At 62.8% G+C, this 40,635-nt stretch carries 44 protein-coding genes; 25 read left to right on the forward strand and 19 right to left on the reverse strand.

The genetic code is table 11. The annotated features are described in order from the left end of the window. Nucleotides 1–192: 192 nt before the first annotated feature. Nucleotides 193–1,503, forward strand: a complete 1,311-nt coding sequence (locus BAUR9175_RS16555) for an ISL3 family transposase (RefSeq protein ID WP_101584576.1) — start codon at nt 193–195, stop codon at nt 1,501–1,503. Here BAUR9175_RS16555 and BAUR9175_RS16560 read toward each other — a convergent pair. After that, nucleotides 1,491–2,111, reverse strand: a complete 621-nt coding sequence (locus BAUR9175_RS16560) for a TetR/AcrR family transcriptional regulator (RefSeq protein WP_009885179.1) — start codon at nt 2,109–2,111, stop codon at nt 1,491–1,493. The genes BAUR9175_RS16555 and BAUR9175_RS16560 overlap by 13 nt on opposite strands. Nucleotides 2,112–2,310: 199 nt before the next feature. On the opposite strand from BAUR9175_RS16560, the gene BAUR9175_RS16565 reads away from it, so the two are divergent. The 4 genes from BAUR9175_RS16565 to nagB all read left to right on the forward strand — a co-directional run bounded on the left by BAUR9175_RS16565 (nt 2,311) and on the right by nagB (nt 5,962). Further along, entirely contained in the window at nt 2,311–3,183 is an 873-nt protein-coding gene (locus BAUR9175_RS16565; RefSeq protein WP_101584578.1) for a CoA transferase, read from the forward strand. 38 nt (nt 3,184–3,221) lie between these two features. Then, the gene (locus BAUR9175_RS16570; protein ID WP_101557499.1) at nt 3,222–4,376 is read left to right on the forward strand and encodes an acyl-CoA dehydrogenase family protein; all 1,155 of its coding nucleotides are present in this window, start codon (nt 3,222–3,224) and stop codon (nt 4,374–4,376) included. A 106-nt stretch (nt 4,377–4,482) separates the two neighbouring features. Further along, complete coding sequence (locus BAUR9175_RS16575) at nt 4,483–5,166, forward strand: FadR/GntR family transcriptional regulator (RefSeq protein ID WP_101584579.1); 684 nt, start codon at nt 4,483–4,485, stop codon at nt 5,164–5,166. A gap of 13 nt (nt 5,167–5,179) precedes the next feature. Next, entirely contained in the window at nt 5,180–5,962 is a 783-nt protein-coding gene (gene nagB / locus BAUR9175_RS16580) for a glucosamine-6-phosphate deaminase (RefSeq protein WP_101584581.1), read from the forward strand. Nucleotides 5,963–6,035: 73 nt separating this feature from the next. On the opposite strand, the gene BAUR9175_RS16585 is transcribed toward nagB, so the two are convergent. From BAUR9175_RS16585 to BAUR9175_RS16600, 4 genes are read right to left on the reverse strand one after another with little or no spacing between them, the layout of a single operon-like run. Next, on the reverse strand, nt 6,036–6,725 hold the full coding sequence (locus tag BAUR9175_RS16585) for an N-acetylmannosamine-6-phosphate 2-epimerase (RefSeq protein ID WP_101584582.1): 690 nt from the start codon (nt 6,723–6,725) through the stop codon (nt 6,036–6,038). Next, complete coding sequence (locus BAUR9175_RS16590) at nt 6,725–7,723, reverse strand: ROK family protein (protein ID WP_101584584.1); 999 nt, start codon at nt 7,721–7,723, stop codon at nt 6,725–6,727. The genes BAUR9175_RS16585 and BAUR9175_RS16590 overlap by 1 nt, the downstream gene beginning before the upstream one ends. Further along, on the reverse strand, nt 7,720–8,637 hold the full coding sequence (locus BAUR9175_RS16595; protein WP_096162554.1) for a dihydrodipicolinate synthase family protein: 918 nt from the start codon (nt 8,635–8,637) through the stop codon (nt 7,720–7,722). Before BAUR9175_RS16595 ends, BAUR9175_RS16590 begins: the two co-directional genes overlap by 4 nt. After that, on the reverse strand, nt 8,630–10,222 hold the full coding sequence (locus BAUR9175_RS16600; RefSeq protein WP_009885171.1) for a sodium:solute symporter family protein: 1,593 nt from the start codon (nt 10,220–10,222) through the stop codon (nt 8,630–8,632). Before BAUR9175_RS16600 ends, BAUR9175_RS16595 begins: the two co-directional genes overlap by 8 nt. Before the next feature lie 221 nt (nt 10,223–10,443). On the opposite strand from BAUR9175_RS16600, the gene BAUR9175_RS16605 reads away from it, so the two are divergent. Genes BAUR9175_RS16605 through BAUR9175_RS16625 form a run of 5 tightly spaced genes read left to right on the forward strand, consistent with a single transcriptional unit; the run spans nt 10,444 to nt 14,492 of the window. Beyond that, on the forward strand, nt 10,444–11,022 hold the full coding sequence (locus tag BAUR9175_RS16605; RefSeq protein ID WP_009885170.1) for a type IV toxin-antitoxin system AbiEi family antitoxin domain-containing protein: 579 nt from the start codon (nt 10,444–10,446) through the stop codon (nt 11,020–11,022). Further along, nucleotides 11,019–11,927, forward strand: coding sequence for a nucleotidyl transferase AbiEii/AbiGii toxin family protein (locus BAUR9175_RS16610; protein ID WP_029417729.1), 909 nt, complete (start codon nt 11,019–11,021; stop codon nt 11,925–11,927). The genes BAUR9175_RS16605 and BAUR9175_RS16610 overlap by 4 nt, the downstream gene beginning before the upstream one ends. Nucleotides 11,928–11,974: 47 nt before the next feature. Beyond that, the gene (locus BAUR9175_RS16615) at nt 11,975–13,054 is read left to right on the forward strand and encodes a glycosyltransferase family 2 protein (RefSeq protein WP_009885168.1); all 1,080 of its coding nucleotides are present in this window, start codon (nt 11,975–11,977) and stop codon (nt 13,052–13,054) included. After that, on the forward strand, nt 13,051–13,977 hold the full coding sequence (locus BAUR9175_RS16620) for a hypothetical protein (protein ID WP_096147033.1): 927 nt from the start codon (nt 13,051–13,053) through the stop codon (nt 13,975–13,977). The genes BAUR9175_RS16615 and BAUR9175_RS16620 overlap by 4 nt, the downstream gene beginning before the upstream one ends. A 53-nt stretch (nt 13,978–14,030) precedes the next feature. Then, complete coding sequence (locus BAUR9175_RS16625; protein ID WP_009885166.1) at nt 14,031–14,492, forward strand: DUF3151 domain-containing protein; 462 nt, start codon at nt 14,031–14,033, stop codon at nt 14,490–14,492. Between the two features lie 65 nt (nt 14,493–14,557). On the opposite strand, the gene BAUR9175_RS16630 is transcribed toward BAUR9175_RS16625, so the two are convergent. From BAUR9175_RS16630 to BAUR9175_RS16655, 6 genes are all read right to left on the reverse strand, one after another. Then, entirely contained in the window at nt 14,558–15,268 is a 711-nt protein-coding gene (locus BAUR9175_RS16630; RefSeq protein WP_101584585.1) for a glycosyltransferase family 2 protein, read from the reverse strand. After that, nucleotides 15,261–16,667: a PIG-L family deacetylase gene (locus BAUR9175_RS16635; RefSeq protein WP_101584587.1), complete on the reverse strand. Its 1,407-nt coding sequence runs from the start codon at nt 16,665–16,667 to the stop codon at nt 15,261–15,263. The genes BAUR9175_RS16630 and BAUR9175_RS16635 overlap by 8 nt, the downstream gene beginning before the upstream one ends. Further along, the gene (locus BAUR9175_RS16640; protein ID WP_101584589.1) at nt 16,664–17,722 is read right to left on the reverse strand and encodes an acyl-CoA dehydrogenase family protein; all 1,059 of its coding nucleotides are present in this window, start codon (nt 17,720–17,722) and stop codon (nt 16,664–16,666) included. The genes BAUR9175_RS16635 and BAUR9175_RS16640 overlap by 4 nt, the downstream gene beginning before the upstream one ends. A 48-nt stretch (nt 17,723–17,770) precedes the next feature. Then, nucleotides 17,771–18,436: a TetR/AcrR family transcriptional regulator gene (locus BAUR9175_RS16645; protein WP_101584590.1), complete on the reverse strand. Its 666-nt coding sequence runs from the start codon at nt 18,434–18,436 to the stop codon at nt 17,771–17,773. A gap of 164 nt (nt 18,437–18,600) precedes the next feature. Further along, on the reverse strand, nt 18,601–18,873 hold the full coding sequence (locus BAUR9175_RS16650; protein WP_101584592.1) for a GlsB/YeaQ/YmgE family stress response membrane protein: 273 nt from the start codon (nt 18,871–18,873) through the stop codon (nt 18,601–18,603). 128 nt (nt 18,874–19,001) lie between these two features. Further along, a complete protein-coding gene (locus BAUR9175_RS16655; protein WP_101584593.1) occupies nt 19,002–19,337 on the reverse strand; it encodes an ArsR/SmtB family transcription factor in 336 nt (111 codons plus the stop codon). A 174-nt stretch (nt 19,338–19,511) separates the two neighbouring features. On the opposite strand from BAUR9175_RS16655, the gene BAUR9175_RS16660 reads away from it, so the two are divergent. Next, nucleotides 19,512–20,588: an NADH:flavin oxidoreductase/NADH oxidase gene (locus BAUR9175_RS16660; RefSeq protein WP_101584595.1), complete on the forward strand. Its 1,077-nt coding sequence runs from the start codon at nt 19,512–19,514 to the stop codon at nt 20,586–20,588. Nucleotides 20,589–20,652: 64 nt separating this feature from the next. Here BAUR9175_RS16660 and crcB read toward each other — a convergent pair whose 3' ends face one another. The 4 genes from crcB to BAUR9175_RS16680 all read right to left on the reverse strand — a co-directional run bounded on the left by crcB (nt 20,653) and on the right by BAUR9175_RS16680 (nt 22,780). Continuing rightward, nucleotides 20,653–21,030 carry a fluoride efflux transporter CrcB gene (crcB, locus tag BAUR9175_RS16665; RefSeq protein ID WP_101584596.1) on the reverse strand — a complete coding sequence of 126 codons (378 nt, stop codon included), beginning with the start codon at nt 21,028–21,030 and terminating at the stop codon, nt 20,653–20,655. Then, on the reverse strand, nt 21,027–21,464 hold the full coding sequence (locus tag BAUR9175_RS16670) for a fluoride efflux transporter FluC (protein ID WP_101584598.1): 438 nt from the start codon (nt 21,462–21,464) through the stop codon (nt 21,027–21,029). The genes crcB and BAUR9175_RS16670 overlap by 4 nt, the downstream gene beginning before the upstream one ends. Nucleotides 21,465–21,649: 185 nt before the next feature. Further along, entirely contained in the window at nt 21,650–21,979 is a 330-nt protein-coding gene (locus BAUR9175_RS16675) for a nuclear transport factor 2 family protein (RefSeq protein WP_101584599.1), read from the reverse strand. A 45-nt stretch (nt 21,980–22,024) separates the two neighbouring features. Further along, entirely contained in the window at nt 22,025–22,780 is a 756-nt protein-coding gene (locus BAUR9175_RS16680) for an SDR family oxidoreductase (RefSeq protein WP_101584601.1), read from the reverse strand. Nucleotides 22,781–22,842: 62 nt separating this feature from the next. Here BAUR9175_RS16680 and BAUR9175_RS16685 point away from each other — a divergent pair, with 62 nt between their 5' ends. Next, nucleotides 22,843–23,550, forward strand: a complete 708-nt coding sequence (locus BAUR9175_RS16685; RefSeq protein WP_096161037.1) for a TetR/AcrR family transcriptional regulator — start codon at nt 22,843–22,845, stop codon at nt 23,548–23,550. On the opposite strand, the gene BAUR9175_RS16690 is transcribed toward BAUR9175_RS16685, so the two are convergent. Continuing rightward, nucleotides 23,544–24,815 carry an aminotransferase-like domain-containing protein gene (locus BAUR9175_RS16690; protein WP_101584611.1) on the reverse strand — a complete coding sequence of 424 codons (1,272 nt, stop codon included), beginning with the start codon at nt 24,813–24,815 and terminating at the stop codon, nt 23,544–23,546. The genes BAUR9175_RS16685 and BAUR9175_RS16690 overlap by 7 nt on opposite strands. A 198-nt stretch (nt 24,816–25,013) precedes the next feature. Here BAUR9175_RS16690 and BAUR9175_RS16695 point away from each other — a divergent pair, with 198 nt between their 5' ends. The 7 genes from BAUR9175_RS16695 to BAUR9175_RS16725 all read left to right on the forward strand — a co-directional run bounded on the left by BAUR9175_RS16695 (nt 25,014) and on the right by BAUR9175_RS16725 (nt 31,641). Further along, entirely contained in the window at nt 25,014–25,514 is a 501-nt protein-coding gene (locus tag BAUR9175_RS16695; RefSeq protein WP_101584612.1) for a DinB family protein, read from the forward strand. A gap of 86 nt (nt 25,515–25,600) precedes the next feature. Beyond that, on the forward strand, nt 25,601–26,887 hold the full coding sequence (locus BAUR9175_RS16700) for an adenylosuccinate synthase (RefSeq protein ID WP_101584602.1): 1,287 nt from the start codon (nt 25,601–25,603) through the stop codon (nt 26,885–26,887). A gap of 330 nt (nt 26,888–27,217) precedes the next feature. Then, nucleotides 27,218–27,496 (forward strand): hypothetical protein, encoded by a 279-nt coding sequence (locus BAUR9175_RS16705; RefSeq protein ID WP_009884334.1) that lies wholly within the window; start codon nt 27,218–27,220, stop codon nt 27,494–27,496. A 228-nt stretch (nt 27,497–27,724) separates the two neighbouring features. Further along, nucleotides 27,725–28,657: a Bug family tripartite tricarboxylate transporter substrate binding protein gene (locus BAUR9175_RS16710; RefSeq protein WP_164513787.1), complete on the forward strand. Its 933-nt coding sequence runs from the start codon at nt 27,725–27,727 to the stop codon at nt 28,655–28,657. After that, on the forward strand, nt 28,654–29,202 hold the full coding sequence (locus BAUR9175_RS16715) for a tripartite tricarboxylate transporter TctB family protein (RefSeq protein WP_009884336.1): 549 nt from the start codon (nt 28,654–28,656) through the stop codon (nt 29,200–29,202). The genes BAUR9175_RS16710 and BAUR9175_RS16715 overlap by 4 nt, the downstream gene beginning before the upstream one ends. Continuing rightward, nucleotides 29,199–30,734: a tripartite tricarboxylate transporter permease gene (locus BAUR9175_RS16720; RefSeq protein WP_180959268.1), complete on the forward strand. Its 1,536-nt coding sequence runs from the start codon at nt 29,199–29,201 to the stop codon at nt 30,732–30,734. The genes BAUR9175_RS16715 and BAUR9175_RS16720 overlap by 4 nt, the downstream gene beginning before the upstream one ends. 64 nt (nt 30,735–30,798) lie before the next feature. After that, nucleotides 30,799–31,641 (forward strand): urea carboxylase-associated family protein, encoded by an 843-nt coding sequence (locus tag BAUR9175_RS16725; RefSeq protein ID WP_069599462.1) that lies wholly within the window; start codon nt 30,799–30,801, stop codon nt 31,639–31,641. Between the two features lie 22 nt (nt 31,642–31,663). Here BAUR9175_RS16725 and BAUR9175_RS16730 read toward each other — a convergent pair whose 3' ends face one another. Further along, nucleotides 31,664–32,944: an MFS transporter gene (locus BAUR9175_RS16730; RefSeq protein ID WP_240513810.1), complete on the reverse strand. Its 1,281-nt coding sequence runs from the start codon at nt 32,942–32,944 to the stop codon at nt 31,664–31,666. 48 nt (nt 32,945–32,992) lie between these two features. Here BAUR9175_RS16730 and BAUR9175_RS16735 point away from each other — a divergent pair, with 48 nt between their 5' ends. The 4 genes from BAUR9175_RS16735 to BAUR9175_RS16750 all read left to right on the forward strand — a co-directional run bounded on the left by BAUR9175_RS16735 (nt 32,993) and on the right by BAUR9175_RS16750 (nt 35,742). Continuing rightward, nucleotides 32,993–33,322 carry an ArsR/SmtB family transcription factor gene (locus BAUR9175_RS16735; RefSeq protein WP_096168239.1) on the forward strand — a complete coding sequence of 110 codons (330 nt, stop codon included), beginning with the start codon at nt 32,993–32,995 and terminating at the stop codon, nt 33,320–33,322. Between the two features lie 31 nt (nt 33,323–33,353). Beyond that, nucleotides 33,354–34,268 carry an arylamine N-acetyltransferase family protein gene (locus tag BAUR9175_RS16740; protein WP_180959269.1) on the forward strand — a complete coding sequence of 305 codons (915 nt, stop codon included), beginning with the start codon at nt 33,354–33,356 and terminating at the stop codon, nt 34,266–34,268. Nucleotides 34,269–34,354: 86 nt separating this feature from the next. Further along, entirely contained in the window at nt 34,355–35,188 is an 834-nt protein-coding gene (locus BAUR9175_RS16745) for a helix-turn-helix transcriptional regulator (RefSeq protein WP_035279277.1), read from the forward strand. Between the two features lie 134 nt (nt 35,189–35,322). Then, nucleotides 35,323–35,742 (forward strand): VOC family protein, encoded by a 420-nt coding sequence (locus BAUR9175_RS16750; RefSeq protein ID WP_009884344.1) that lies wholly within the window; start codon nt 35,323–35,325, stop codon nt 35,740–35,742. On the opposite strand, the gene BAUR9175_RS16755 is transcribed toward BAUR9175_RS16750, so the two are convergent. Beyond that, nucleotides 35,733–36,341 (reverse strand): TetR/AcrR family transcriptional regulator, encoded by a 609-nt coding sequence (locus BAUR9175_RS16755; RefSeq protein WP_092104047.1) that lies wholly within the window; start codon nt 36,339–36,341, stop codon nt 35,733–35,735. The two genes, BAUR9175_RS16750 and BAUR9175_RS16755, sit on opposite strands and share 10 nt — an antisense overlap. A 114-nt stretch (nt 36,342–36,455) precedes the next feature. Here BAUR9175_RS16755 and BAUR9175_RS16760 point away from each other — a divergent pair, with 114 nt between their 5' ends. After that, nucleotides 36,456–37,109, forward strand: coding sequence for a hypothetical protein (locus BAUR9175_RS16760; RefSeq protein WP_096147047.1), 654 nt, complete (start codon nt 36,456–36,458; stop codon nt 37,107–37,109). A gap of 37 nt (nt 37,110–37,146) precedes the next feature. Here the strand turns inward: BAUR9175_RS16760 and BAUR9175_RS16765 are convergent, their stop codons facing one another. Beyond that, entirely contained in the window at nt 37,147–38,316 is a 1,170-nt protein-coding gene (locus BAUR9175_RS16765; protein WP_029417461.1) for a GAF domain-containing protein, read from the reverse strand. A gap of 113 nt (nt 38,317–38,429) precedes the next feature. On the opposite strand from BAUR9175_RS16765, the gene BAUR9175_RS16770 reads away from it, so the two are divergent. Then, complete coding sequence (locus BAUR9175_RS16770; protein ID WP_101584609.1) at nt 38,430–40,250, forward strand: flavin-containing monooxygenase; 1,821 nt, start codon at nt 38,430–38,432, stop codon at nt 40,248–40,250. Nucleotides 40,251–40,635 lie beyond the last annotated feature (385 nt).

Raw genomic sequence — 40,635 nt, forward strand, 5'->3', positions numbered from 1 at the left:
AGCTCTACCCCCTCATCGTCGAGACTCTTCATCCCAGAAAAGAGGTGGCCGCCGCTTGACGAAACACTATAGGAGTGTCGTAATTGAGAGTGTAGATCGGTGATTCCAGGACACGGCGAGTCGCTGCGCGGATAGACGTCGAGGTCTTCCGATGATGGAAGTTCTCACACAATCCATCCGAAAGACCTCGACGTGGCCAAGCCTACTTTCTCGACCCCTGGCCTCACGACATTCTGCCGACTCGACACCCTCGATCTGACCTGCACCGGCCAAAACATCACCGGGCACAAGGCGATTCTGGAATGCCGGCCCAACACTGCTGATGACTGGTGCCGTCGGTGCGGTGGCCACGGGATCGTTCGCGATACCGTCGTCCGCCGTCTGGCCCACGAACCCTTCGGTCACCGGCCGACCACGCTTCATCTTCGCCTCCGCCGTTACAAATGCGTCGAGTGTGGCCGCGTCTGGCGTCAAGACGCCACAGCCGCGGCGCCACCACGAGCGAAGATCTCTCGAACCGGCCTCGACTGGGCGTTGCGTGCCCTCGTCATCGATCACGACACCGTGTCCGTGATCGCCTCCAAGCTCGCCGTGTCTTGGCACACCGCGAACTCCGCGATCCTCGCGCAGGGACATCGACTGCTGATCGACGACCCGACCCGGTTCGACGGGGTCAGCGTCATTGGTGTCGACGAGCATGTATGGCGGCATACCCGGCGTGGTGACAAGTACGTCACCGTCATCATCGACCTCACCCCGATCAGCGAGGGAACAGGCTCGGCACGTCTGCTCGACATGGTGCCCGGACGTTCGAAGCAGGTGTTCAAGCAATGGTTGAAAGCCCGTCCGAAGGACTGGCGTGATGGCATCGACGTCGTCGCGATGGACGGATTCTCCGGCTTCAAAACAGCCTCAGTTGAGGAACTGCCCGACGCTGTCGAAGTCATGGACCCCTTCCACGTCGTCAAACTCGCCGGTGATGCCCTCGACGAGGTACGTCGCCGAGTTCAGCAGGAGACCACCGGGCATCGCGGACGAGCGACGGACCCGTTGTATCGAGCGAGGAGGACTCTCCACACCGGTGCTGATCTGCTCACGGCCAAGCAGCAGGAGAGGATCGTAGGCCTCTTCGCCGACGCCAACTTCACCGCCGTCGAAGTCACCTGGGCCGTCTATCAAGACATTGTGAGCGCCTACCGAACCAACGACGGCAACGAGGGCAAGAAGCTCTTACAATCGGTCATCGACGATCTGACGACGAATCTGCCGACAGGACTGGTCGAGCTCAAGCGGTTGGGAAGGACTCTGAAGCGTCGAGCTGCTGATGTCCTCGCGTTCTTCACCCGACCGGGAACGTCGAACGGGCCTACTGAAGCGATCAATGGCAGGCTCGAACATCTACGGGGGTCAGCGCTGGGGTTCCGCAACCTCACGCATTACATCGCGAGATGTCTGCTCGAGTCCGGTGGCTTCAGACCGGTTCTACACTCTCAATTACGATGAGCCGTTTTGATCTCCACACGCAGTTCCGGATGGGTGGCTGGCTGTTCGTCTTCAGGGAAGGAATCGACGATCTGATCGACGAGAGGCTGCAGGAAGAGCCTGCCGAGTTGGCGGACCATGGCGGTGACAACCTGTTCGACACGGTCACGGTTGGCCGATGCCTGCCCAGCGTTGCGCGTGGCCTCGACGCTTTCCATCGTCAGAGAGGCCAGACGTGAGATGAGCATGCCGTCAGCAGGCATCTCCAGGACCTGACGCCGCAGGTAGTCGACGACGAGGGGATTGTCCGCGAGCATCTGTGCCACGGTCTCGTCGCGGACGGTGACATCAGCGACCGTGTCCGCCGAGGTGGAATCGGCACGATCAAGGGCGGAGGCGAAGAGTCCCACGATCCAGGTCTCGACCGCTTCCCTGGTGCCCTCCTTCGACCCGAAATAGTGACCGATGAGCCCAATGGCGACGCCGGCTTCGGTGGCGATGGCGCGCAGCGGGGTGCCCGCGAAGCCCTTGACCGCGAACTGGTGCAGGGCGGCATTGCGAATCCGGGCACGACTTGTCAGGTCGTCGTGGCCGGCAGCTGGGAGGCCGGTGCCCTCGTTCTCCGCCATGGCGCTCCTCACGGTGTGATCGGTGGTCATCATCTGTCTGCACGGTCTGTCGCGGACGCTGTGTCCTGGACAATTCTCGCATCCAGGCCATTGAACAATCTTTCAATAGCTTATACAGTCTTTCAATACGAGGGAAGTACTTCTTGAGTTGAGGAAAACTTCGCAGGATCACCAGCAGGGTTCAACGGGAGGACCATCAATGAGCGAGCACGATCTTCTGGCCGGGGTCACGGTCATCAATCTCGCGATCAATCTGCCGGGCCCCTACGCGGCCGCACGGCTGTCCAGCCTCGGGGCGCGGGTGATCAAGGTCGAACCCCCGACGGGCGACCCGGTCGCCCACATCGTCCCCGGGTACTACCGGGAGCTGACCGCCGGTCACGAAATCCTCACGCTCAACCTCAAAGATGACGAAGGGATCGCCCGGCTCCACGAACTCGCCGCCGAAGCCGATGTGCTCATCACCGCCATGCGGCCGCGAGCGGCACAGTCGCTTGGACTGCCCTCCATCGTCGAGAGCTACGGGCTCGTCTACGTCGAGATCGTCGGATTCGCGGGGGAGCGGGAAGACATCCCCGGACACGACCTCACCTATCAGGCCGCCCACGGAACCCTTGTTCCGGGCATGACCCCGACGGTTCCCGTCGCTGACATCGTCGGCGGCGAGTGTGCAGCGACGGCAGCGCTGGCCGGACTGCACAAACGCGACTCGCAGACCGGCGGGAAGAAGACCAGCATCGTCAGCCGCGTCGTCCTCGATGAAGCCGCAGCCCGGGCGGCAGGACCAGCCCGGCATGGTCTCAGTTCACCAGGGGGCCCACTGGGTGGGGGATCACCGTTCTACCGGACCTATGACACCGCTGACGGGACCATTGCCGTCGGCTGCGTCGAGCCCGTCTTCGCTAAGGCATTGGCTCAGCACGTCGGCAGCGATCACGCGAGCCTCGAAGCGGCCTTCGCCACAAAACCCACGAGCGACTGGATGGAGCTGGCCCGAGCTTACGATCTTCCCTTCGAGCCGGTCACCGCGGCTTCGGCCGGCACAGCCCTGCCCGTGACACCCGGCGCCTGAATTACCCGAGGACAAACAGACTTCAAAGGAGAGCACCCATGATTCTCGACGGATACCGCGGTACCTGGGAGACACAGGAAACAGATGACCTGCGCGAACTCGTGCGCAACTTCATGAACAAGGAGATCGTGCCCCACCAGGACACCTTCATCGACAACCACCAGGTCGACCGTGAACTGTGGAACCGGGCCGGCGATGCCGGACTGCTGTGCATCTCCATTCCCGAAGAATACGGCGGAGGCGGCGGCACCTTCGCCCATGAGGCGATCATCATGCAGGAACAGGGGTTCGCCGGCGATGCGGCCTGGGGCAACAGCGTCCACTCCACGATCATCGCCCACTACATCAACACCTTCGGCACCGAAGAGCAGAAGAAGCGGTGGCTGCCCGGCATGGCCACCGGCGAACTGGTCGCCGCAATCGCCATGACCGAACCCGGCACCGGATCCGACCTGCAGAGCGTGAAGACGAAGGCCGTGCGCGATGGCGACGAGTACGTCATCAACGGCTCGAAGACTTTCATCTCCAACGGGACACACTGCGACATCCTCGTCATCGTCGCCCGCACAAGCGAGGAACCCGGCGCCAAGGGCGTCTCCCTCATCGTCGCCGAGGTGGCCGACCTTCCCGGTTTCTCCCGTGGTCGCGTACTCGACAAGGTCGGCCAGCGCGGCCAAGACACCCGCGAACTGTTCTTCGAAGACATGCGCGTCCCCGTCGACAACGTCCTTGGTGGGGTCGAAGGTCGCGGATTCATCCAGCTCATGCAGCAGCTGCCGCAGGAGCGCATGGCGATTGCCGTGGCGGGAGCGACGACTGCCGAGGCCGCCGTGCGCGAAGCGGTGGCCTATGCGAAGGAGCGTGAGGCCTTCGGGCAGCCGATCATGAAGTTCCAGAACACGAAGTTCGTCCTCGCCGAGTGCGCCACCGAAGCATTCTCCACCAGAACCTTCGTCGACCACCTCACTCAGCTGCACATCGACGGGAAACTCACCACCGAACAGGCTTCGGCAGGCAAGTACTGGGCCACGGACGCGCAGACCAACGTCATTGACCGCTGCCTGCAGGTCTTCGGCGGCTACGGCTACATGATGGAATACCCGATCGCGCGTATGTACGCCGATGCCCGTGTGCAGAAAATCTACGGCGGCACAAACGAGATCATGAAGGAGCTCATCTCCCGCGGGCTCTGAGCAGTCTCTCTGAGCAGGTCCGGTGGCGCAGTCTCTACATTGGAAGTACATCTGATGTCAGACGTATACTGGAGGTCAGGTACGGATCGATCTGTGGAGGGCGAAGATGGCGAAAACGACGACATCTGATCGGATCAAGGACCTCATCCTCTCCGATGGACTCAGGCCCGGCGATCTCCTGCCCACCGAAGGGGAACTCTGCGACCGCCTCGGCGTCTCCCGATCGAACGTCAGGGAAGCCATCCGCAAACTGTCGACGCTCGACATCGTCGACGTCCGACACGGGCACGGAACCTACGTCGGCGAGATGTCACTCGACGCGCTCGTCGAAGCCCTGGTCTTCCGCGGTGTCCTCAGCCCCGGCGATGACCTGCGAGCACTGCGCGACGTCGTCGAAGTCCGCCAGGCCCTCGACTTCGGAATGTCCGAGGCGATCGTGAAGAGTCTGCAGGGCACAACGAACCCCGAACTCTCAGCGCTTGTCGACGACATGGTCGCCATGGCCAAGGAAGGGCGATCGTTTCCCCAGCAGGATCGTGCCTTCCACACGGGGCTGCTGTCGGCCCTGGACAATTCGCTCGTCGGCCAGCTCGTCGCCGCCTTCTGGGACGTGCACACGGCAGTGCTGCCCCGGCTCAACGTCGCCGTGGCCGCCGACCTGGAACAGACCGCAAAAGCACACGGAGAGATGCTCGAGGCGGCTCAGGCCGGAGATGTCGAAGCCTTCCACGCCGCGATCACAGTCCACTATGATCCGATTGCCCGAGCCCTCGACCGCGACGTCGACTGAGAGAAGAGAACTGATGGAAGTCATCATCGCCCCTGAACCCGAGCTGTCGACGCTGGTCGCCGACGCCATCGAGCGGCTCGTTCGCGAGGACCCCTCACCCGTGCTGGGTCTGGCCACCGGGTCGAGCCCGCTCAGCGTCTACGATGAGCTGACGAAGCGTCACGAACAGGACGGACTCTCGTTCGCGAAGGTTCGCGCCTTCATGCTCGACGAATATGTGGGACTGCCGGCCTCGCATCCGCAGTCCTATCACAACGTGATCGACACCGAATTCGCCTCCCGCGTGGACTTCGCGAAAGGTGCGGTGCAGGGCCCGGATGGGACGGCTGAGGACCTCAGGGCCGCCTCGGCGGAATATGACCATGCCATCGCCGAGGCTGGGGGAGTCGATCTGCAGATCCTCGGTATCGGCACCGACGGTCACCTCGCCTTTAATGAGCCCGGATCATCCCTGTCCTCACGGACGCGGGTGAAGACCTTGGCCCGTCAGACGCGCATCGACAATGCTCGCTTCTTCGACGACGATGTCGACGCAGTCCCGCAGCACTGTCTGACCCAGGGGCTGGGAACGATTCTCGAGGCCCGTCACCTCATGCTCATCGCCACCGGCGGTCACAAGGCCGAGGCCGTGCACCAGATGGTCGAAGGTCCGGTCTCCTCGATGTGGCCGGCGACCGTACTGCAGATGCATCCTCACGTCACGATCCTCGTCGACGAGGAGGCCGCCTCGAGGCTGCAGCTGGGTGACTACTACCGTCACATCTACGCGAACAAGCTCGAGGGACAGCGGCTCTGAGCGCAGGGTTCGTTGTGCCCTGCAGACTGGAAGTCAGTCAGGCTGGCAGCTAGTTAGTCAGACCCGGAGTCATTCAGTCAGGCTGGCACGCGTCGACGAACCAGGATGTGATCGTCGACGGGTGGGTGATCGCTGTGCCCACGACGACGGCTTCGGCACCGGCGGCCATGGTTGCTGCCGCGTCGGCCGGTGAGTGGATGCGTCCCTCGGCGACAAGCATCGGTCCCAGAGCCGCCTCCCGGATCTCACGCACAAGCTCAAGGTCAGGACCGGTCGTCGGCAGGCGCTCGCCGGAGTATCCGGCCAGGGTGGTGCCGATGAAGTCGGCACCGGCGGCGGCCGCGGCTCGCGCATCCTCGAGGCTGCCGCAATCGGCCATGACCAGGGCGTTCGTCTCCTTATGCAGACGCGCGACGGTCTGAGCCAGGCTCAAGCCGTCCGGGCGTGGCCGACGGGTGCCATCGAGTGCCACCACATGAGCGCCGGCTGAAGCGACGGCGTGTGCGTGCTGGAAGGTCGGCGTAATGACGACGCCGGAGGAACCGTCCTTCCACAGGCCGATGATCGGAGTCTCCACCGCAGACCGAGTGGCCTGGATGTCACTGATGCCTTGGATACGCACGGCGGCCGCACCACCGCGCACAGCCGAGGCCGCGACCTGAGCCATCGTCCGAGGATCCCGCATGGGTTCACCCGGGTAGGCCTGGGCCGAGACGATGAGTCCTCCGCGAAGGGAGTCGATGATCTCCTGCTTGGTCAACATCACTGCAACTCCCCGCTGCTGGTCATAGTGGTCTCGTCGGTCGATACCCGGCCGCTCGACCACAGGCTCGCCGCGCCGATGAGAGCAGCGTCCTGTCCCAATTGTGCCGGGCGGAGAGACAGCCCGCGAACAGCGGGGATGAGTTCGGTTTCGAACGCTTCCCGCAGCGGGACCCACCACAGCTCACCGGCTCCCGACAGGCCGCCGCCGATGACGACGACCTCGGGAGACAGCACATTGGCCACACCACCCAAGGCCGAGCCCAATGCTCGGCCTGCCTGCTCGAACGCACGTTGTGCCGGTGCCTCGCCGGAGTCGGCGAGTTCGGCCAGCTCACGTGTCGTCGACACCCGCGGCCCACCTGGACCTTGGTCCCCAACTGCTCGGTGGTAGGCCGAAAGCACAGCGGGCCCGGAGGCGATCGCTTCCAGATGTCCCATGCCGCCACAAGGGCAGGGCAGTCCCTGCGCGGCGGCGACCGGCAGGTGACCGATGTGCCCCGCCGCTGCATGACGGCCCGTGAGCAGGCGGTTCTCCGCGATGAATCCGCCCCCGATGCCCGTACCCGCGGCCACGAGCAGTGAGCTCTGGGTTCCGCAAGCGGCACCGGCCAGAGCCTCCCCGAGAGCATGGGCATGGACATCGTTGACAGCTCGCGTTTCGGCCCCGAGACGCGCCGTGATCTCGGCGGTCAACGCTGTCCCCGCCCAACCGGCCAGGGAGTCTGTGGCCGAGACGACGGTTCCCGTGTCCGGATCGATGACCCCGGCGGATCCGATGCCGATGCGCCAGGTGGGGGTGGAAGCATCTGGAGTCGACACTTCGGTGTCGCGGATGACCCTGCGAGCCACCTCGGCGATGGTGCCGAGAATGGCGCGAGCACCTGCGGCTGCCGGCGTCGGCACCTCCCGGAGGTGGTCCACGACGCCGTCGATGACGGAACCGGCACGGATCTTCGTGCCTCCGACATCGACGGCGACGACTGGGGGTGAGGTCACAGGAGCCCCTCGGCGGAGATGACCTCCCTGACGCGGTCGGTCTCCTCTGCATCGAGTGCGAGCATCGGTTCGGCCATGCGGTTGGAGGTGATCACGCCCATGAGCTGCAGGGCCGTCTTGAACGCTCCGAGGCCGGCGGCACCGGGGGAGACGCGGCCAGGGGTGGGTGCGGCGGTGATCTGGAACAACCTTGCCAGGCGGTCCTGCTCGGCCGCGACCGTCGTCCAGTCACCGGCTCGGGCGGCGTCGAAGAGGCGCACGTATCCGGTTGGGTCGACGTTGCCCAGGCCTGGGACGATCCCGGCGGCACCGCCGAGGAGCGCACCGTCGGCGACCACCTCGTGGCCGGTGAAGACCGCGAAGTCGGGCAGATCCTTCGTCTCGATGAGGAGGCGACGGAAGGACACGTCGTCGGCCGAGGAATCCTTGACCCCGGCCAGCACACCCTCGCGGGCCAGGCGCACGGTGACGTCATGGGGCAGTTTGGAGTGGGTTCGCACGGGGACGTCGTAGGCGAAGACGGGAACGTCGAGGTGTTTCGCGACCGTGCGGAAGTGCTGTTCGATCTCGGCAGAATCGGACAGTGCATAGAACGGGGTGGTGACCACGGCAGCGTCTCCGCCGATCGCGAGCAGGCGCTTGGCCTCGTCGAGGACGCGGCCGGTCGTCTGTTCGCTGATGCCGACCAGAATCGGGACCCGACCAGCGGCGGCTTCGAGCGCGATGGTCAGCACCTGATCGCGTTCGCTCGCGGTGAGATAGGGGACCTCACCTGAGGAGCCGAGAACGAAGATGCCGTGCACTCCGCCGTTAACGAGATGTTCGACGAGGGCCGAAATGCCCTCGCGGTCCAGCTCGCCACTGTCGGTGCGCGGAGTCAGCAGTGGGGGGATGATGCCGTGGAATTCACTCATTGGTCTGTCCTTGCTTGATGTTGTTGCTGTCCCCCGCCGAGGTTGTCGTCGGGGAGGTTGGGATGCGACGTGTGTACTGGTCACGTTTGCCGTAGATCGTCAGTGCGGTCACGTCGTGGTCGGCGCGACGGGCCTTCGAGCCGGTGAACAGGGAGATGATGTAGCCGAAGACGACGGCGCCGACGAAGGCCACTGCCGAGACTGCGAAGGGTGTCAGGCCCGCGACATCCTGGACGTACCAGGCGACCGCGGCACCGAGCACGAGCCCGCTGAGCACTCCGGCGCTATTGGCCCGTTTGGTGAAGATGCCGAGCGCGAAGACACCGGCGAGGGGAACCCCGAAGAGTCCGGTGATGGACAGGAAGAGATCCCAGGTCTGGGCCTGATCGGTGGCGGAAAGGTAGAGGGCGACTCCGACCGAGAGCGCTCCGACGATGACGATGACCAGTCGGGAGAAGCCGACGCCGGTGCGTGCCAGGCCGTTCTTGGGCGGGAAGAAACGGTCCCTGATATCGACGGTGACGCAGGCGGAGATCGAATTCAGGCTCGACGAGATCGTCGACTGTGCGGCCGCGAAGATCGCGGCGATGAGCAGACCTGAGATGCCGGCCGGCAGCGCGGTGACGGCGAAGTAGGGCACCAGGGCCGAAGTGTTGAAACCTTCAGGCAGAGCCTCGGCGTGCTGGTAGTAGCTGTAGAGGACGGTGCCGATTCCGTAGAACAGAGGAATGGTCAACAGGGCGAGGAACCCGTTGACGATGAGGGACCGGATCGTGCTCTTCGGAGAATCGGTCGTCTGATAGCGCTGCACCACGTCCTGGCTGGCGGTGTACTGGTGAAGGTTGTTGAACACGGAGCCGAGGAAGACGATCGGGATGGCCGCTGCCGCTCCACCGAACTTCCAATTGTCGGCGGAGATGAACTTATCGTCTGCTGCTGCATCGGCGGCGACTGTGGCCAGACCCCCATCGAGAGCGGCGATGCCGAAGACGAGGATCACGGCTGCGCCGACGAGGAGGATGATGCCCTGAACCACGTCGGACCAGATGACGCCTTCGATGCCGCCGAGGAAGGTGTAGACGACGGAGAGAACGCCGACCGCGGCGGCGACGAGCACGGGGCTGATATTGGTCACCGAGCTGATGGCCAATGTGGGCAGATAGACGACGATGGCCACGCGTCCGATGTGGAAGAGCACGAACAGGAGTGATCCGAGAACACGGATGGTGGGTCCGAAGCGTTCCTCGAGGTACTCATAGGCAGTGGTGACGTCGAGCTTGCGGAAGAAGGGGATGTAGAACAGGACGAGCAGTGGGACGATCGCGAAGATTGCGATATTGCCGGCCGCGTAGGACCAGTCTGTGAGGAAGGCCTGCTCGGGCGTGGACATATAGGTGATGGCGGACAGCGTCGTCGCATAGATGCTGAAGCCTGCCGCCCACGCGGGGATACGACCGTTGGCTTTGAAGAAGGAGTCGGTGCCGGCGCTCGCCTTGCGGGTGAACCAGACCGCGATTCCCAGCGTTGCCAGCAGGTAGATGATGATCACGGCCCAATTCAGGCCGCCGAGTCCCGGAGCGTCCATGCTCCCTCCTCACGTGAGTCCGAACGGGATCGCGTCGATGCAGATCCCGAGTGAAACATAAGACGTATGATGTCCTGCGTCACGAATGTACGGGAATGTGTTCGCGGACACAAGCCTTGGGGGAGACTCGGGTGGAGGAGCGGCGTCATGCGTGTTGATTTTTCATTGTGAAACTAACTGTGCACAGATATGCTATATGTGTAAGCAGTTAGGAAATAACGATGCCGAATACAGCACTCCCTATCACCTTCACGCTCAAGGACGCGCTCCTGGCCGGCGTGCAGAAGCACCATGTGTACACGCTGCTCGAGCAGGGCGAAATCGAGAGAGTAGGGCGAGGGGTCTACATGCGCCCTGGTGTCATTGATCCCGCGTTTACGTCCCTCGCAGCAGCGACGGTCGCGCAAGAATCCGCCACTTTATGTCTGACCAGTGCCCTCGTTCACCACGATCTGAGCGATGCGATACCGTTCGAATCAACCATTGCTCTGCCTCGCGGCACCCGTCCTCCTTCGGGGATTGCCAACGTGAAATGGCACAGTTTCGATTCATCGACCTTCAGTATTGGGCGTGAGCAGATCACGATCGACAATGATCTTTCAGTTTCGGTCTATTCGTCAGAGCGCACCATAATCGACTGCTTCCGTCTCATGCACATCGAGGGAAACGATGTTGCCCATGAGGCACTTCGCCGCTGGCTGCGACGCCGTGGCAATACTCCATCGGCCTTGCTGAAAACTGCGTCATCGTTCCCGAAGGCACTGCCGAAACTCCGAATCGCACTGGACGTGTTGCTATGACACCTCCTGTTCCACCCAGAGACAGCCCTGCGGGGCGGGCGTACAACGATCTGCGCAATTTGGCGCAACGGCATCAGCGTGACCCGGCTGAGTACATCACTTTGTATGCGTTGGAAGGCCTCCTCGCGCGCATCGCGGCTTCTGAATTTTCACCCGACTTCGTACTCAAAGGTGGAGTGCTCATGGCGGCCTTTGCCTCTCGCAGACCCACACGCGACGTAGACCTGGCCGCATCTGGCTTTCCCAACGACGTGCCTGAAGTAGAGCAGCGGATTCGGGAAATTGCCGCGATCACGATTGTGGATGGCCTGGAATTCGACTCGAACTCGGTGCGCGGCGAGCCGATTCGAGATGAAGCCAATTACACAGGTGTTCGTGTGAAGGTCGTTGCACAACTGGCAACTGCCAAGGTGGCGCTCCATGTTGATATCAACTTTGGTGACCCGATCTGGCCTGCCCCGACAGAGACTGAGCTGCCGCTTCTCCTCGGCGGCACACTGCGATTAACTGGTTACCCAGACCACATGGTGCTCGCTGAAAAGATCGTGACTGCGATCGAACGTGGTGAACTGAACACTCGTTGGCGCGATTTCACGGATATTGTCGCGATTGCGCGCACCCGCAGGATTCGAGGGTCGGACCTGCGGCAAGGTATTGATGCCGTCGCCAGCCATCGGAATGTTGAGATTGAACCGCTTGAGTCCTTGCTGGGAGCAATGCCCGAACTGGTGCAGCTCAAATGGGAAAATTGGAGAAAGCGGCAACGGTTGGAGAGCACCACCCCGGAGAGCTTCCGTGAATTGCTGACTTCGTGTTTCGCCTTCGCCGATCCGGCACTTGCGTCACGCGTGGAACACCTCCAATGGGACCCGGTGGCGCAGAGGTGGAGGGACCTGCCCAGCTGAGCAACCCCTCAAGACCGAGACCGTGGCCATGTGGGAAGATTGAAGGCGTGTCGAAAATTCTTGAGATCCTGACCCCGGAGGGTCTGCCGCCACTGGTCGAACGCCCGGGTGTCTCCTTCATCATGCCGGTCCTCAATGAGGCTGAGCACATCGCCAAAGCGATCACCACGATCTTGGCCCAGGACTATGAGGGAGACAAGGAAATCGTCCTCGCTCTCGGGCCGTCGACCGATGACACGAACCGCATCATTGCGGATATGGCGGCCAAGGACCCGAGGATCCAGACCGTTGACAATCCGCAGGCTGCTACGCCGATCGGCCTCAACCTCGCCATCGCTGCGACCCATCACCCGGTGATCATTCGCGTCGACGCACACTCCGGGCTGCGCACCGACTACACGGAGCAGGCCATCGACACCCTGCGCCAGACCAAGGCCGCGAACTGTGGCGGGCTCATGCTCGCTCGCGGTCGCACGTCTTTCCAGAAGGCCGTGGCCCGGGCCTACATGTCCCCGGTCGGACTCGGCGGTCCTGCCTACCATTCCGGTGACGAAGCAGGGGAGGCCGAGTCGGCCTACCTCGGCGTGTATCGACGTGAGGTCTTCGCCCACCTCGGCGGGTTCGACGAAGGCATCAAACGCGGACAGGACTGGGAACTGAACCTGCGCATCCGCACCGCAGGCGGTCGCATCTGGTTCAACCCGGACATGGAGGTCACCTACTGGCCGCGTGACTCCTGGTCGAAGATCGGTCAGCAGTTCTGGGCCACCGGCATCTGGCGCGCCGAACTCATCCGCCGCTACGGATCGGCCAACTCGCTGCGTTACTTCGCGCCACCGGTGCTGGTCCTCGGGATGGGAGCCAGCGTCATCGAAGCCCTCCTGCAGCTCACGGGGCGGACGAAGACGTGGCCGAAATTCCTGCGCCGCTTCACCTCTTTAGTCCACGTGCCCAGCCTGGGATACGTGTCGGCAATACTCGCGACCGCCTCGGCGGCCAAGGACTGCGGACGACGCGAACGCGCCTGGTTCGGCCTCATCCTGCCCACCATGCACCTGTGCTGGGGAGCCGGCTTCCTGCGGGGCCTGATCACCGGTGCCGGATCGACGAAGGACGGCAGCCGTTGAGCAAGAAGAATCGTCGGTACGGCCGCAGCGAACGTGAACAGAACACTCGTGCACAGGCCGGAAGCGAGCAGCCTGCCGAAGAGTCGATCGAGAGTGGACGGGCTCCGGTGCCCGAGCGGCCGACCCCGAAGAAGTTCAACGCACCGCTGTGGGCCGGCATCATCGTCGTCATCGCTGTCGTCGCCGTCCTCGGGTTCAATATGTTCAGCAGCAAGGACCACCTGACTGTGGACGCGCTCGAAAAGCCCGTGGTCGCCGCGCTCGACGGCGGTTCCGACGTCTACCCGGCGAACTCCAAATTCTCCTTCACCGAGAACGCGAAGTTCGGCTACCTGCCCGCACCGACTCTGTCGGAACTCGGCGATGGCACCATCGTCGCCGCGGATCCGAAGTCCGCGCCCAAGGCGATGGAGCTCGAAGACGACCTGTCCTCGCTGGATCGTGATTCGTTCCTTGACCAGGACATCAAGCCTCCGCGCAAGAACACCGCACCCGGTGAGCCCATCACCTGGGATCAGATGGTCGATGAGATGGCCGGAGCCACCGTGCTCATGCCCCTGATCGAATCGCCCCAGGTGGCAGACCCGGTGCTGAAGAAGATCGCCGAGGCGGACATTGCCGAATCGACGATCGTGCGCACCTCCAATGCCGAGGTCGCCAAGGCCGCATCCGACGCCGAGGTGGCCGTGATGTTCACCGGTGATCCGACTGCTACATCGCAGCAGTCGTTGTCCGAGGTGGGGTACACGATGATGGCTGTCGATGCGGCAGATGCCTCGAAGTGGACCGGCACGGATCTCGACATCTGGGCCACCGGAGTCAAGGACGAGAAGCGGCTGAAAGAACTCGCCGAGGCGGGGATCTTCGGAGCCCTGAGCACCAACCCGTACTCCATCCAGCCTTCAGAAGTGAAGTCCAACTGAAACACTGAACTCGACACTTGAACACCGCACTCGACCAACGACCAGGAGATGACATGACACAGCCCATCGGCAACCCATCACACATCGGCAACCTCGACGCCGCGCAACTCGGCCCGCAGCCGACCTACCTGCCAGATGACCATGCGGACGTTGAAGCGAGGAAGCGCCTCGACGCCGGCGAAGAGCCCATCGATGTCGCAGCTGGCCTGCCTGCCTCATCTCTGGCCTGGGCGATCCTGGCCGATGAAGCACACGGTGAGGGGCGACTCGTCGACTCCTACGCCTATGCCCGCGTCGGCTACCACCGTGGCCTCGATTCCCTCCGTGCCGCCGGATGGCGTGGGGCAGGCCCGATCCCGTGGAAGCATGAGATCAACCGCGGGTTCCTCCGCGCGCTCAACGCCCTTGGCCGTGCCGCTGGCGCCATCGGCGAGGGTGAAGAGGCCGCTCGAATCGAAGAGTTCCTGCGCTCGTCCGACCCTGCCGCCATCGACGCGATTGCGGCGGGGGAGTAAGCGGCTCCTCATTAGAACAACTCTTTATCGCGGGAGGTCGGCCCCATGCAGTCTTGGGAGCCGGGTCACGCCAGCTCCTGCAGGTAGGTGCTGAAGCCGCCTGCGGCTCGTCCTTCCAGCCTAGCTGAGGTGAGGACCCGGCAGGTGTCTGTGCGCAGCACCCGGCCGCCGGCCTCGAGAACCGCAGCCACCAAGGCCGCGTCCTCACCGCATGGCAGGGGCGGAATTCCGTCGACGAGTTCGAAGTAGGTTCCGCGGACACCAAGGTTGGCCCCGAAGACAAACGGGTGGTCCTCGCCCAGTTCATGTGCGGCATGCCATCTGGCAAGGAGCTCGGACGACCCGGTCTCAGGTCGCGGAGCAACCGTGCCCACGATGCAGTCGACACCGAGCTCGGCATGACGGATCTGGGAGGCGATCCAATGTTCGGGCACGCGGCTGTCGGCGTCGGTGAACGCGAGCCACATCGCATCAAGCGCCTGCTGGGTGTGAATGCCCCTTTGTCCGATGAAGTACTCGGCGGCGGCATTGCGAGCGTTGCCTACATTGTTGAACGAGACAGTGACCACCTCGACAATCGGATTCCGAGACGCGAAGTCCGTGACCAGGTCGAGCGTATTGTCCGTGCACGCATCGGCCACGACGATCACCCGGATGTGCACGACTGTGGAGGTGTGCCGTGCGTACGCAATCGAGGCCATCACCGATTCGAGGCAGCCTTCGATCTCATCTTCCTCATTGTGCGCCGGGACGATGACCGCAAAGTCATCAATCATCGGTGTCGCCCCCGGCAGCTGCTGCAGAACCGTTCGGGGGCTTCGTCACAGTGAGGATGTCGAGACGATACTTCGCATCAGCATGGAACTCGACCCTGTGATGAGGCCAGAAGCTCAGGCAGCTGTCGTGGACCTCATCGGCATTCAAGGGCCAATCGCGGATCTCGCCCTTCCAATGGCAGAGCACCAACACGAAACTGTGAGTCGTGGACACATTGATGCGTTGCAGAGTCTGATGCAACTGGGTTCGAGACAGGTAGAAGCCCGTCTCGGACAGGACAACACAGTCGAAGAGACCCTCGGGCCACTCGAATGGAACCGTGGCGCGAATGTAACTGACTCGGGAGTTGTCCAGGCGGTGCCGCTCGGCGATGGTCAGAGCCTGACTGCTGGCATCGACAGCGGTCACGCGTTCACTCACCTCAGCGAGTTCTTCGCTGAGGACCCCGATGGAGCAGCCGATCTCCAGCGTATGGGCAAACGAGGTCTGCGGAAGGTGAGCGAGCAGAGTCGCACGTTTGGAGATCTCGTATGCGGAATCACGCACGGCCCAGGGATCACTGCGATCAATGTGGACGCCGTCGAAGACCCGTGAGGCTGTGTGCGCGTCATTGACACCCGCCTCGGCGGCTGTCTCTGACTTGTCGGCGCTGAAATCCGTCACCTTGAAAGTGTCGCCGCCTCGGTTGAAGTGCTCCAACTGTGCCCGACTGAGGATCGCCTCATCGCCGGTCTGGTCGGACAGGGGCAAAGTCTGCGAGGGGTAGCATTCGAAGACCTCCTGCCTGTCCAGACCCTCAGGGTCAGGGAGGAAGCGCCACGATCGCCACTGTGAGTCTTCGGGTGTAGCCCAGTGCCAATACCAAATGGGATATTCGAGAACCATTGCCCTGCTTCGCCGTCCCACAGCCAGAGCGGCCTGACCAAGTGCCTCATGATCGGCGTGCCCATCACGGCTGTATGGGGCAACGATGGATACGGGCCCCTGAGCTGCAGAGAGCTCCGACACTATTTCCTGCAGTATCTGGTCGCTGTGCTCGGCCAGGTTGCCATCCTCGAATTCGAGGAATCTGCTCGTCACTGACGGGCCCAGCGTGCTCAGCGCAGCATCGAATTCCTGCAGGCGAACTTGTTTGAGGCGGTCTCGGGTGTGCGTGGTCGAATGAGGGTGCGACTTCTCCCCGGCTGTGAACAGAAGCACCCTCACATCGGCGTCGCACGCCCGAGCGTGAGACAGCAGCGAAGCGGCGCCGAATGCTTCGTCATCGGGGTGTGCCGCGAGCACCAGGACTGACCCGCCCTCAGCACAGACATCGTCGGTCAGGAGGGGAAGGTCGAGGGCTCCGGCCTGGACCCACGCCTCTTCGCTGGTGCTCTCATCCAGGTGACTGAAGCTCATCGTGCTGTGAAATCCTTCACGAGCGCTTCGCCCAGGGACGCCTCGTCGCGGGGCCCGTGGTGTTGACTGAGGTAGACGGTGAGATCCGCGTCGGCCTTCGCGAAGGTACTGTCGCCGGTGAGCGCAGCAGGCCCCGCGAGCTCTCGGCTCAAAAGCTGAATCTGCTGGGCACCGCGATAGACGATGTTGCGCACCCGCAGGGCTAACGACCAGGCACCATCGCGTGAGAATTCCTCGTCACCGTCTGCGGCCTCGGCCGCCTGAGCGAGTACCGCGCGGGCGGCGAAGATCTCGGCATCGAGCTGTCCCAGGCACAGGTCTCCCATCGGTGCAGGGGTGGGGCGCGCGAAATGTCGGCGGGCCGCATTCTGCGCCAGGCCCAGGGCACCACCGAACCAGCAGGCGGCGACCCTGATCCCGCCCCAGGCGAACGAGGGACGGTCGAGATACCAGCCGGGCGGACCGACCACCTCGGCGGGCGCCTGGTCGAAAGTCACAGACCCGCTGGGGATCTCGCGGAGTCCAATGCTGGGCCATGCGGTTTGGTCGGGATGGACTCGCGGATCATCCATGCCCACCGCCACGGCCTGCCCGTGTCCGTTGCGATGGGCGATGACGATGGCATGACTCAACTCTGATGCCAAGGAACACCACGCCTTCTCGCCGGTGATGACGGTGCTGCCATCCGTTTCGGCAACAGTGACGACCTTTCCAGGGACTTCCGCAGCATAGACACCCCATGAGGTCTGGTCTCCGGGTGGCTCGAGGGCCGCCTCGGCGATGATGCCGAGGGCATCGATATGGGGCTCGAGCATGCGGGCGACGGCCACATCGATCGACGCGACCATCGACAGAGCCTCCCACTGTTGCAGTTGGGACGAGGTACCGGTGAGGTCCAAATGGTTCTGAAGTGAGGTGATCTTCGTCGGTGGGGCAGCGCCGTCAGTGACCAGCTGAATCAGGGCCTCACGCTGGGAGGACGCTCGCGGGAGCTCGAGCCAGGGGGCCAGTGGAGAGAAGACATCTGAGTCGGAACTAATGGAGTCTCTGCTCATGTCGTTTCCTTCGGGGTAATTGGTGCCTGGACGGAAGAGAGAGGGGTGCTAGGAGTCCATTGCGGTGCGGAGGCGTTCGATGAGGTCGTCGAGTCCGTCGTCGAACTCTCGAGCGGAATGGTTCTCAGCGAGTTTGCTCTGCAGCCGTTGCACCGTCGGATAATCACCAAGATTCTCGTTGTCCTGCTCGTCGCTGCTGTTCTCCGCTATCGGAACTGGACTGACGCCGAGGGCCGATACTTGGAGCAGAAGATCGCCGAGGAGGAAGCTGGTGAAGGCCTTGTAGGCGTTGACGGCACGATCGTCGGAGAACCCATACTCCTTCAGTGACGTGAGGAAATAGTCGACCCAGCGGATGCTGCGCAAGGGTGGGCGCAGCCACGGGGCATCTGGCGGTTGGGTGATCATCAGGGGAAACATCTTCGGATGGGTCAGCGCGAGCTTGCGCATCGCATTCGCAACGAATTGAAAATAGCCTTCCCAAGACGAAGGCTTCTCCTGCATCAGATCGTCATTGAAGAGATCGTCGATGAGTTCACCGACGGCCGCAGAGATGAGTTCCTCGCGCCCGGGAACATGCCGGTACAGGGCCATGGCTTCGACGCCGAGTGCGGCGCCCAGCCGTCTCATGGTGAGGGCTTGGACACCGTTGTCGTCTATGAAGGTGATTGCAGCCTGAACGACATCGGTGCGACTCAGACGCCGGCGAATCATGGAATCTCCTCACATCGGTGAATCGGCGGACATCCGTGAAGAGGCCCGGCCCGCATTCATCCTAGCGGTCCTGTGGTCACCGGAGACGACTCTGCGCCCCGAACTCAGGTGAGTTCGGGGCGCAGAGTGCACTGGGGATGTGCGGGTATCGAAGGGATCGATCTTCAGGCCTTGGCGGCCCGACTGCGGCCGGTGATGAGTCCCCAGGCGATGAGGACGATCAGTGAACCGCCGATGGCGCACAGCCAAGTGGAGATATCGAAGAACGAACTGACTCCCGCGCCGAACACGGCACTGCCGATCCAGCCGCCCAGGAGTGCGCCGATGACGCCCAGGATGAGGGTGGCGATCCAGCCGCCGCCCTGTCGTCCTGGCAGGATCAGCTTTGCGATAGCCCCTGCGATGAGGCCGAGGGCTAGGTAAGCGATGAAGCCCATAGGTAGTTTCCTTTGATAGTGCGGGGAGGCGCGAGGCCTGAGGCCTCTCGATGTTTACACTGTAATCAATGTTTACAGTGTAAGCAACATATCAAGGGAATTGAGTGCTGGGCAATGCGGTCGGTGCCTCAGGCTGAGATGACTGCCGCTCCGCCTTCGATGTTCTGGGCGGTGAAGACCGCGTCGAGCAGTCCGGGGAAGCGGGCGTCGAGATCGTCCTTGCGCAGCGAGTTCATGATCGACGTACCCTGGTACTCCTGGCGGATCACACCAGCCTCGCGCAAGGTTCTGAAGTGATAGGTCGACGTCGACTTCGATACCGGCAGCTCGAATGCAGCGCAGGCGTGATCGTCGTCGGCGGTGTTCAGGCGGCAGGCGATGTGTCTGCGAATCGGGTCGGCGAGCGCGGCGAGCACGGTGTCGAGTCGCATCTCATCCCGTTCGGGATGGTCAAGAGTTCTCATGTGCAGCCTCCTCGTCTGAGTATCTCGGTGATCTTCCTGTCACATTGTTTCACTGTCCTTTGATTGTACGTCTTTCTTCGTAGTACGGTAAACGTCGAAGTACGAGGAGCTTCGTACTTCATCTCGAGTCCAGCATCCACGACTCGAGCCCACTACCGATGATCACGAGGTCTTATGTCCAACCTGCTGTTCGAACCACTCACCCTGCGTGGCGTGACTTTCCGCAACCGTGCTTGGGTGCCGCCGATGTGCCAGTACTCGGCAGACCACCTCGACGGCGTTGTCACACCATGGCACTTCGTCCACTACGGATCGATGGCCAAGGGCGGCGCCGGCGCCATCATCGTCGAAGCCGCTGGCGTCACTCCTGAAGGACGGATCTCTCCGCGGGACCTGGGTATGTGGAACGACGAGCAGCGTGATGCTCTGGTGCCGATCGTCGACTTCATGCACTCTCAGGGAGCGGCGGCCGGAATCCAGCTCGCCCATGCAGGGCGTAAGGCCTCGACCTACCCCGACTTGGGACACGGCAACGAAGGCAGCCTGTCCGAGAGCGAAGGCGGTTGGGAGACTCTCGCGCCCTCTGCAGTGGCGTTCCCCGGACTGAACACGCCACGTGAGCTCACCGAAGCAGAGATCGCTGAGACTGTCACTGCCTTCGCGGACTCAGCTCGCAGGTCGATGGAAGCCGGTTTCGACTTCGTGGAAATTCACGGTGCGCACGGCTACCTGCTCCATGAGTTCCTCTCCCCGCTGTCCAACACCCGCAACGACTCTTATGGCGGAACCCCGGAGAACAGGGCCCGTTTCCTCCTCGAGGTCGTTGACGCCACCCGCGCCGAGGTGGGCGAAGACGTTCCCGTGCTCGTACGCCTATCCGCGACGGACTGGACCGAAGGCGGGCTGACTCTCGATGATACGGCTCAGCTGTCGGGGTGGTTGAAGGACCACGGGGTTGATCTGGTCGACGTTTCGACTGGTGCGAACGTCGTGGCCAAGATCCCGGTTGGCCCCGGCTACCAGACGAGCTTCGCTGCCGGAATCCGCAAGCAGGCCGACATCCCCACCGCCGCAGTCGGACTCATCACCGAGCCGTTCCAGGCCGAGCACATTCTGGCGACCGAGCAGGCCGACGTCATTCTCCTTGGCCGCGAATCGCTGCGCGATCCCAACTTCCCTATTCGCGCTGCAGCCGCACTGCGTCACGAGATCGACTACAAGCCGACACAGTACCTGCGGGCGCATAAGTAGGCTGATCGGTCTGAGACTGTGAGCATAGGTGCGGGTGGAGCAATCGACTCCGCCCGCACCAGCGTCATATCAGCCCGCCGATCCACAGCCCCAATCCTGCCGCTGCGGTTGCCAACACCAGTGTGCCGAGGCAGTTGAACAGGCTGAGGGCCCACCTGCGCTCCTGGATGAGGCGAACGGTCTCGAAGCTGGCGGTCGAGAAGGTCGTGTAGCCGCCGAGGAACCCAGTGCCGATGACCAGATGCCACGACTCAGGAAGGATCTGATCACTGGCCAGCCCGGTGAGCAGACCCAGCACCAGTGAGCCGCTGACATTGATGACGATCGTGCCCCACGGGATGCCGCTGCTCACGCGAGACTTGATGATCCCGTCGAGCAGCATCCTCGCCGCGGTGCCGATGCCACCGGCCAGTGCGAGTGCGATGAAGATCAGCGGAGTCATTTCGCACCTCGACTGTGCGCGACAGCTGCCGTGGCGATGCCAGCCCACGTGGCCAGACCACCGACGAGCACTGTGCCCAGACCGTAGGCGATCCCGGCACCGACATCACCCTCGCCGAGGAGGCTCGCCGTATCCGTCGCCAGTGCACTGTAGGTGGTGAAGCCACCCATGAACCCGGTTCCGAGCACGATCCGCAGCCGGCGTCTGCGACCCTCATCAGGACCCATTCGAGCCAGGGCATCGAGAAGCAGCCCCAGCAGGAAGGCGCCGAGGATGTTGACGGCAAAGATCGCCCACGGAATGCCGTCTGCAGAGGGGAACGCGAGTGTGATGGCCTCACGGGCAGCAGTGCCGAACGTGCCGCCGATGAGCGCCAATCCCAGATAGGGCTGGCGCAGATGGGCGGGCCTGTTGCTGCTGGGGGCGTTGCTCATGGGAACTCCTACCTTCTGGGCATGCTGACGCCGGTCGAGGTAGGGACTGTTGTCGGAGAACCGAGGTTGGGTACGGCGAGCCCCACCGCCGTGACGCGCAGGCGTCTTCTTCATTCTGCCACACGGGCACGCGAAGAGGCCGCCGGATGACTGACATCCGACGGCCCCTGATTGGGGGTGGTGACTCAGCCTTCGCGGATCGTCATCCGGCTCAGCTTGGCGCCGTCGACGGCGAAGGCGAACGAGGACCGCCCATTCGCATGTGTTGAGCGCCAATCGCCGATGACGGTGACCTCATCGCCGTTGACACTGACCTCTTCGGGCGTGAGAGTGCCGGTCGCGCCGATGAATTCCTTGTCGCTCCAGGCCTTGATGGCATCGCGGCCGGTGAATTCTCTGCCCCAGTCATCGACGGTGCCGTCGGTGGTGAAGGCGTCGAGGAAGCCCTGTGCGTCGTGGGCGTTGACGGTGTCGATGAAGCCGGCGACGGGCTCGGGAATCTGCAGATCTGACATGGGTGCTCCTTAGCTTCTTGGGGTATGTGCTGTGCGTGCGGTGTGTCAGCGAGTGGTGTATCCGCCATTGGCGAAGATCGTCTGGCCGGTGATCCACCAGCCCTCGGTGGCGAGGAACCGCACGATCGGAGCGATGTCCTCGATCTGAGTGAGCTGATTGCCCATGCCCTGCGACTTGTGGAACTCCACCCGTTCGGGTGTTTCCTGACCGTAGAAGAACGGAGTGTCCATCGGTCCCGGGGCAATCGCCGTGACCGAGATTCCACGCTCAGAGTACTCCTTCGCCGCCGCCCTGGTGAAGTGCTCGACTGGGCTCTTTCCGCCGGCATAGGTCGAATACCCGTCCGTGAATGCCGCAAGCAGTGCTGTGACGATGGTGATGATCTTGCCGTTGTCGGCAAGGTGCTTCCCCGCTTCCTTGATGAAGAAGTAGGCGGCCTTGGAGTTGATGTCGAACATCGAGTCGTACTCGTCTTCGGTGGTGTCCGCGATCGGCTTGCGCAGCACCTTGCCCGTCGTATTCACTGCGATGTCGATCGTTCCCAGCGCCGAGGTGGCGTCAGCGAACAGCTTCTCGACGTTGGCGGGCCGGGTCAGGTCTCCGGTCAGGAGCACGCCCTTTGCCCCGCTCGACTCAACCGCGGCGAGCGTGGCCTCGGCCTCACTGCGGGAGGATTCGGAATTGTAGTGAATGGCGATATCGGCACCCGCCTCGGCGGCCTGCTGGGCGATGAGCCCGCCCAGATTCTTTCCGCCGCCGGCGATGAGGATGTGCTTGCCCTGGAGTGATTGATCGGTCATGGCATCTCCGTTGTATCGGTGGTACATCTGACTATAGCGACAATACACGATAATATAGCGACATGACAGAGGCGGCTTCGCTTGATACACGGACTCGGCTGCTCAATGCGGCTGCGGACCTCATTGCTGCAACCCCCGGGGAGGACTTCTCCCTGCGCGCGGTCTGCGATGCCGTGGGCGTGAAGATGCCTACCCTGTATCACTTCTTCGGCAACAAGCAGGGGCTCATCGAGGCCGTCATCGAACGTGGCTTCGACATGTATCTGTCTGCCAAGTCCGCCTCCGAATCCAGCGGCGATCCGATCCAGGACCTGCGGATGGGCTGGGATGCTCATGTGTCCTTCGGGTTGGAGAACCCCGGTTTCTACACGCTCATGTACGGCAAGGTCAGACCGGGGTACTCACCGGAGGCGCAGTCGAAGCCGAGTGAGATCCTTCGTTCGCTGACACGTCGGGCCGAGGCGCAGGGTCGACTGGTGGTTGGCTATGAGCAGGCCGCGGCCCACATACTGGCGACGAATATCGGAGTGACACTGCGGCTGATCATCCAGGGCCGAGCCGATCCGGATCTCTCAGCAGGAGTGCGTGAAGGCGTGCTCGCCGCGATCACCGGAACAGCGCAGGCCGGCGATGATGGGCAGCACTTAGGGCACTCGGTGATCGAACGTGCGGCAGCGCATCCGGAGATTCTGGGCACGACCGAGACCGCGCTGCTCATCCAATGGGTCGGCCGCCTCGGCGAGAGTGAGGGGTCAGGGCAGGGTCAGTGACGGGCGTGTGAGCGAGCCGAGTTGTACCTGTCGACGGCACGGCGCAGACGCTGCAGACCGTCTTCGATGCGCTGCGGTTCCGCCGAGGCGAAGCACAGGCGCAGCGCGTTCGTGAAGTCACCGGTCTGGGAGAACGCGGTTCCGGGAATGTAGGCCACGCCTTCCTCCAGGGCCCCCGGCATGAGGTCCTCGGTGTTGATGGTCTCGTCGTTGAACGTCACCCACAGGAAGAAGCCCCCGTCGGGATCAGTTGACCGGATCTCCTGACCGAAGAGCCGTTCGAGCCCGGACGTCATGGCGTTCTTGCGCTCGCCATAAGAGCTGCGCAGGTGGGCGACGTGGGTCTCGGCGTTTCCGTCATTGAGCCACTTCGCGACCATGTGCTGGGTGGGCAGGCTCGTGCACGAGTCCATGGTCTGCTTGGCGTTGATGATGAGGCCGCGCAGCTCGGGATCGATGTCGAGCCAGCCGATGCGCAGGCCGGGGGCGACGAACTTCGAGAAGGTGCGCACACCGAAGATCAGCGGATCATTGGGGCTGAGCTGGCTGAGTGAGGGGATGTCCTCCCCGGAGAAGCGCAGAGTGCCGTACGGATTGTCCTCGAGGATGACCGAATTGTGGCGGTGGGCGAATTCGAGGAGCTTCTCACGGCGGGCCAGGGACATCGTCACACCGGCCGGGTTCTGGAACGTCGGGACCGTATAGATCACCGAGGGGGCGCGACCGGCCCGGGCCACGATGTCGTCGAGCGCGTCGACCTGCATGCCCTCATCATCGACGGGCACCTCGGCGATCTCCGCTTCATAGCTCAGTGCTGTGGCCGAGCCGTTCGTGTACGTGGGGGCCTCGCAGAGGACGAGATCGCCGGGGCTGACGAAGAGTTTGAATCCGAGGTCGATTCCCTGCATGCCGCCGGTGGTGATGACCAGGCGCTCACGGTTGCCGAAGTGCTCGGCAGGGATCTGCCCGGTCTCCTGCAGGTAGTTCAGCAGCGCGTCGATGAGGACAGGCTCGCCCTGCGTCTCCCCGTAGGTGAAGCTCTCCGGAGTGAAGACGCTGTTCGCGATTCGAGCGAAATCCTCGGCCGGCAGCATATCGGGAGCAGGTGAGCCCATGCCGAACTTGACGATGTCGTGGTCGTAGGCGGCGAGCATCGCCACGGAGGAATCTATGACAGAGCCGACGAGGCTGTCGGCCCGGCTGGCGAAGGGAAGAGTGGGACGCGATGACGCTGAGGATGAAGCTGACGGGCTCGCGATTGACATGACGACCTCCAACGGGGCTGCAAGCCTGACGTCGACGTCACCGGCGATGTTCAGGAGCAATTTGCCCGAACGACGGAACTACTGGTGGTCTCAGCATAAGTACGACGAGCTCGGCGGGGCAAGAGGCGTGGCTGGGCGGGTGAGTCGGCAGATCGACGGCGGGCCACCTCGGCGAGGGTGAGGCCTATGCTGGTGGCCATGGCCGACTCCAGAGAGCGTGACATCAGGACTGCACCCATCGATGAACAGCTGCCCGCACTCGTCGACGAATACCGGGGCAAGCTCCTGGCCTGTTTGGACGGGATGAGCGAGGACGAGGCCCGCCGTTCCCTGGTGCCCAGCCGGACGACTCTGCTGTCCTTGGCCAAGCACGCGATCTTCGTCGAGACCGTGTGGTTCGGGGAAGTCGTGACCGGGCGGTACCGAACCGAATACGGACTGCCGAGTGACTCCGGAGACTCGTTCATCCTTGCTGATGAGGACACGGTGGAAAGCGTCACTGAGGCGTATTGGCAGGCTGTCGAGCGCTCACATCACGCGGTGGAGGAGATGACTCTGGACACGGTGCTCACCGGGCACCGGTCGGGGCCGATGCCGCTGCGCTGGATCTACCTTCATATGCTGCGTGAGCTGGCGCAGCATTGTGGCCATGCAGAGATCTTGCGTGAGCAGATCATTGCACAGCGGACTCAGCGCTAGAACCTGCTCGCGGTCGTGTCATAGTGACCCAGTAGACTAATGCGGTAATGACATCCCCTCCCTTCACTTCGAGGTGAACAACTCTCATGCCAGCAATCGTTGTCGTCGGCGCCCAATGGGGCGACGAAGGTAAAGGCAAAACGACCGATATCCTCGGCACCAGCGTCGACTACGTGGTCAAGCCCAATGGTGGTAACAACGCGGGTCACACGGTTGTCGTCGGCGGTGAGAAGTACGAACTCAAACTCCTGCCGGCAGGCATCCTCTCACCGAATGTCACCCCGGTCATCGGCAACGGCGTCGTCGTCAACCTCGAAGCCCTGTTCGAAGAGATCGAAGCCCTCGAATCCCGCGGGGCGGACACGTCAAAGCTGCGGATCTCGGCCAACGCCCACCTCGTCGCCCCCTACCACCAGACCCTGGACAAGGTGACCGAACGATTCCTGGGCAAGCGCGCCATCGGCACCACCGGCCGCGGCATCGGACCTGCGTACATGGACAAGATCGGACGCCTGGGCATCCGCGTCCAGGACATCTTCGATGAATCGATCCTGCGCCAGAAGATCGAAGGCTCCCTGCGTCAGAAGAACGAACTCCTCGTCAAGGTCTACAACCGTCGGGCCGTCGACGTCGAGGAGATCGTCGAATACTTCAAGCCCTTCATCGAACGACTGCGACCCTACGTCGCCGAGACCGAGCAGCTGCTCAATGACGCGCTTGACCGTGACGAGGTCATCGTCATGGAGGGCGGCCAGGCCACGATGCTCGACGTCGACCACGGCACCTACCCGTTCGTGACCTCCTCGAACCCGACTGCCGGCGGATCCTGCGTCGGCTCGGGCATCGGACCCACCCGCATCAACCGGGTCGTCGGAATCGTCAAGGCCTACACCACGCGTGTGGGTGCCGGACCGTTCCCCACCGAGCTCTTCGATGACATGGGGGAGTACCTGCAGAAGGCCGGCGGTGAGTTCGGAGTCAACACCGGACGCCCGCGCCGCTGCGGCTGGTACGACGCCGTCATCGCCCGCTACGCCGCACGCGTCAACGGCTTCACCGACTACGTGCTGACGAAGCTCGACGTGCTCACCGGCATCGAGTCCATCCCCGTGTGCGTGGCCTACGAGGTCGACGGAGTCCGCCAGGACGAGATGCCGATGTCGCAGACCGAGTTCCACCACGCCAAACCCATCTTCGAATACTTCGAAGGCTGGGCAGAGGACATCACCGGGGCCCGCACGTTCGAGGACCTGCCCGAGAACGCGCAGAAGTACGTGCTCGCACTCGAAGAGCGTTCGGGTTGCCGGATGTCGGTCATCGGCGTCGGTCCCGACCGCGAACAGTCGATCGTTCGGCACGACCTGCTGGACTGAGTTTCTGACGGGCCTCCAACGGCTTTGTCTCATCGGCGGTGATCTTCTTGGCGAAGGTCACCGCCGATGTGCTTTCAATGCTCAAAGTGCTGACGTAGATAGCGAATGGCTTCCTCGCTTCGGTGCGAGGCTCGGACCCCAGTGGGTAGTGCCGCGCTGATTCCATTCTTCGGAATCGGATCGGAGACTGGAACCTCGATGACTCCGTTATCCGGAGAGCGTGTTTCGCCAGGAAGTGCGTAGCGCAGAGAATACCGGTGGGGCGTCGAAGGTGGTGACTACACGTTCGACGTCGGTGCCTCGAGCAGGGATCTGCGCACCAGCGCGAAGGTGCAGGTCGACGGGGATGAGGTTCATCTGCCCATCGATCGGTACTCGACGATGGGGGATGCGCTCGCGAACCCCAAGTCGGGACCCGTCCTGCGCGAGCAGTTGGAGAGCCAGTCCGGAGCTGCCGATGAGCTCTCCGGCATCCTGCCCGACGGTGTCCCGATGGAGACTCTGCTCAACTCTCTGCCGCTGGGCCAGATGTCCATGATCGCCGGTGACGCGTTCACTCCGGGCATGCTCGACGACACCATCGAACTGGCGAACTCCGACCAGGAGTGAGGGCCTGCGAATAAGAGCGAGTCTAGAGGACTGAGCACTCAGAAAGCTCATCTCATTTTCGCAAGATCTGTTGAGGGACAGAAGGCGTGACTGGCAGCGTCAAAAACTATGTTCTTCAGCCCGTTCGCGAAGAAGCGAACACCCTTCCCGCCGTTCCTCCGACGGCGACCGCAAAGGCCCCTGGCTGCGCTGATGGTCCTGCCGCTCTTGGTCACGACCACTGCCTGTATGCCGGATATCGACCGCGGTGAGGGATATCCACCTCCACGAGTGACTGCGATTGCTGCTGGTTCGCCTGGCGGCGGTCTCGACCTCACCACTCGCATCACAAAGGACGGACTCGATGCTGCCGGCGTCGACACCTTCATGTCTATCGAGAACATGGGCGGAGGTGGTGGGAACCCCGCGCGAGCCGCTGTCCTGCAACGCGAGAACGACGGCACTTCAGTGGTCTTCGAATCCAATCGCATCTTCCTCTCCAACATCACTGGCACAACTGATATGTCCCTGGACGATTTCACTCCGATCGCCCAGCTCACCACCGACTACGAGGTGTGGCTGGTCAAGTCCGGATCCGAGTTCGACTCCGCAAAGACTGTTCTAGACCGCCTCAAAGACGATCCGGCTGCAGTGAACTTCGGAATTGGCACCGTCCCGAGTGACGACCAGCTCAATGTCCTCCGCCCCGCCAGTCAGTCCGGAGTCAAGGATCTCAACGACCTGAACCTGGTTGCCTTCTCCGATGGAGGCGACCTCAACAACGAACTCCTCGGCGGTCGCATCGACGTCGCCTCGACAGGAATGTCCGAAGCCGTGGAACTGGTCGAAAGCGGTGACGTTGAGATCATCGCTGTGTCTGCACCCAAGACCATGAAAGACGGTGCTGCAAAGGGTGTACCCACTTGGCACGACCTGGGTATGAACATCACCATCAACCATTGGCGCGGAGTCTTCGGCCCCGCGGACATGCCAGATGAGGCCGTTGACTGGTGGCAGGGAGCGCTGAAGGAGAGCGTCGAATCGGATGAGTTCGTCAAACAGTCCGAGGCGTTGGGTATCAACCCAGCTTATGTCCCCGGAGACAAATGGCTCGATACAATCATTCGTCCCGAAGAACAGGAATCCACGGAAGTGCTCAAGAAAGTGGGCCTGGTGAAATGAACTCGAAAGGCGCAGCCACCTCGGCGACACCGACTGAAGTGGGCGATGCTGGAACCACCAAGGCATCGAAGACGGTGGCTACCATCGTCCTCGCAGCCCTCGCGGTGTTCTACCTCGTCAACGCACTTCTATTGCCCAACGCCGAAACCGACGACGGCGTCGGGCCGAAGATGTTCCCCCTCGTCGTCGGCATCGTCCTGCTCTGCACCACGCTGCTGGGCATCGTGTCGATGCTGCGCGGGAAAGCCGACGTTCGCCCGGTCACCGGAAGTGAGCTCCTCCACGTCCTGTGGTGCATCGTCCTGTTTGCTCTGTTCACCGCCTCCATCTTCCTCATCGGGTTCGCCGAGGCGGCCGCGATCTTTTCCGTGCTCACGACGATGACTGTGTTCGGAGTCCGCTTAAGCCTGCGCAAGGCCGTGTGGGTGCTTTTCCTCGGATTGATCATCGGGATGATCCTGTTCCTCATCTTCGACGTTTGGCTGAATGTGCTCCTGCCTGTCGGCTGGCTGGAGTACCTGGTGTTCGGAGGTCTGGGACTGTGAACACCCTCAACGATCTGTTCGGAGCGCTCGGTTCCATCGCAACATCACCAATCCTGCTGCTTGTCATCCTCCTGGGGGTAGTCCTGGGAACCGTAGCCGGTCTGCTCCCCGGAGTCGGTCCTTCCACTTCGATCGCTCTGCTCCTGCCAGTGGCCATCACCTTGCCGGCCGAACTCTCACTGCCGCTGATGGTCTCGCTCTATCTGGGAGCCGAATACGGCGGGCGGATCTCGGCGATTCTGCTGAACATTCCCGGCGATCCGGGTGCGATCATGACGACTCTCGACGGCCACCCGATGGCACTCAAGGGCAAGGCCGCGACAGCCCTGTCGATCTCCGCGCTGGCCTCGTTCCTCGGAAGCATCCTGGCTTTCCTGGGTCTGGCGTTCCTTGCCGGACCGATGTCGCAGCTGGGGCTCGCTTTCGGTCCGGCTGTCTACTTCTCCGTCGTCGTCATGGCGCTCGTTCTCAGTGCGACTCTGGTCGGATCGGCACCGATGCTCGGGCTGACTGCTGTCGCCCTTGGCGTGGCGATGTCCACCATCGGCATCGAGCTCCAATCTGGCCTGCCGCGGTTCACCTTCGGATCGTCCACCCTGTTGGAGGGCATCGAACCGATCGTCGCGATCATCGGCGTCTTCGGTATCGGCGAGATTCTGGCCAGCACGACGATGAGCAAGGACTCCCGTGCCATCTCAAGCCTGACCGGTCGCTTCTTTCCGACCGGTGCCGAGCTCAAGCAGGGCACACTTCCCGGGCTGCGTGGTTCGATCATCGGCTTCATCGCCGGTGTGCTGCCGGGGGCGGGGGCAACGATCGCAGCGTTCTTCTCCTACGGTCTCGAGAAACGCCTCGCTCCGGCATCGGCGGGCATGGGCAAGGGCGCTGTCAGAGGATTGGTCGCGCCGGAGGCGGCGAACAACGCGGCGGTCTCCGGCTCCATGGTCCCTCTTCTGACACTGGGCATTCCCGGTTCAGGCACCACTGCGGTCTTGCTCGCCTACCTCATGATGTACGGGCTCAACCCGGGTCCGGGCTTCTTCGAGGCCAATCCTGTTCTTGGCTGGACGATCATTGGCGCACTGCTTGTCAGCGCAATCTTCGGAATGATCATCAACATTGGGGCCTCGCCTCTTCTGGCGAAGATCCTCGCCATCCCGATGCCATTCATGGCGCCGACGATCCTCATGCTCGCCCTCATCTCCTGCTACAGCATCCACAACTCAGTCACCGACGTCTACATTGCACTGGCCTTCGGTGCACTGGGCTACGTCATGCGCCTGGTGGGAATGTCGCCGGCGCTACTGGTCATCGGCATCGTCCTGGGTGAGATGCTCGAACGCAATCTGCAGCAGGCACTCGGCCTGACCGGCGGTGACTTCTGGGCGATGATCTCCCAACCGCTCGTTCTGCTGTTCCTCGGCATCGCAGTGTTGGCTCTGCTGACCGCACTGCCGTGGAAGCAGATGGTGGGTAAGCGGCTGCAAGGGAAGTCGAAGAGCGATGCCGACGACGAGTCGGTGACCCGATAGGCTCGCATCAGTTGAGCATACGGAGAGCTTGACCGACGCCGACGATTCCAGGAAAGGACCGCTCATGTCGCACAATCCGCGATTGACCGAAGCCGCCTACCAAGGCCCTGCGCTCGAGGCGGACCGTGACTACTACGGTCCCATCGGCCAGCAGGTCGAAGACCGTCGCGTAGTCGAGGAGTTCACCATCCCGATCCGTTCAGGTCAGGCCTGGGAGGTGCCAGCCGGCCACGTCTGCCGGATCTCGACCGTCGAGGGACCGCAGGTCGGTGACCTCAACCTGTGGAACCGACATGATCCCAGGGAACGGTTCTGGGCCTCGAGGACCCGTCAGCTGCAGGCCGCGCACGTCTCGACGTTCGACCGACTGTGGTCGACGCTGCCGTTCCTGCGCCCGATGGCGACGATCGTCGGTGACACCCTGGCCGATTACGGCACTGACGCCGAGGGCGGTCGACTTCATGACACTTTGGGTACGCGTTGCGATCCCTACGTCAACACGATGCTCAACGGCGTCGACTTCGACTACCACTGCCACTCGAACCTGGTGCGTGCGATCTTGCCGTACGGTCTGACGGAGTTCGACGTTCACGATGTGCTCAACGTCTTTCAGTGCACCGGCCTGAACGACAACGACGAATACTTCATGAAGACATGCCCGGCGACGCCCGGGGATTACTTCGAGTTCTTCGCCGAGCAGGACCTGCTGGCAGCACTCTCTGCCTGCCCGGGTGGAGATCTCTCCGCTCCGATGTTCGGCGAGGGCAACGAGGACCCGGTCGAGAACTGTCACCCGCTCAAGGTCACGGTCTATGCGCTGCCGGAGAACCTCCTCGGCGATTGGAGCGAACCCGAGTCGCCGAACTACCGCGGCCAGCACGGACTGAAGCCACAGACCTGGGCGTGACCTTCAGCGCTCTGGCAGGATTTTAGGCGCTCTGGGTGTCGGCGAAATGCCGGCCTCCGCCGCTGAACCAGCGCAGGAGTGCCGCGCAGAGAGCGAGAAGGGCCACGAAACCGCCGTACCAGCACGCGGTTGCGAAGAGTCCGATGGCGGGGACGAGGACCCCGGCGATGACGACGGGAAGGCCGAAGGCGAGGTAGCAGACGACGAAGACTGCAGCCATCACCTCGGCGTTGGCCTCCGGCTTCACGACTGCCTGGATGGTCTTCAGCGCACCCGGGAAGGCGGTGCCGAACCCGGTTCCGGTGATGATGACGGCGAGGCAGTACAGTTCGGGCGAAGTGAGAGTCAGAGCCACCAGAGTCAGAGTGCTGCCGACGGCGAGTGAGATCGTGCCGTAGAGGGTGACGGTGCGCGCGGATCGATTGCGCATGAAGAATCCGGCCAGTCCTCCGGCCCCGGCTAGCATCGTGACGATGAGACCGCTGACCAGGTGGGAACTCGAATGGAACTCGCTGGTGATGATGTTGGCACCGAGCGAGAGGTACAGGCCTCCCGTGGCCCAGCCGGCGATGAAGGCCGGCACAGCGAACAGGAACGCCTTGCGGACCTCCCGGGGCAGAGCCGCGCGCGGCAGCAACGATGCCCACGCGCCTCGGCGTCGGGCCGAGGTCTCCGGCAGGATCCAAATGATGCCAGCCAGCAGCAGATACGTTGCTACGAGAGTTCCGAAGACCACTGCGGCTCCGTTGCCGTCGACGAATACAGCGAGAGTCGCTCCCGCGAAGAGTCCGCCGATGGCCAATCCCGCCATTGCCGAGATTGCATTCCACGAAGAGGCCGAGCCCGGTTTGTGCGGCAGTTCCAAATCGACGACCGTGGCCGACAGTGTCGACAGCAGGATTCCGCTGGCGATGCCTTGCACCACTCGGGAAAGAATTAGTGTCGCGGCGCTGTCGGCATGCCAGAACAGAAACATGCTGATGGCGAGTACGACGAACGCCGCGCAGATGACGGGGCGGCGTCCGATGTGGTCGGAGAGGGCACCGGCAGTCAGCAGCGCTGCCAGCAATGCCACGGCATAGGCGGCGAAGACCACCGTGATCATCACCGGGGCGAAGCCGAAATCGGCCTGGATGACGGGGTAGAACGGCGACGGAGCGCTCGCTCCGGCCATCATCGCCGAGGTGGCTATCAGGACCAGGCGCAGACGCCAGCGCTCGCGCGACCACCAGACATAGGTGGGTGCCGGCTGAACTGCGGGAGCAGGAGCTTCTTCCATAGTGTTCGAAACTTTTGGAACCATTCTTGGAGGCTATACGACATTCTCAAACAGTTCAACTATTATCGAACTATGGTTGCCAATGAGAAACTGCCGCATCCCGATCGTGAGGACATCGAACTGACGTCTGTGCTATTCGCGCTGAGCGACGAGGCCAGACTGGCTCTGGTCCAGCAGCTGCGATCCGGGCCGCTGGACATGGTTGACTGCTCGGCTCTTGGTCCGGATGTGCCGAAGTCGACGCGCTCGCATCAGGTCAAGGTGCTGCGCGAAGCCGGCGTCATCATCAGCGAACTGCACGGCCGGAACCGTCGCCTGACGTTGCGCCGAGACGATATCGATGCTCGTTTCCCGGGCCTGCTGGAGTCAGTACTGCAGGCGGAGTCTGCGTTGCAGGAGTGAGGCCGACACAGCCCCCAATGGAGGTGGACACATGACTCATGCATCGCTTCTCAGCCGTTATGCGAAACGGCTCGTGCTCAGTGATTCCGTCCCCGAGCTTCGCCGACGCGCGCAGGGATCGTATGCGCAGATTGTCGACCTACTCGACGAAATCCTGGTCGCGCACACGCACGCGATCTGCTTTGAGAATCTCGATGTCACCGCCTTTCGCGCCAGGGGTGACCTCAAGGCCGTCGCGATCGACGTCGACGGAGCCGCGGACAAACTGCTCACCGACGGCCGGGGCGGATACTGCCACGAACATGCCGCACTCATCCGCGGGGTCGTCACCGAATTGGGGCTGAGCGCACATCCGATTCTGGCTCGGGTCCACCTCGGCGATGGGCAGACTGCCCCGGGAGCACTGACTCACCAGGCGACCATCGTCGACCTCGACGGCCGTCGTCTTCTCATCGATCCAGGCTTCGGCGGGGGCACACCGGAAGCCGCGCTCGAACTCTCCGAATCTGCTGCCGCGAGAATGACGCCTCACGGCGAGCACCGATTGGTCCCCGTGAGGACTGCTCTCACGCCGCAGCTGCGGGCTGACAGCGACTGGGTGCTCCAATCACGAACCCGTGATGACCAGGAATTTCGCACCGTCTACGCCTTCAGTGAGGTCCCTCGTCAGCAGATGGATCTCGAGCTGGCGAACTGGTTCACCTCGACGAAGCCCGGGTCACGCTTCACCGGTCCGCCCATTCTCGCCCTGCCGCTTCCCGACGGCGGCCGGGTCACTTTGGAGGGGCGCCGACTGCGGCGCATGATCGGCGGTGTGCGACCCGACCGACACGAACGGACCCTGTCTGATGCCACGGAATTCGCCGAGGTGCTGTCGACTGAATTCGGACTCGACCTCGACAGGGAATTCACTGACCTGGTGTGGAGCGCGACCGCTGAGGGGTGAAGTGCCCGGTCTGAGGATCTGCGGGCAGACCTGAACAGCGGCCGGTGGACCAGGCCCGTGTCAGACCCCGGGTCTACACTGCTGTCATGTCCGCGGCGACTCGGGATGACCTCATTCGCAGGCCACACCCGCGCCTGAGCCCCTTCGTGGGTGACTATGTCGCCTACGACGTTTCGGGCGTCCCGGCCGGGACACATCTCGGGCTGCCATCGGGCACCCTGACGTTCATCGTCTCCATCGACGAACCGCTGCACCAATACGACGCGGCAACCGAAAGCACCGAGTCCTTCGACGTACTGCTCGCAGGCCTGCATCTGCGGCCCACCCTCATCAGGCACAACGGTGCAATGGCCGGAATCCAGATCAACTTCACCCCCTTCGCTCCTCGCATCCTCTTCGACACCCCTGCCGTCGACCTCGCTCACCGCACGCACGACCTTGCCGAGATCTCACGCCCCATCGCCGCCGAGCTGCACGAACGCGTCAACGAAGCCACGACCTGGTCTGCCCGCTTCGACGCCATCGACGAGGTCCTCGTGCGCGCCGTCCACGAAGGCACCCAGCCTCGGCCCGAGGTGGTCAGCTCCTGGAAGCAGATCGCCCGCAGTCACGGCGGGCTGCCCGTCTCACTTGTGGCGAATCGGATCGGTTGGAGCAGACGCCACCTCAACGGAGTGTTCCGTGCAGAATTCGGCATCGGACCCAAGGAAGCGGCGCGGGTCATGCGATTCGATCGGGCGAGACGAATGATCTCGGCGCAGTCTCGAACGTTGGCAGATATCGCCGCGACCTGCGGTTATGCCGACCAATCCCATCTCAACCGCGACTTCCGACTGCTCACAGGGACCAGCCCGTCCCTGTGGCTGACCCAGGACCCCGTGGTGCGGCAGGACCGAGATCGCTGGTCGCTGGATCGGTAAGCGCCGCCTCGGCGAGCGTCGGTGCAGCTGCACCCTTTGTCTCCGCGGCCCGCGCAGTTCCCAAATGTCCAAGCCGCCGAGGTGGCGCCGGGGCCACGATGGTGTGGACCGATACGACGAGGAAAGGACACATCATGTCAACGACCACCGGAACCAATGTCTGGCCGACATTTCGCTACCGAGATGCAAAGGCCGCGATCGCGTTCCTACAGGACGCCTTCGGCTTCGAAGTCGCCGCCGAATACACGAACGCCGATGATCCCGAGCGAGTCGACCACGCCGAACTGCGTTGGCCAGAAAGAGGGGGAGTCATGCTCGGTTCGGTCCGCGATGACGGCGGTGTCATGACGAAGACCGGAGTCGCAGCCGGCTCGGTCTACATCGCCACGGGCCGGGTTGAGGAGCTCTATCATCGCGCGATCGCAGCCGGTGCCACGAAGGTCATGGGGCTGACCGAACAGGACTACGGATCCAAGGACTTCAGCGTCACCGACCCCGAAGGTGTGCTGTGGAGCTTCGGGACGTATCGGGGTGCGGGCGCAGATCAGGAGTGATGCCCGAGCACTGCGTCGGCCGCTACGTAGAGAGTCTGCGTCTCCAGCTGCGCGAGTGAGTCCTCGGCAGGCAGAGCCCGTTCGAGGGCGATGCCATCGAGGACGGTGCACAGGAAGCGCGCAAAGCGTGGGATGTCGCCTCGGTTGGGGATCCCGCCCTCATCGGCGAGCACGCGCAGCCAATCCTCTGTTCTGCGTTGCCCATCACGCTGAATAGCGAGGTACGTTTCGCGGACCTGTTCGTTCTGGTCCGCGACGATGAAAGCAGTGCTGACCGCCGTCATCGCCTCGCGTGCTTCAGATCCGGCTCTGGCTGTAGCCAGCACTTGACGAAGGCATTCGACCAGCCGATCCCGGGCAGGAAGTGTGGAGTTGTGGATGTCGGTGTCGGGCAGCATCCAGTCATAGGCGCGCCGCATGACTTCGTCCCGCAGTGCCTGCTGGGTGGGGAAGTGGTGGCGCAGCGACCCTGTACTCACCCCTACTCGCGCAGCGATCGCCCGTACGCTCAGCTTCGCCGTTATGCCGTCTTCGGCGATGATGTCTGCGGCTGCGGCGAGTATTCGCTCACGGGTGTTCGAGTACTCACGTTTACTCATTCACATACCGGCTTCTTCTCTGCGATTCATCCGACCAACACACTGTGTTAGTGTACAGGTGTTTCTACCAACACGCCGTGTTGGTCCTGTGTCGAGTGCCAGGGAGGGCCCCAGATGTTTCAGCAATGGCGCAGGCGGCGAGCGGTCAGACGAATCGAGCCCGGTGATGGGAGGCTCGTGCAGAGATTCCGTTGGTGGCAGCTGCTGGGCAGGTCACTGTTCCACCTGGACATCGCCGATTCGACTGGTCGCTGCAGTGAATACTCAGTGGACGTGCGGCAGTGGAAGACGGACGAGAACGGCTACGTGAAGGTGTTTCTCTATCGCAATGGCCTCCAGCACGCAGTATCCCGGGCCCCCGCAGTCTTCCCGGTCGAGGGCGGAGCGATTGAAGTTGCCGCCAGCAATTTCGGATTGAAGCGCTGCCATTTCGTGTCCGATGCCGGAATTGAACGGCAAATGCGCCCCGATGTTCATTCCGCGGAAGGCCGCCGAGCCCGTCTCGACGAGCGCCGGCCACAACTGAGCCGGCTGATCGGAATAGTCTCAATAGTTGCGCTGCTGGTGGGCGTCTGCCTGCTGCTGCAGCAGATCGCCGTGCCGATCTTGAGAATTCCGCCGATTGCTGAACAGATCGGGCCCGTCGAGCCGTTGATCCACCTTCCCCTATGGCTGTCGATCGGTCTGGGTCTCGTTGCCGCGCTCGCCAGCACGGAAAGAGCACTGCGCATGCGCTATCGGTGGTGGCTCGACGCGGCTGGAAACTGATCCTGCACGTGCTTTCTCACCTGCGGGTCATGCTGGACTACACGCGTCTCGCGCTGACGCCCTCTGCCCAGCGATAAGGCTGAGTCGCAAGAAGCGCGCCGATCGAGCGGCGGAGGCGGGAGACTTCTGCACGCACCGTGACCAGATGCTCGGCATCGCCGTAGAGCGTGCGACTGAGATCGGCAGCGCTGATTCCAGAAGGCCCCGCAGAAGTGATCGCGGCGAGGATCTGCGCACGCCGTGGCGTGAGCGGAACGGTGAGCGGATCACCGCCGGAGTTGATCTCGAGCACCGCGGGTTGGCTTGTCTGTCGCAGCGTGACCGAGACTTGTGCATCGTCGACAGTGTCTGCTGGTCTCAGCAGCCAGCCGCCGGTGATCTTCTCCGGCAGGCACAGTCCAGCGCCGGGGATGAGGATCGTGCGGTCAGGTGCCGGCACTTCGATCCGATCGCGGCTGCGCACACCCTGCTGATAGGCGACCCATCCATCGTCGTCGACGACCAGCGCAGGACCGTGACTGCCGCTGAGGACTGTCGACATGCGATTGCGCAGGCTGCTCAGCTGCTCCTGCTGGATGAGCGAGAGCCTCGCCTGCGCCAGATGGACGGCAGTTGTGACCAGAGACTGCACGGCAGGATGGAGGGTGAGTGCTGGCCCGCTGATGTCGACGACGCCGAGCAGGCTGCCATCGATGGGATCGTGGATGGGAACCGCACTGCAATACCAGGGATGCTGCGACGTTTCGAAGTGCTCCGCGGAGAACAGCTGGACCGCGGCCTCCTCGGCCAGAGCAGTGCCGATGGCATTCGTGCCCACCCTGGACTCGGACCAGTGGGCGCCCTCGACGAATCCCAGCGAATCCGCCTGACGTCTGGCTGCGGTGGCGCCATCTCGCCACAGGATCACGCCCTCAGCATCGGCGACGACAAGGATGAAGCTGCCTGCATCTGGCATCCTCAGCAACACGGATTTCAGCTCCTCGACGATGAGGCGCAGCTTCGAACGGTGCCTTCGGGATTCCACATCCGCCTCGGCGGCGAAGATTCTGCGATTACTGCCCGCTGGGTCGAGGCCCAAGCGCAGCATTCGATCCCACGAGCGCGCAACGAGCGCTCGCGGCTGCTCCGGCGGCGATGCGCCGGTGATCACGGCATCGTGAATGCGTGTCAGATCTCTGGCGAGATGCGCCAGATCCGGCTGAGGCATATGACGAGTATAGGTGCGGTCGTCGGCACTGACCATGCAACTCGATGCAACTCTTCCGCGGCTGTTCTTGGCGGGATAGCTTGAGGACACACAGCTCAACGAAGAGGAGTGACATGACAACGACAATTGATCGCACGCAGCTCACCGCCGATGACATCGCGACCGAATGGCTCAACGAGTTCGAGTCCGCACTGCGGGCGCGTGACGTCGAAGCCGCAGTGGGACTGTTCGCCACTGCCAGCTACTGGAGGGATCTCGTGTCTTTCACGTGGAACCTCAATACGGTAGAGAACCATGACGGGGTCAGGGACCTGCTGACCGTGAACGCGGACCGGGTCGCACCATCAGATTTCGAGCTCAGCGATCCCGCCACCACCGCCGACGGAGTCGCCGAAGCTTGGTTCACCTTCGCCACCTCTGTCGGCCGCGGCAAGGGTCTGGTTCGGCTCAGCGACGAGGACGGGGCCAAGGCATGGACCATGCTCACCTCGTTGCAGGAACTGACAGGCTATGAAGAGCCTCGCGGAGACCGACGAGTCAAGGGGGCCGAGCATGGCGTCGATCCTGAGCGGAAGAGCTGGTCGGAGAAACTCGCGGAGGAGGACGCAGCCTGGGGAGACACCGCACAGCCGTACACTCTCGTCGTCGGCGGGGGACAGGGCGGCATTGCGCTCGGCGCTCGCCTGCGTCAGATGGGAGTCCCGGCGCTCGTCATCGACCGGTGGGAGAGGCCGGGAGACCAGTGGCGTTCACGGTACAAGTCACTGTGCCTGCACGACCCGGTCTGGTACGACCACCTGCCCTACCTCAAGTTCCCCGACAACTGGCCGGTTTTCGCACCCAAAGACAAGATCGCCGATTGGTTGGAGTTCTACACCAAGGTGATGGAGATTCCGTACTGGTCTTCGACAGCAGCCACCTCGGCGAGGTACGACGAAGAATCGCAGCAGTGGACGGTCGAGGTCGAGCGCAATGGTGAGAAGGTCACTCTGCACCCGACACAGCTCGTCATGGCCACGGGCATGTCCGGCAAGCCGAATGTCCCAACGTTCCGCGGTGCCGATATCTTCAAGGGCGAGCAACAGCACTCTTCGGAACACCGTGGACCAGACGCCTACACCGGTAAGAACGTCGTCGTCATCGGCAGCAACAACTCCGCCTTCGACATCTGCGGAGCGCTCTACGAACACGGTGCCGATGTCACGATGGTGCAGCGCTCGAGCACGCACATCGTCAAAAGCGACTCCCTCATGGAGATCGGGCTCGGCGACCTCTACTCGGAGAAGGCGCTGGCCAACGGCGTGACGACCGAGAAGGCCGACCTCATCTTCGCCTCCTTGCCGTATCGGATCATGCACGAATTCCAGATTCCGCTCTACGACCAGATGAAGGAACGCGACAAGGACTTCTACCAGCGCATGGAAGACGCCGGTTTCGATCTCGACTTCGGCGACGACGAGTCCGGGCTCTTCCTCAAATACCTGCGCCGCGGCTCGGGCTACTACATCGACGTCGGCTCGGCAGAACTCGTCGCCGACGGCAAGGTGAAGCTAGCCAAGGGAGACGTCGATCATCTGACCGAGGGCTCGGTGGTGCTTGCCGATGGGACCGAGCTGCCTGCCGACCTTGTCGTCTACGCCACCGGATACGGCTCGATGAATGGCTGGGTGGCCGATCTCGTGGATCAGGAGACTGCGGACAAGGTGGGCAAATGCTGGGGCCTCGGCTCCGATACCACCAAGGACCCTGGCCCGTGGGAGGGTGAGGAGCGGAACATGTGGAAACCCACTCAGCAGGAGAACCTCTGGTTTATGGGCGGCAACCTCCACCAGTCACGGCACTACTCGCTGTACTTGGGGCTCCAGCTCAAGGCGCGCTATGAGGGGTTGGATACCCCGGTGTACGGGTTGCAGGATGTGCACCACCTGAGCTGACCTCGTTGTGTGCCTGCCTAAAGTGGTCGAAATGGGCTGATTCCGATTGTCCGAATCAGCCCATTTCGACCACCTAAGAAGTTCTGCCCTGTCGTGACATTTCAACTCGGGGGCTGAGAGTGCTGCTGATGGCCGAGAGCGCTGCTGATGGCTGGCTCGAGATGCGAGATCGCGAGCCGTCTCATTTTGGACTGCCTCAATGCGAATCATGTCAAGCCCAGAAGGCGGCGGATCTTGGCCTGGAGCAGGCGATAATCGGGCTCATCGTAAATAAGAGTGTAGAACCGGTCTGAAACCACCGGACTCAAGTAGGCACCTCGCGATGTAATGAGTCAGGTTACGAAACCCGAGTGCCGATCCTCGAAGGTGCTCGAGCCGACCATTG

It is taken from the genome of Brevibacterium aurantiacum, assembly GCF_900169065.1.
In the GTDB taxonomy this organism is placed as follows: domain Bacteria; phylum Actinomycetota; class Actinomycetes; order Actinomycetales; family Brevibacteriaceae; genus Brevibacterium; species Brevibacterium aurantiacum.

What these genes read in the sequence shown, in the direction of transcription:
- BAUR9175_RS16745 (WP_035279277.1), top strand. Translation starts at nt 34,355, where the DNA reads ATGTCCGCGGCGACTCGGGATGACCTCATTCGCAGGCCACACCCGCGC.
- BAUR9175_RS16605 (WP_009885170.1), top strand. Translation starts at nt 10,444, where the DNA reads ATGCCGAATACAGCACTCCCTATCACCTTCACGCTCAAGGACGCGCTC.
- BAUR9175_RS16710 (WP_164513787.1), top strand. Translation starts at nt 27,725, where the DNA reads ATGCCGGATATCGACCGCGGTGAGGGATATCCACCTCCACGAGTGACT.
- BAUR9175_RS16770 (WP_101584609.1), top strand. Translation starts at nt 38,430, where the DNA reads ATGACAACGACAATTGATCGCACGCAGCTCACCGCCGATGACATCGCG.
- BAUR9175_RS16695 (WP_101584612.1), top strand. Translation starts at nt 25,014, where the DNA reads ATGGCCGACTCCAGAGAGCGTGACATCAGGACTGCACCCATCGATGAA.
- BAUR9175_RS16725 (WP_069599462.1), top strand. Translation starts at nt 30,799, where the DNA reads ATGTCGCACAATCCGCGATTGACCGAAGCCGCCTACCAAGGCCCTGCG.
- BAUR9175_RS16600 (WP_009885171.1), bottom strand. Translation starts at nt 10,222, where the DNA reads ATGGACGCTCCGGGACTCGGCGGCCTGAATTGGGCCGTGATCATCATC.
- BAUR9175_RS16750 (WP_009884344.1), top strand. Translation starts at nt 35,323, where the DNA reads ATGTCAACGACCACCGGAACCAATGTCTGGCCGACATTTCGCTACCGA.
- BAUR9175_RS16625 (WP_009885166.1), top strand. Translation starts at nt 14,031, where the DNA reads ATGACACAGCCCATCGGCAACCCATCACACATCGGCAACCTCGACGCC.
- BAUR9175_RS16715 (WP_009884336.1), top strand. Translation starts at nt 28,654, where the DNA reads ATGAACTCGAAAGGCGCAGCCACCTCGGCGACACCGACTGAAGTGGGC.
- BAUR9175_RS16685 (WP_096161037.1), top strand. Translation starts at nt 22,843, where the DNA reads ATGACAGAGGCGGCTTCGCTTGATACACGGACTCGGCTGCTCAATGCG.
- BAUR9175_RS16570 (WP_101557499.1), top strand. Translation starts at nt 3,222, where the DNA reads ATGATTCTCGACGGATACCGCGGTACCTGGGAGACACAGGAAACAGAT.
- crcB (WP_101584596.1), bottom strand. Translation starts at nt 21,030, where the DNA reads ATGACTCCGCTGATCTTCATCGCACTCGCACTGGCCGGTGGCATCGGC.
- BAUR9175_RS16595 (WP_096162554.1), bottom strand. Translation starts at nt 8,637, where the DNA reads ATGAGTGAATTCCACGGCATCATCCCCCCACTGCTGACTCCGCGCACC.
- BAUR9175_RS16655 (WP_101584593.1), bottom strand. Translation starts at nt 19,337, where the DNA reads ATGAGAACTCTTGACCATCCCGAACGGGATGAGATGCGACTCGACACC.
- BAUR9175_RS16650 (WP_101584592.1), bottom strand. Translation starts at nt 18,873, where the DNA reads ATGGGCTTCATCGCTTACCTAGCCCTCGGCCTCATCGCAGGGGCTATC.
- BAUR9175_RS16645 (WP_101584590.1), bottom strand. Translation starts at nt 18,436, where the DNA reads ATGATTCGCCGGCGTCTGAGTCGCACCGATGTCGTTCAGGCTGCAATC.
- BAUR9175_RS16585 (WP_101584582.1), bottom strand. Translation starts at nt 6,725, where the DNA reads ATGTTGACCAAGCAGGAGATCATCGACTCCCTTCGCGGAGGACTCATC.
- BAUR9175_RS16660 (WP_101584595.1), top strand. Translation starts at nt 19,512, where the DNA reads ATGTCCAACCTGCTGTTCGAACCACTCACCCTGCGTGGCGTGACTTTC.
- BAUR9175_RS16635 (WP_101584587.1), bottom strand. Translation starts at nt 16,667, where the DNA reads ATGAGCTTCAGTCACCTGGATGAGAGCACCAGCGAAGAGGCGTGGGTC.
- BAUR9175_RS16680 (WP_101584601.1), bottom strand. Translation starts at nt 22,780, where the DNA reads ATGACCGATCAATCACTCCAGGGCAAGCACATCCTCATCGCCGGCGGC.
- BAUR9175_RS16670 (WP_101584598.1), bottom strand. Translation starts at nt 21,464, where the DNA reads ATGAGCAACGCCCCCAGCAGCAACAGGCCCGCCCATCTGCGCCAGCCC.
- BAUR9175_RS16640 (WP_101584589.1), bottom strand. Translation starts at nt 17,722, where the DNA reads ATGAGCAGAGACTCCATTAGTTCCGACTCAGATGTCTTCTCTCCACTG.
- BAUR9175_RS16760 (WP_096147047.1), top strand. Translation starts at nt 36,456, where the DNA reads ATGTTTCAGCAATGGCGCAGGCGGCGAGCGGTCAGACGAATCGAGCCC.
- BAUR9175_RS16675 (WP_101584599.1), bottom strand. Translation starts at nt 21,979, where the DNA reads ATGTCAGATCTGCAGATTCCCGAGCCCGTCGCCGGCTTCATCGACACC.
- nagB (WP_101584581.1), top strand. Translation starts at nt 5,180, where the DNA reads ATGGAAGTCATCATCGCCCCTGAACCCGAGCTGTCGACGCTGGTCGCC.
- BAUR9175_RS16575 (WP_101584579.1), top strand. Translation starts at nt 4,483, where the DNA reads ATGGCGAAAACGACGACATCTGATCGGATCAAGGACCTCATCCTCTCC.
- BAUR9175_RS16740 (WP_180959269.1), top strand. Translation starts at nt 33,354, where the DNA reads ATGACTCATGCATCGCTTCTCAGCCGTTATGCGAAACGGCTCGTGCTC.
- BAUR9175_RS16765 (WP_029417461.1), bottom strand. Translation starts at nt 38,316, where the DNA reads ATGCCTCAGCCGGATCTGGCGCATCTCGCCAGAGATCTGACACGCATT.
- BAUR9175_RS16730 (WP_240513810.1), bottom strand. Translation starts at nt 32,944, where the DNA reads ATGGTTCCAAAAGTTTCGAACACTATGGAAGAAGCTCCTGCTCCCGCA.
- BAUR9175_RS16690 (WP_101584611.1), bottom strand. Translation starts at nt 24,815, where the DNA reads ATGTCAATCGCGAGCCCGTCAGCTTCATCCTCAGCGTCATCGCGTCCC.
- BAUR9175_RS16735 (WP_096168239.1), top strand. Translation starts at nt 32,993, where the DNA reads ATGGTTGCCAATGAGAAACTGCCGCATCCCGATCGTGAGGACATCGAA.
- BAUR9175_RS16700 (WP_101584602.1), top strand. Translation starts at nt 25,601, where the DNA reads ATGCCAGCAATCGTTGTCGTCGGCGCCCAATGGGGCGACGAAGGTAAA.
- BAUR9175_RS16630 (WP_101584585.1), bottom strand. Translation starts at nt 15,268, where the DNA reads ATGATTGATGACTTTGCGGTCATCGTCCCGGCGCACAATGAGGAAGAT.
- BAUR9175_RS16610 (WP_029417729.1), top strand. Translation starts at nt 11,019, where the DNA reads ATGACACCTCCTGTTCCACCCAGAGACAGCCCTGCGGGGCGGGCGTAC.
- BAUR9175_RS16565 (WP_101584578.1), top strand. Translation starts at nt 2,311, where the DNA reads ATGAGCGAGCACGATCTTCTGGCCGGGGTCACGGTCATCAATCTCGCG.
- BAUR9175_RS16755 (WP_092104047.1), bottom strand. Translation starts at nt 36,341, where the DNA reads ATGAGTAAACGTGAGTACTCGAACACCCGTGAGCGAATACTCGCCGCA.
- BAUR9175_RS16560 (WP_009885179.1), bottom strand. Translation starts at nt 2,111, where the DNA reads ATGGCGGAGAACGAGGGCACCGGCCTCCCAGCTGCCGGCCACGACGAC.